Annotated in this window: 63 protein-coding genes, 1 tRNA gene and 1 riboswitch (1 of these 65 cut by a window edge); of the genes, 61 read left to right on the top strand and 3 right to left on the bottom strand. The window is 62.6% G+C overall.

Annotation, left to right across the window (positions count from 1 at the left end; all coding sequences use genetic code 11):
* Nucleotides 1-120: 120 nt before the first annotated feature.
* The 25 genes from spoIIAA to HGI30_RS09920 all read left to right on the top strand — a co-directional run bounded on the left by spoIIAA (nucleotide 121) and on the right by HGI30_RS09920 (nucleotide 23,299).
* Entirely contained in the window at nucleotides 121-474 is a 354-nt protein-coding gene (spoIIAA, locus tag HGI30_RS09800; RefSeq protein WP_168907393.1) for an anti-sigma F factor antagonist, read from the top strand.
* Nucleotides 471-932: an anti-sigma F factor gene (gene spoIIAB / locus HGI30_RS09805; protein ID WP_407945019.1), complete on the top strand. Its 462-nt coding sequence runs from the start codon at nucleotides 471-473 to the stop codon at nucleotides 930-932. Before spoIIAA ends, spoIIAB begins: the two co-directional genes overlap by 4 nt.
* 18 nt (nucleotides 933-950) lie before the next feature.
* The gene (gene sigF, locus HGI30_RS09810; RefSeq protein WP_168907394.1) at nucleotides 951-1,706 is read left to right on the top strand and encodes an RNA polymerase sporulation sigma factor SigF; all 756 of its coding nucleotides are present in this window, start codon (nucleotides 951-953) and stop codon (nucleotides 1,704-1,706) included.
* A 142-nt stretch (nucleotides 1,707-1,848) separates the two neighbouring features.
* Entirely contained in the window at nucleotides 1,849-2,505 is a 657-nt protein-coding gene (locus HGI30_RS09815) for a stage V sporulation protein AA (protein ID WP_168907395.1), read from the top strand.
* On the top strand, nucleotides 2,498-2,926 hold the full coding sequence (locus tag HGI30_RS09820) for a stage V sporulation protein AB (RefSeq protein WP_168907396.1): 429 nt from the start codon (nucleotides 2,498-2,500) through the stop codon (nucleotides 2,924-2,926). The genes HGI30_RS09815 and HGI30_RS09820 overlap by 8 nt, the downstream gene beginning before the upstream one ends.
* 415 nt (nucleotides 2,927-3,341) lie before the next feature.
* Nucleotides 3,342-5,186, top strand: a complete 1,845-nt coding sequence (locus HGI30_RS09825) for a spore germination protein (protein WP_407945036.1) — start codon at nucleotides 3,342-3,344, stop codon at nucleotides 5,184-5,186.
* A gap of 145 nt (nucleotides 5,187-5,331) precedes the next feature.
* Entirely contained in the window at nucleotides 5,332-6,663 is a 1,332-nt protein-coding gene (lysA, locus tag HGI30_RS09830; RefSeq protein ID WP_168907397.1) for a diaminopimelate decarboxylase, read from the top strand.
* Nucleotides 6,664-6,774: 111 nt separating this feature from the next.
* The gene (locus HGI30_RS09835) at nucleotides 6,775-7,206 is read left to right on the top strand and encodes a peptidylprolyl isomerase (RefSeq protein WP_168907398.1); all 432 of its coding nucleotides are present in this window, start codon (nucleotides 6,775-6,777) and stop codon (nucleotides 7,204-7,206) included.
* A gap of 101 nt (nucleotides 7,207-7,307) precedes the next feature.
* A riboswitch (FMN riboswitch) is annotated at nucleotides 7,308-7,518 on the top strand.
* Between the two features lie 261 nt (nucleotides 7,519-7,779).
* Nucleotides 7,780-8,895, top strand: coding sequence for a bifunctional diaminohydroxyphosphoribosylaminopyrimidine deaminase/5-amino-6-(5-phosphoribosylamino)uracil reductase RibD (gene ribD / locus HGI30_RS09840; RefSeq protein WP_235680374.1), 1,116 nt, complete (start codon nucleotides 7,780-7,782; stop codon nucleotides 8,893-8,895).
* Between the two features lies 1 nt (nucleotide 8,896).
* Nucleotides 8,897-9,580 (top strand): riboflavin synthase, encoded by a 684-nt coding sequence (gene ribE, locus HGI30_RS09845; protein WP_168907399.1) that lies wholly within the window; start codon nucleotides 8,897-8,899, stop codon nucleotides 9,578-9,580.
* A gap of 26 nt (nucleotides 9,581-9,606) precedes the next feature.
* Nucleotides 9,607-10,839: a bifunctional 3,4-dihydroxy-2-butanone-4-phosphate synthase/GTP cyclohydrolase II gene (locus tag HGI30_RS09850; RefSeq protein WP_235680375.1), complete on the top strand. Its 1,233-nt coding sequence runs from the start codon at nucleotides 9,607-9,609 to the stop codon at nucleotides 10,837-10,839.
* Between the two features lie 37 nt (nucleotides 10,840-10,876).
* Nucleotides 10,877-11,347 (top strand): 6,7-dimethyl-8-ribityllumazine synthase, encoded by a 471-nt coding sequence (ribH, locus tag HGI30_RS09855; RefSeq protein WP_168907401.1) that lies wholly within the window; start codon nucleotides 10,877-10,879, stop codon nucleotides 11,345-11,347.
* Nucleotides 11,348-11,404: 57 nt separating this feature from the next.
* On the top strand, nucleotides 11,405-12,187 hold the full coding sequence (locus HGI30_RS09860; protein WP_168907402.1) for a segregation and condensation protein A: 783 nt from the start codon (nucleotides 11,405-11,407) through the stop codon (nucleotides 12,185-12,187).
* Nucleotides 12,159-12,755 carry an SMC-Scp complex subunit ScpB gene (gene scpB, locus HGI30_RS09865; protein WP_407945037.1) on the top strand — a complete coding sequence of 199 codons (597 nt, stop codon included), beginning with the start codon at nucleotides 12,159-12,161 and terminating at the stop codon, nucleotides 12,753-12,755. The genes HGI30_RS09860 and scpB overlap by 29 nt, the downstream gene beginning before the upstream one ends.
* A 127-nt stretch (nucleotides 12,756-12,882) precedes the next feature.
* Nucleotides 12,883-13,569 (top strand): DUF2953 domain-containing protein, encoded by a 687-nt coding sequence (locus HGI30_RS09870; protein WP_168907404.1) that lies wholly within the window; start codon nucleotides 12,883-12,885, stop codon nucleotides 13,567-13,569.
* On the top strand, nucleotides 13,542-14,003 hold the full coding sequence (gene ytfJ, locus HGI30_RS09875; protein ID WP_028599815.1) for a GerW family sporulation protein: 462 nt from the start codon (nucleotides 13,542-13,544) through the stop codon (nucleotides 14,001-14,003). The genes HGI30_RS09870 and ytfJ overlap by 28 nt, the downstream gene beginning before the upstream one ends.
* A gap of 168 nt (nucleotides 14,004-14,171) precedes the next feature.
* On the top strand, nucleotides 14,172-15,386 hold the full coding sequence (locus HGI30_RS09880) for a D-alanyl-D-alanine carboxypeptidase family protein (protein WP_407945020.1): 1,215 nt from the start codon (nucleotides 14,172-14,174) through the stop codon (nucleotides 15,384-15,386).
* Nucleotides 15,387-15,390: 4 nt separating this feature from the next.
* On the top strand, nucleotides 15,391-16,074 hold the full coding sequence (locus tag HGI30_RS09885; protein WP_168907406.1) for a nucleoside recognition domain-containing protein: 684 nt from the start codon (nucleotides 15,391-15,393) through the stop codon (nucleotides 16,072-16,074).
* 12 nt (nucleotides 16,075-16,086) lie between these two features.
* Nucleotides 16,087-16,620 (top strand): spore maturation protein, encoded by a 534-nt coding sequence (locus HGI30_RS09890; RefSeq protein WP_168907407.1) that lies wholly within the window; start codon nucleotides 16,087-16,089, stop codon nucleotides 16,618-16,620.
* Nucleotides 16,621-16,795: 175 nt separating this feature from the next.
* Entirely contained in the window at nucleotides 16,796-17,536 is a 741-nt protein-coding gene (locus tag HGI30_RS09895; RefSeq protein WP_168907408.1) for a pseudouridine synthase, read from the top strand.
* A gap of 79 nt (nucleotides 17,537-17,615) precedes the next feature.
* Complete coding sequence (locus tag HGI30_RS09900) at nucleotides 17,616-18,149, top strand: redoxin domain-containing protein (RefSeq protein ID WP_168907409.1); 534 nt, start codon at nucleotides 17,616-17,618, stop codon at nucleotides 18,147-18,149.
* Between the two features lie 50 nt (nucleotides 18,150-18,199).
* On the top strand, nucleotides 18,200-19,858 hold the full coding sequence (gene resB / locus HGI30_RS09905; RefSeq protein WP_168907410.1) for a cytochrome c biogenesis protein ResB: 1,659 nt from the start codon (nucleotides 18,200-18,202) through the stop codon (nucleotides 19,856-19,858).
* A complete protein-coding gene (gene ccsA, locus HGI30_RS09910; protein ID WP_168907411.1) occupies nucleotides 19,855-21,114 on the top strand; it encodes a cytochrome c biogenesis protein CcsA in 1,260 nt (419 codons plus the stop codon). Before resB ends, ccsA begins: the two co-directional genes overlap by 4 nt.
* Nucleotides 21,115-21,139: 25 nt before the next feature.
* Nucleotides 21,140-21,856 carry a response regulator transcription factor gene (locus tag HGI30_RS09915; protein ID WP_168907412.1) on the top strand — a complete coding sequence of 239 codons (717 nt, stop codon included), beginning with the start codon at nucleotides 21,140-21,142 and terminating at the stop codon, nucleotides 21,854-21,856.
* A gap of 3 nt (nucleotides 21,857-21,859) precedes the next feature.
* Nucleotides 21,860-23,299 (top strand): HAMP domain-containing sensor histidine kinase, encoded by a 1,440-nt coding sequence (locus HGI30_RS09920; RefSeq protein WP_168907413.1) that lies wholly within the window; start codon nucleotides 21,860-21,862, stop codon nucleotides 23,297-23,299.
* A 137-nt stretch (nucleotides 23,300-23,436) separates the two neighbouring features.
* Here HGI30_RS09920 and serA read toward each other — a convergent pair whose 3' ends face one another.
* Both serA and HGI30_RS09930 read right to left on the bottom strand, forming a co-directional pair.
* Nucleotides 23,437-25,029, bottom strand: a complete 1,593-nt coding sequence (gene serA, locus HGI30_RS09925; RefSeq protein WP_168907414.1) for a phosphoglycerate dehydrogenase — start codon at nucleotides 25,027-25,029, stop codon at nucleotides 23,437-23,439.
* Nucleotides 25,030-25,448: 419 nt separating this feature from the next.
* Nucleotides 25,449-26,369 carry a hypothetical protein gene (locus tag HGI30_RS09930; RefSeq protein ID WP_168907415.1) on the bottom strand — a complete coding sequence of 307 codons (921 nt, stop codon included), beginning with the start codon at nucleotides 26,367-26,369 and terminating at the stop codon, nucleotides 25,449-25,451.
* Nucleotides 26,370-26,431: 62 nt separating this feature from the next.
* Between HGI30_RS09930 and HGI30_RS09935 the strand changes: the two genes are divergently transcribed.
* Together HGI30_RS09935 and HGI30_RS09940 are read left to right on the top strand one after the other, a co-directional pair.
* The gene (locus HGI30_RS09935) at nucleotides 26,432-27,025 is read left to right on the top strand and encodes a CPBP family intramembrane glutamic endopeptidase (protein WP_168907416.1); all 594 of its coding nucleotides are present in this window, start codon (nucleotides 26,432-26,434) and stop codon (nucleotides 27,023-27,025) included.
* A 274-nt stretch (nucleotides 27,026-27,299) separates the two neighbouring features.
* Nucleotides 27,300-28,217, top strand: a complete 918-nt coding sequence (locus tag HGI30_RS09940; RefSeq protein ID WP_168907417.1) for a metallophosphoesterase — start codon at nucleotides 27,300-27,302, stop codon at nucleotides 28,215-28,217.
* Here HGI30_RS09940 and HGI30_RS09945 read toward each other — a convergent pair.
* Entirely contained in the window at nucleotides 28,214-29,116 is a 903-nt protein-coding gene (locus HGI30_RS09945) for a polysaccharide deacetylase family protein (RefSeq protein ID WP_235680376.1), read from the bottom strand. The two genes, HGI30_RS09940 and HGI30_RS09945, sit on opposite strands and share 4 nt — an antisense overlap.
* Nucleotides 29,117-29,330: 214 nt before the next feature.
* On the opposite strand from HGI30_RS09945, the gene HGI30_RS09950 reads away from it, so the two are divergent.
* From HGI30_RS09950 to HGI30_RS10115, 34 genes are all read left to right on the top strand, one after another.
* Nucleotides 29,331-29,690, top strand: a complete 360-nt coding sequence (locus HGI30_RS09950) for a hypothetical protein (RefSeq protein ID WP_168907418.1) — start codon at nucleotides 29,331-29,333, stop codon at nucleotides 29,688-29,690.
* Nucleotides 29,691-29,854: 164 nt separating this feature from the next.
* Nucleotides 29,855-30,463 (top strand): genetic competence negative regulator, encoded by a 609-nt coding sequence (locus tag HGI30_RS09955; protein WP_168907419.1) that lies wholly within the window; start codon nucleotides 29,855-29,857, stop codon nucleotides 30,461-30,463.
* 104 nt (nucleotides 30,464-30,567) lie between these two features.
* Entirely contained in the window at nucleotides 30,568-31,263 is a 696-nt protein-coding gene (prsW, locus tag HGI30_RS09960; protein ID WP_168907420.1) for a glutamic-type intramembrane protease PrsW, read from the top strand.
* A gap of 57 nt (nucleotides 31,264-31,320) precedes the next feature.
* Nucleotides 31,321-31,479 (top strand): hypothetical protein, encoded by a 159-nt coding sequence (locus HGI30_RS09965; RefSeq protein ID WP_168907421.1) that lies wholly within the window; start codon nucleotides 31,321-31,323, stop codon nucleotides 31,477-31,479.
* A gap of 71 nt (nucleotides 31,480-31,550) precedes the next feature.
* Entirely contained in the window at nucleotides 31,551-32,885 is a 1,335-nt protein-coding gene (gene ypeB, locus HGI30_RS09970) for a germination protein YpeB (RefSeq protein WP_168907422.1), read from the top strand.
* Between the two features lie 118 nt (nucleotides 32,886-33,003).
* A complete protein-coding gene (locus HGI30_RS09975; RefSeq protein WP_168907423.1) occupies nucleotides 33,004-33,654 on the top strand; it encodes a flagellar brake protein in 651 nt (216 codons plus the stop codon).
* A gap of 101 nt (nucleotides 33,655-33,755) precedes the next feature.
* Complete coding sequence (locus HGI30_RS09980; RefSeq protein WP_168907424.1) at nucleotides 33,756-34,010, top strand: hypothetical protein; 255 nt, start codon at nucleotides 33,756-33,758, stop codon at nucleotides 34,008-34,010.
* A 32-nt stretch (nucleotides 34,011-34,042) separates the two neighbouring features.
* A complete protein-coding gene (cmk, locus tag HGI30_RS09985) occupies nucleotides 34,043-34,756 on the top strand; it encodes a (d)CMP kinase (protein WP_407945021.1) in 714 nt (237 codons plus the stop codon).
* Nucleotides 34,746-35,315 (top strand): lysophospholipid acyltransferase family protein, encoded by a 570-nt coding sequence (locus HGI30_RS09990; protein ID WP_168907425.1) that lies wholly within the window; start codon nucleotides 34,746-34,748, stop codon nucleotides 35,313-35,315. Before cmk ends, HGI30_RS09990 begins: the two co-directional genes overlap by 11 nt.
* An 84-nt stretch (nucleotides 35,316-35,399) precedes the next feature.
* Nucleotides 35,400-36,653 carry a 30S ribosomal protein S1 gene (rpsA, locus tag HGI30_RS09995; protein ID WP_168907426.1) on the top strand — a complete coding sequence of 418 codons (1,254 nt, stop codon included), beginning with the start codon at nucleotides 35,400-35,402 and terminating at the stop codon, nucleotides 36,651-36,653.
* Nucleotides 36,654-36,755: 102 nt separating this feature from the next.
* Nucleotides 36,756-37,391: a hypothetical protein gene (locus HGI30_RS10000; protein WP_168907427.1), complete on the top strand. Its 636-nt coding sequence runs from the start codon at nucleotides 36,756-36,758 to the stop codon at nucleotides 37,389-37,391.
* A gap of 40 nt (nucleotides 37,392-37,431) precedes the next feature.
* Nucleotides 37,432-38,319, top strand: a complete 888-nt coding sequence (locus tag HGI30_RS10005; RefSeq protein ID WP_168909819.1) for a YIEGIA family protein — start codon at nucleotides 37,432-37,434, stop codon at nucleotides 38,317-38,319.
* A complete protein-coding gene (locus HGI30_RS10010) occupies nucleotides 38,312-38,497 on the top strand; it encodes a capping complex subunit for YIEGIA (protein ID WP_168907428.1) in 186 nt (61 codons plus the stop codon). The genes HGI30_RS10005 and HGI30_RS10010 overlap by 8 nt, the downstream gene beginning before the upstream one ends.
* Nucleotides 38,498-38,596: 99 nt before the next feature.
* The gene (gene der / locus HGI30_RS10015; protein WP_168907429.1) at nucleotides 38,597-39,919 is read left to right on the top strand and encodes a ribosome biogenesis GTPase Der; all 1,323 of its coding nucleotides are present in this window, start codon (nucleotides 38,597-38,599) and stop codon (nucleotides 39,917-39,919) included.
* Nucleotides 39,920-39,931: 12 nt separating this feature from the next.
* Complete coding sequence (plsY, locus tag HGI30_RS10020) at nucleotides 39,932-40,531, top strand: glycerol-3-phosphate 1-O-acyltransferase PlsY (protein WP_168907430.1); 600 nt, start codon at nucleotides 39,932-39,934, stop codon at nucleotides 40,529-40,531.
* Between the two features lie 10 nt (nucleotides 40,532-40,541).
* Entirely contained in the window at nucleotides 40,542-41,570 is a 1,029-nt protein-coding gene (locus HGI30_RS10025; protein ID WP_168907431.1) for an NAD(P)H-dependent glycerol-3-phosphate dehydrogenase, read from the top strand.
* Between the two features lie 135 nt (nucleotides 41,571-41,705).
* Nucleotides 41,706-41,981: a stage VI sporulation protein F gene (locus HGI30_RS10030; RefSeq protein WP_168907432.1), complete on the top strand. Its 276-nt coding sequence runs from the start codon at nucleotides 41,706-41,708 to the stop codon at nucleotides 41,979-41,981.
* A gap of 134 nt (nucleotides 41,982-42,115) precedes the next feature.
* A complete protein-coding gene (locus HGI30_RS10035; protein WP_168907433.1) occupies nucleotides 42,116-42,298 on the top strand; it encodes a DUF2768 family protein in 183 nt (60 codons plus the stop codon).
* Between the two features lie 18 nt (nucleotides 42,299-42,316).
* Entirely contained in the window at nucleotides 42,317-42,613 is a 297-nt protein-coding gene (locus tag HGI30_RS10040) for a 2Fe-2S iron-sulfur cluster-binding protein (protein WP_168907434.1), read from the top strand.
* A 17-nt stretch (nucleotides 42,614-42,630) separates the two neighbouring features.
* The gene (locus tag HGI30_RS10045) at nucleotides 42,631-43,017 is read left to right on the top strand and encodes a 2Fe-2S iron-sulfur cluster-binding protein (RefSeq protein WP_168907435.1); all 387 of its coding nucleotides are present in this window, start codon (nucleotides 42,631-42,633) and stop codon (nucleotides 43,015-43,017) included.
* Complete coding sequence (locus tag HGI30_RS10050) at nucleotides 43,014-43,781, top strand: YphF family lipoprotein (RefSeq protein ID WP_168907436.1); 768 nt, start codon at nucleotides 43,014-43,016, stop codon at nucleotides 43,779-43,781. The genes HGI30_RS10045 and HGI30_RS10050 overlap by 4 nt, the downstream gene beginning before the upstream one ends.
* Before the next feature lie 266 nt (nucleotides 43,782-44,047).
* Nucleotides 44,048-45,526: a stage IV sporulation protein A gene (gene spoIVA, locus HGI30_RS10055; protein ID WP_168907437.1), complete on the top strand. Its 1,479-nt coding sequence runs from the start codon at nucleotides 44,048-44,050 to the stop codon at nucleotides 45,524-45,526.
* A gap of 327 nt (nucleotides 45,527-45,853) precedes the next feature.
* Nucleotides 45,854-46,966 (top strand): sugar ABC transporter substrate-binding protein, encoded by a 1,113-nt coding sequence (locus HGI30_RS10060; RefSeq protein WP_168907438.1) that lies wholly within the window; start codon nucleotides 45,854-45,856, stop codon nucleotides 46,964-46,966.
* Nucleotides 46,967-47,053: 87 nt separating this feature from the next.
* The gene (locus HGI30_RS10065) at nucleotides 47,054-48,571 is read left to right on the top strand and encodes a sugar ABC transporter ATP-binding protein (protein ID WP_168907439.1); all 1,518 of its coding nucleotides are present in this window, start codon (nucleotides 47,054-47,056) and stop codon (nucleotides 48,569-48,571) included.
* The gene (locus tag HGI30_RS10070; protein ID WP_168907440.1) at nucleotides 48,568-49,560 is read left to right on the top strand and encodes an ABC transporter permease; all 993 of its coding nucleotides are present in this window, start codon (nucleotides 48,568-48,570) and stop codon (nucleotides 49,558-49,560) included. The genes HGI30_RS10065 and HGI30_RS10070 overlap by 4 nt, the downstream gene beginning before the upstream one ends.
* Nucleotides 49,561-49,726: 166 nt before the next feature.
* Entirely contained in the window at nucleotides 49,727-50,002 is a 276-nt protein-coding gene (locus HGI30_RS10075) for an HU family DNA-binding protein (RefSeq protein ID WP_028599779.1), read from the top strand.
* A 671-nt stretch (nucleotides 50,003-50,673) separates the two neighbouring features.
* Nucleotides 50,674-50,928, top strand: coding sequence for a hypothetical protein (locus HGI30_RS10080; RefSeq protein WP_168907441.1), 255 nt, complete (start codon nucleotides 50,674-50,676; stop codon nucleotides 50,926-50,928).
* A 369-nt stretch (nucleotides 50,929-51,297) separates the two neighbouring features.
* A tRNA-Pro gene (locus tag HGI30_RS10085) sits at nucleotides 51,298-51,374 on the top strand.
* Between the two features lie 86 nt (nucleotides 51,375-51,460).
* Nucleotides 51,461-51,682 (top strand): trp RNA-binding attenuation protein MtrB, encoded by a 222-nt coding sequence (gene mtrB, locus HGI30_RS10090; protein ID WP_168907442.1) that lies wholly within the window; start codon nucleotides 51,461-51,463, stop codon nucleotides 51,680-51,682.
* A 192-nt stretch (nucleotides 51,683-51,874) separates the two neighbouring features.
* A complete protein-coding gene (locus HGI30_RS10095) occupies nucleotides 51,875-52,396 on the top strand; it encodes a hypothetical protein (protein WP_168907443.1) in 522 nt (173 codons plus the stop codon).
* A 99-nt stretch (nucleotides 52,397-52,495) separates the two neighbouring features.
* Entirely contained in the window at nucleotides 52,496-53,371 is an 876-nt protein-coding gene (locus HGI30_RS10100) for a heptaprenyl diphosphate synthase component 1 (RefSeq protein ID WP_168907444.1), read from the top strand.
* Nucleotides 53,368-54,087 carry a demethylmenaquinone methyltransferase gene (locus HGI30_RS10105; RefSeq protein WP_168907445.1) on the top strand — a complete coding sequence of 240 codons (720 nt, stop codon included), beginning with the start codon at nucleotides 53,368-53,370 and terminating at the stop codon, nucleotides 54,085-54,087. The genes HGI30_RS10100 and HGI30_RS10105 overlap by 4 nt, the downstream gene beginning before the upstream one ends.
* Nucleotides 54,084-54,962 (top strand): UbiA-like polyprenyltransferase, encoded by an 879-nt coding sequence (locus HGI30_RS10110; protein ID WP_168907446.1) that lies wholly within the window; start codon nucleotides 54,084-54,086, stop codon nucleotides 54,960-54,962. The genes HGI30_RS10105 and HGI30_RS10110 overlap by 4 nt, the downstream gene beginning before the upstream one ends.
* Nucleotides 54,959-55,275: the 5' portion of a UbiX family flavin prenyltransferase gene (locus HGI30_RS10115; RefSeq protein ID WP_407945022.1), read on the top strand. The gene runs 313 nt beyond the window's last position; only the first 317 of its 630 coding nucleotides appear in the window; it begins with the start codon at nucleotides 54,959-54,961; its stop codon lies beyond the right edge, outside the window. The genes HGI30_RS10110 and HGI30_RS10115 overlap by 4 nt, the downstream gene beginning before the upstream one ends.

A 55,275-nucleotide genomic window follows, 5' to 3' on the forward strand; every position in this document is an offset into this window, starting at 1 on the left:
AGCCCGCGGCCCGATTGCTGTCGCGGCCTGACGGCCAGCTTCTAGTTTTGTCGCCAGGCAGGAATGCGGACGCCCGGAAGAGAAATCCTCCTCCATTCAACGGGAGGAGTGAGCCGCGCAATGAGTCTTCATGTGGATCTGGAGCATCAGCGCCATATCTTGATCGTCCGTCTGAAGGGCGAGCTTGACCACCATACAGCCGATTCCGTCCGCATCCGGATGGAGGAGGAGATCCGGAGGGGCGGCAGCACCGACGTCATCCTCAGCCTCAAGGAGCTCGACTTCATGGACAGCTCCGGGCTCGGCGTCATCCTCGGACGCTACAAGCTGCTCAAGAGCCGGGGCGGCAAGATGGTCGTCTGCGACGCGAGTCCGGGCGTCTACCGCCTGTTCGAGCTGTCGGGACTGTTCAAGATCATGCCGATACACGACACCGAGAGCGATGCGCTCTCGAGCCTGGAGGTGGCTTTATGAGCGAGCGTCAGCCGGCAGCGGCCAATACGATGAAGCTGAGCTTCAGCGCGCGTTCGGAGAACGAAGCGTTCGCACGCGTCAGCGTGGCGGCGTTCATCTCCCAGCTGGACCCGACGATGGAAGAGCTGAACGATCTGAAAACGGTCATCTCCGAGGCGGTGACGAACTCGATCATCCACGGCTATGACAGCGACGCGGCCAAGCTCGTCCATATCCAGGCGACGATCAGCGGCGACTCGGTCACGATCGTCATCGCCGACGACGGCGGAGGCATCGAGGATCTGGAGCTCGCCCGTCAGCCTCTCTACACATCCAAGCCGGAGCTGGAGCGCTCGGGCATGGGCTTCACGATCATGGAGAACTTCATGGACAGCTTCGAGGTCACCAGCGAGCCCGGCCGCGGTACCCGCATCGCCATGACCAAGCGCATCGAATCCAAAAAGGCGCTGTACAATTAGGCGCATAGGGGCTGAAACATGGAAGCCGATCTGAAGAAGAACGCGGGTCCGTTCCTGGACGACGCGGAGGTGAAGCGCCTCATCGCGCTGAGCCAATCCGGGGATTCGCTCGCCAGGGACACGCTGGCCCGCTGCAACATCCGCTTGGTATGGTCGGTCGTACAGCGCTTCATGAACCGCGGCTATGAGCCCGAGGATCTGTTCCAGATCGGCTGCATCGGCCTGCTCAAGTCGGTGGACAAGTTCGACCTCAGCTACGAGGTCAAGTTCTCCACTTACGCCGTGCCGATGATTATCGGGGAGATCCAGAGATTCCTGCGGGACGACGGGACGCTCAAGGTGAGCCGCTCGCTCAAGGAGACGGCCAACAAGGTGCGCAAGGCGAAGGACGAGCTGGCCAAGACGCTCGGCCGGCTGCCGACGATCCGCGAGGTGGCGGAGTTCCTCGGCATCACGGCGGAGGACGTCGTCTTCGCGCAGGAGGCGAACAAGCCTCCCGCATCCATCCACGAGACGGTATTCGAGAACGACGGGGACCCGATTACGCTGATGGACCAGATCGAGGGCGAGTCGGGCGAGCGCTGGTTCGACAAGCTCGCTCTGAACGAAGCGATCGGCGGCCTCAGCGAGCGGGAGCGGCTGATCGTGTACCTACGCTACTACCGCGACCAGACCCAGTCCGAGGTGGCGGGACGGCTCGGCATCTCCCAGGTGCAGGTTTCCCGGCTGGAAAAGAAAATCCTCCAATCGATCAAAGAGCAGATCGCCCAATAGAGCATCGCATGCAAGCGCATCAAGCCAGCCGAGAGGCTGGCTTTTTTTGGCTTGCCCGGCCGCTGCCCGCCCGGGAGTAGCCGCGCCTTGGCCGTTCCATACTAACCAAGAGTCGGAAATCGTGGCGGAAGGAGGCGGCGTCATGTCGCGCAAACGAACGAATGCCGGTCCGGTTCCGGTCTACTTGCGGATGAAGAAGCGGATCGCCATCCCGCCGGAAGGGACGGTGAGGCTCGGCTCGGTCGTCCGGCTGCTCGCCGATGAGCCGCTCGCCGGGGAGCTGCGGCGCATTCCGCTCTATACCCACCGGCCCGAGGACGGCAATCGGGTCGTCATCGACGTGCTGCAGATCGTGAAGGCGCTGCGCGAGACGGCCCCCGAGGCGGTCATCGAGACGTACGGCGACCCGCAGGTGCTCATCCTGGTCGAGACTCCGTCCACCCGCTCGCCTCGGCTCGCCGTGCTTGCCGGCGCCTGGCTGCTTCTCTTTTTCGGTGCGGGGCTGGCGATCATGAATTTCCACACGGACGTGAGCATGAAGGAGGTGCATCAGCGGATCGCCTTCCTGCTGACGGGCAAGGAATCGCTGCATCCGCTCTGGTTCCAGATCCCGTACTCGGTCGGCGTGGGGCTTGGCATGGTGCTGTTTTTCAACCATCTGTTCCACAAGAAGCTGAACGAGGAGCCGAATCCGCTGGAGCTGGAGATGTACAACTACCAGGAGAACATCAATGCCTACGTCGTCGCGGACGAAATGGGCAAAAAAGCGGGCCGAGTGGAGGGGCGGGACGATGGCTGACGCGCTGGCGGGGCTGTTCATGGCGCTGCTCGGTCTGGCCGGAGGCATCGCGGTCGGCAGCGGCATGGTCGCGCTGCTGATCGTCTTCGACCTCATCCCGAGGCTGGCGCAGCTCGCTCGGGCGTTCCGCCTGTCGGCGGTGTTCGAATCGGCGGTCGTCGGCGGCTCGCTGTTCTGGACTTGGGCGGACTTCTTCGGCTGGAAGGCGCCGCTGCCCGCAGCGCTGGCGCTGCCCTTGCCGGGACTGCTGTGCGGCGCCTTCATCGGCATGCTGGCCGCCGCTTTGACCGAGGTGATGAACGTGCTCCCGATATTGGCGAAGCGGCTTCGGCTGACCGGCTACCTGGGCGCGCTCGTCATGGCGATGGTGCTCGGCAAGACGGCGGGCTCGCTGTTCGATTGGCTGGTCTATCAATGGTAGGACAGGAGGAGGGAATACGATGACGAAATGGCAGAAGGTGAAGCGGCTGGAGCATCCCGAGCATGGGGAGCGTGCCGGACTTCAGTCGGAGCCGGCCGAGGACGCTGGCCGGGAAAGCGACGGATGGGAAGGGCTGCTGGAGGAGATCGACCGCCTGGAGCAAGCGGAGCGGGGGCATGAGCATGGCCCGGTCCGCAAGGAGGAACGCGCGACCGGCCGCGAGGACTGGATGGAGGCGATGCTGCTGGAAGCCTCGGCGGAGCCGGGCCGGCTGCCCGAGGACGGCTCCCGCCCGGCCGAAGCCGATCTGGCGGAGGCGCTGCTTTCGGACGACGGAGGCGACGAAGCGGAGCCGGAGCATCGCCGCCGGCGGGAGCGCAGCGGCGAGGAAGAGGACGCATGGGAAGCGGCTCTGCTGGACGGACCGGAGGAGGCCGGCCGAGCGGAAGCGACTCGGAGCGGCGGCCGGGAAGAACGGGAGCGGACCGCAGACGCGGAGCAGCGGGGACGGGAGCGAGACGGGAAGGATCGGAAGCGAGAAGGGAAGGATAGGGAACGGGACGGAGGAGCCGAACCTGAGCTCCGAGGCGATGCCGCGGAGCGCGAGAGCGGACGTGGAACGGAGCAGCGTTCCGGGCGCGGCGGCGACGGGCGCGATGGCCGCGCCGCCGGGTACGAGCGTGGGAGCCGACAGGAAGGCCAGCGGGATGGCGGCCGGGGCGCCGAGGAAGGACGCGAGGCCGGAGGGAGCCCGGAGGGCGGGAATTCCGCGCCGGGAACGGACGGGGACGCGCTTGAGCCGATCCCGGAGCGCATCGAGGCGTTCGTCGACCGCCTGAAGGATGAGGTCGGCTACAAGACGAGCTTCGACGTCATCGTCCGCGAGATGACGCTCGGCGGCAAGAAGACGGCCTTTTTCATGCTGAACGGCCTCTCCAGCGGCGTCATCATGACGGAGATCCTGCAGCGGCTGACGTTCCTGCAGACGGACAGCCTGTCGGCCGACGCGCTGCATTCGTTCATGAAGCTGTATGTGCCGGCGGTGCAGGTCGAGCAGGAGGACGACTGGAACATGATGCTTACGGCCGTGCTGAGCGGCTCGACGGGCATGTACATCGACGGCGAGAGCACGATGCTCATCCTCGATGCCAAAAGCTTCCCGATCCGCAATCCGGAGGAGCCGTCGCTCGAGCGGGTCGTGCGCGGCTCGCGCGACGGCTTCGTCGAGACGCTGCTCATGAACGTCTCGCTCGTCCGCAGGCGGCTGCGCGATCCGATGCTGCGCTACGAGATTCTGCGGGTCGGAGAACGGACGCGCAGCGACGTGTGCATCGCCTACATCGACGACATCGTGGACAAGGAGCTGCTCGAGTCGATCCGCGACAAGATTTCCGCCGTGAAGATCGACGGCCTGCCGCTCGCCGACAAGCAGCTGGAGGAAGCGACGGTCAAGCGCGGCTGGAATCCCTATCCGCTCGTACGCTATTCGGAGCGGCCCGATGTCGTCGCCTCGCATCTGCTGGAGGGCAACGTCGCGGTGTTCGTCGACACGTCCCCGAGCGTCATGATCCTGCCGACGTCGTTCTTCGATCTCGTGCAGCACGCCGAGGAGAACCGGCAGACGCCGTTCATCGGCACGTATCTTCGCTGGCTGCGCTTCCTCGGCATCCTCGCGTCGCTGTTCCTCGTGCCGATCTGGCTGCTGTTCGCGCTCAATCCGTCGATGCTGCCCCCGGCGCTGTCGTTCATCGGTCCGGCCAAGCTCAGCAAAATCCCGCTGGCGCTGCAGTTCCTGCTCGCCGAGGCCGGCATCGACCTGATGCGCATGGCCGCGATCCACACGCCGACCCCGCTCGCGCTGGCGATCTCGCTCGTCTCGGCGATTCTCGTCGGGGACATCGCCGTGCAGACCGGCCTGTTCGTCAACGAGGTCATCCTCTACATGGCCGTCGCCGCCGTCGGCATGTTCGCCACGCCGAGCTACGAGCTGAGCCTCGCCAACCGGATCGTGCGGCTGATGCTTATCTGCCTCGTCGCCCTGTTCCACGTGCCGGGGCTCGTCATCGGCTGGACGGCCGTATTCGTCATCCTCGTCATGCAGCGCTCGTTCAACCGACCGTACATGTGGCCGCTCATTCCGTTCGACGCCCGCGGCATGATGAACGTGCTGCTGCGCATGCCGGTGCTGGAGAACCGGAAGCGCCCGAACCTGCTCCGCCCGCAGCAGCGGGACAAGATGCCGGAGCACGGCGGCGGCTGACCCAGGGCGTTCGGCCGATGCAACAAATGCAAATGAAACGACAGAAAATCCATTACTCGTTCTCCCGAGGTTCGTTATACTGAGGTCACATTAGGACAAACGAACCCCGCTTGCCTGAGCCGGGGAGAAAGAGGTATCGACAACCATGCATCTTCACGGAACAGCAAAAATAAATGAGCACGGCCGCCTGGAGATCGGAGGCTGCGATACGAAGGATCTGGCGGAGCAGTTCGGCACGCCGCTGTATGTCGTCGACGAGGCGCTCGTCCGCCAGCGCGCCCGCGAATATGTCGAGGCGTTCCAGGCGTCCGGCTTCCGCTTCCAGGTCGCCTACGCGAGCAAGGCGTTCAGCACGGTCGCGATGTGCGCCATCGCCGAGCAGGAGGGCCTGTCGCTCGACGTGGTCAGCGACGGCGAGCTCTATACGGCGCTGCAGGCCGGCTTCCCGGCGGAGCGCATCCATTTCCACGGCAACAACAAGACGCCGTTCGAGATCGAGATGGCGCTCGACGCCGGCATCGGCTGCTTCGTCGCGGACAACTTCTCGGAGCTGCAGCTGCTGAACGCCATCGCCGCCTCCAAGGGCCGCAAGGCGAACATCCTGCTGCGCATCACGCCGGGCGTCGAGGCGCACACGCATGACTACATCTCGACCGGACAGCAGGATTCCAAGTTCGGCTTCGACCTCGCCGGCGGCGCCGCGTTCGAGGCGGTGCGCCAGGCGCTCGGCCTGGAGCATCTCGTGCTGCTCGGCGTGCACTCGCATATCGGCTCCCAGATTTTCGAGGTCGAAGGCTTCCGCATGGCGGCAGCCAAGGTCGCGGAGTTCGCCGTCGACGTCAAGGCCAAGCTCGGCCAGACGTTCCGCGTCATCAACCTGGGCGGCGGCTTCGGCATCCGCTATACGTCCGAGGACAGCCCGCTTCCGGTGCGCGACTATATCGGCGCGATTACGGACGCGATCCGCACCAACTTCACCGACGCCGGCTATCCGCTTCCGGAGATCTGGGTCGAGCCGGGCCGCAGCATCGTCGGCGACGCCGGCACGACGCTGTACACCGTCGGGACGAGCAAGGACATTCCGGGCGTCCGCAAGTACGTCGCCGTCGACGGCGGCATGACGGACAACCCGCGCCCGGCGCTCTACGAGTCCAAGTACGAGGCCGTGCTGGCCAACCGCGCCGCCGAGCCGGCCGTCGAGACGGTGTCCGTCGCCGGCAAGTGCTGCGAGAGCGGGGACATGCTCATCTGGGACCTGGAGCTGCCCAAGGCCGAGACGGGCGATCTGCTCGCGGTGTTCTGCACCGGCGCGTACAACTACGCGATGGCGTCCAACTACAACCGCATCCGCCGTCCGGCTGTCGTGCTGGTCAAGGACGGTCAGGCCGACGTCGCGGTGAAGCGCGAGTCGCTCGAGGACATCTCGCGCAACGACGTGCTGCCGGAACGTCTGCGCAAGGTCGAAGTCCAGCCGTAAGCCGCTTCAAGCGGGCCTCCCTCGGGAGGCCCGCTTTGCGTTGGCGGCTGGCTCTAGTGTATGATAGATGCGTACATAGCTTTTATTTTGGAAAGGCAGGAGTGATGCGAAGTGGCAAAACAAGCGAAAATCACGCTCGAAAACGGCGGCGAGGTCTTGCTGGACCTGTTCGAGAAGGACGCGCCGAATACGGTGGCGAACTTCGAAAAGCTGGCGAACGAAGGCTTCTATAACGGACTCGCGTTCCACCGCGTCATCCCGGGCTTCGTCGCGCAAGGCGGCTGCCCGAACGGCACCGGCACCGGCGGACCGGGCTACACGATCGACTGCGAGATCAACCCGAACAAGCATGAGCGCGGCTCGCTCGCGATGGCTCATGCCGGACGGAATACCGGCGGCAGCCAGTTCTACATCTGCTACCAGCCGCAGCCGCATCTTGACGGCGGACATACCGTCTTCGGCAAGGTCACCAAAGGCATGGAATACGTCGATGCGTTCAAAGGCCGCGACAAGATGGCCAAAGTCGAAATCGTCGAAGCTTGATCGTGCGGATGAGAAGGCTCTCGCTTGAGAGCCTTCTTGTTCTTTAATTCCGACCTTCCCGCTTGCTTTTTAGGCAACGGGCAAGTAAGATGAGATTCAAAGCGAACCTTCGGGGACGGGTGCAATTCCCGAACCGGCGGTGATCCGTTCCTACGCGTCTTCGGCATGCGCCGCGGCTCGCCGGGATCGGTCAGTCCGTGACCCGCATGCACTCCCGCGCTGCCCTCCATCCGAGGATGCGTGGAGAGCGCATGCGGCTGACCTGGTGCGATTCCGGGACCGACAGTATAGTCTGGATGGGAGAAGGCTCGCTGCAAGACAGGCACGCATAGAGGAAGCTCCTCCGCTCGATGGAGGAGTCTGTTCAAGTCCGCCGCTTTGGCTGCAGGATGGAATTCGGCGCACGTGCGCCGGATCTGCCGTAGGCCCGGGCCGGTCGGTCTGTTCCCGCATTTCCGAGCGGCTTATTTGCCGTCCGGAAGCTCCGGGCTCTTGCAGCTGTCTCGCGGCGACGATCCGATTACCCGTCACCCCCGAAGGGCGCCACAGGCGTCAATCGGGGGTGTTTTTGCATTGAGGGAAACGATCGATGATCGATTTTACATGGAGCTTGCGCTCGGCATGGCGGCCAAGACGGCCGGCCAGACCGGAATCAACCCGGCCGTCGGCTGCGTCGTCGTCAAGGACGGCCGCATCGTCGGCCTCGGCGCCCATCTCAAGCGGGGCGAGGGGCATGCGGAGGTGCATGCGCTGGCCATGGCGGGAGAAGAAGCTCGGGGAGCGACGGCCTACGTCACGCTGGAGCCGTGCAGCCATTACGGCCGCACGCCGCCTTGCAGCGATCGCTTGATCGCCGCCGGCATCGCCCGCGTCGTCGTCGCCGAGCTCGATCCGAATCCGCTCGTCTCGGGCACCGGCATGGCCAAGCTGCAGGCGGCCGGCATCGAGACGGAGGCGGGCGTCATGGAAGCAGAGGCTCGGCGGCGAAGCGAGCCGTTCCGCAAGTTCATCACGACCCGGCTGCCGTACGTCACGCTCAAGACGGCCTCCACGCTGGACGGCCGCATCGCGACCGCGAGCGGCGACAGCCGCTGGGTGACCGGGCCGGAGGCGCGAGCGGCCGTGCATGCGATGCGCCATCGCCATATGGGCATCCTGGTCGGCATCGGCACCGTGCTGGCGGACGATCCGAGCCTGACGACGCGTCTGGACGTGCCGGGCTTGCATCCGGTCCGGATCGTCGCCGATTCGGCCTTGCGGCTGCCGCTGGATTCGAAGCTCGTTCGCGACGGAGCCGCGCCGACGATCGCGCTGGCGTCTGGAGCCGCCGACGAAGGCCGGGCCGAGGCGCTGAGGGCGGCCGGCGTCGAGGTCATCCGCTGCGGCATTGGAGCCTCTGTGGAGCTGCAGGAAGCGATGCGGCTGCTCGGCGAACGCGAGATCGGCTCCATCCTGCTCGAAGGCGGCGGGCGTCTGAACGGCTCGATGCTGGCGGCGGGGCTGGTAGACCGGATCTGCGTGTTCCTGGCGCCCAAGATCATCGGCGGAGAGGATGCCCCCTCGTCGTTCCGCTTCGCCGGCTTCGAGCGGATGGCGGACGCGATCGAGCTGGACGACGTCGAGGTAGAGCGGTACGGACGCGATGTTTGCATCAGCGGCAAGCCTGCCGCCGGGGGAGGGATCGGCTGACATGTTCACGGGGTTGATTGAAGAAATCGGGGAGCTGCGCGGCGTCGCTCGAAAAGGCGAGGCGCTCGTGCTCCGCATCGGAGCCGCCAGCGTGCTGGAGGGCGTCCGGCTGGGCGACAGCATCGCCGTCAACGGCGTCTGCCTGACGGTCACCGGCTGGAGCTCGGACAGCTTTGAGGCCGACGTCATGCCGGAGACGTACCGGCATACGAATCTCGGCGAACTGCCCGCGGGCAGCCCGCTCAACCTGGAGCGGGCGATGCGGGCGGACGGCCGCTTCGGCGGCCACATCGTCCAAGGCCATGTGGACGGCATCGGGCGGATCGCGGAGCGCAGGGCGTACGCCAACGCGGTGCTGTTCACGATCCGGCTGGAGGACGAGGGCTTGCGCCGCTACATCATCCCGCGCGGCTCGATCGCGGTGGACGGCGTCAGCCTGACGGTGACGGAGGCGGGGGAGGGGGTATTTTCCGTGTCGATCATTCCGCATACGCTGGCCGAGACCGTGCTGCAGCGCAAGCACCCGGGCGCGACCGTCAATCTCGAATGCGACGTGCTCGGCAAATATGTCGACCATTTGCTGCGGTTCGGCGGACGGGCGGAAAGCGCCGATTCCGGCAAGCCGGGACGCGCGGCCGGCGGTTCGCTTAGCGCGGCCTTCCTGGCGGAGAACGGATTCGCATGAGACAAGGGAACGAAGGAGGAGACAGCATGGAACGATTCGATCATCAAGACGCCAGCGAGCCGTTCGATACGATCGAAGACGCCGTCCAGGATTTGCTGGCCGGCAAGCCGGTCATCGTCGTCGACGACGAGGATCGCGAGAACGAAGGCGATCTCATCGCGCTCGCCGACACGATTTCGCCGGCCGTCATCAATTTCATGATTACCGAGGCGCGGGGGCTCGTCTGCGTGCCGATCGCGGCGGATCGCGCCCGGGAGCTCGACCTGCCGCCGATGGTCGCCCGCAATACGGATTATCACGGCACGGCGTTCACGGTGTCCGTCGACCATATCCGCACGACGACCGGCATCTCCGCGCATGAGCGCGCCGAGACGGTGCGGGCGCTCGTCGACGGCGCGGCACGGGCCGACGATTTCCGCCGGCCGGGCCATATCTTTCCGCTGATCGCCAAGGACGGCGGCGTGCTGCGGCGAGCCGGCCATACGGAGGCGGCGATCGATCTGGCCAAGCTGTGCGGCGCCAAGCCGGGTGGGGTCATCTGCGAGATCATCCGCGAGGACGGCACGATGGCGCGCCTCCCGGACCTGGTGGATTTCAAGCGCAAGCACGGCCTCAAGCTGATTACGATCCAGTCGCTGATCGAGCATCGCAATCGCCGCGAGCAGCTGGTGGAGCGGGTCGTCGAAGTGAACATGCCGACCGATTTCGGCGTCTTCCGCGCGGTCGCCTATACGAACGAGGTCGACGGCAAGGAGCATGTCGCTTTTGTCAAAGGAGAGATCGACCCGGAGCAGCCGACGCTCGTGCGGGTGCACTCGGAATGCCTGACCGGAGATGTGTTCCACTCCCGGCGCTGCGACTGCGGCCCGCAGCTGGCGGCGGCGCTGCGGCAGATCGAGGAGGCGGGCAGCGGGGTGCTGCTCTACATGCGGCAGGAGGGGCGCGGCATAGGCCTCATCAACAAGCTCAAGGCGTATCAGCTCCAAGAGCAGGGACTCGATACGGTAGAAGCCAACCTGAAGCTCGGGTTCGGTCCCGATCTGCGGGAATACGGCATCGGAGCGCAGATTCTGCGCGATCTCGGCGTGCGCCGGATGCGGCTCATGACCAACAATCCGCGCAAGATCCGCGGCCTCGAGGGCTACGGGCTGAGCGTGGCCGAACGGGTTCCGATCCAGATGGAGCGCAACGAGAGCAACACGAATTACTTGAATACGAAAAAAACGAAGCTCGGCCATCTGTTGGAGTTTGAAATTTAAGCCGAATAAATTAAAATAGAAGGATGGGTTCAAAAACATGACGAAATATTACGAAGGACATCTGGTATCGCAAGGGCTGAAATACGGCGTCGTCGTCGGCCGCTTCAATGAGTTCATCACCGGCAAGCTGCTGAGCGGCGCCCTGGACGCATTCAAGCGCCACGGCGCAAGCGAGGACGAGGTGGAGGTCGCCTGGGTGCCGGGCGCGTTCGAGATTCCGCTGATCGCCCAGAAGATGGCGGAGAGCGGCAAGTATGACGCCGTCATCACCCTCGGAGCCGTCATCCGGGGCTCTACGCCGCATTTCGACTACGTCTGCAGCGAGGTCGCCAAAGGCGTCGCCGCGATCAATCTCAAGACCGGCGTGCCGACGATCTTCGGCGTGCTGACGACGGACTCGATCGAGCAGGCGGTGGAGCGCGCAGGGACCAAGGCCGGCAACAAGGGCTGGGAAGCCGCCGCCGCCGCGATCGAGATGGCGAATCTGACGCGGGCGATCCAAGGCTGAGGAGCGCGCGAGGCGAACGACTCCGCGATACCGGCCATCAGGAAGAGGTGAAGCGGCATGAGCCTATTGTACAAACTGGAAGCATTCGAAGGGCCGCTGGATTTGCTGCTTCACTTGCTGGATCGGGAAGAGATCGATATCTACGACATCCCGATCAGCCGGATCACGGATCAGTACATGGACTACCTGCACGCGATGCAGGAGTTCGAGCTGGACGTGACGAGCGAGTTTCTCGTCATGGCCGCCACGCTGCTCGCGATCAAGAGCGGGCAGCTGTTGCCCCGCCCTCCCGTCATGGACGAGTACGAGGACGCCTGGGACGAGGAGGACATGCTCGATCCGCGCGACGAGCTCGTGCAGAAGCTGGTGGAGTACCGCCGCTACAAGCAGATCGCCGAGCATCTGCGCGACCGCGAGATGGCGCGCAGCCTCGTCTACAGCAAGGAGCCCGAGGATCTGACGACGTTCATGAAGGAGGACGATGCCCATCCGCTGGAGGGACTCGACCTCGGCGACATCATGGCGGCGTTCCGCCGGGCGCTGCGCAAGGCGGCGAGGCGGACGCACGTCGCCCGCATCCATCGGGACGAGATATCCGTCAAGGATCGCATCCGCGACATCTCCGAGCTGCTGCGGACGCATGAGACCGCGCTGTTCTCGCGGCTCGTCGGCGAGGCGGTGGAGCGGCACGAGATCGTCGTGACGTTCCTGGCGATCCTCGAGCTGATGAAGATGAAGCAGGTCCGCGTCTTCCAGAACAGTCTGTTCGATGATATCGTCATCCATTGGAGAGGGGAAGCGTCGGATCGTGATGGTGCAGCAGCTGAAATCAATTATTGAAGGACTTTTGTTCATGGCAGGCGACGAGGGACTGACGGTCCGGCAGATCGCCGAGATCGTCGAGATCGACCAGCGCCTGTCGGAGGATCTCGTGCGCGAGCTCAAGAGCGACCTGGAGCAGGCCGGGCGCGGCATCCGCATCGCGGAGGTGGCCGGGGCGTTCCGCTTCACGACGCATCCGGACCATGCGCCTTATTTCGAACGGATGGCCTACTCTCCGTCCCGCTCGACGCTGTCGCAGGCGGCGCTGGAGACGCTGGCGATCATCGCGTACCGGCAGCCGATCACGCGCGTGGAGATCGAGGAGATTCGCAGCGTCAAGAGCGAAAAGGCGATCCAGACGCTCGTCGCGAAGGATCTGATCGAGGAAAAAGGACGCGCCGAGCAGATCGGCCGGCCGATTCTGTACGGCACGACGCGCTCCTTTCTCGACCACTTCGAGCTCGGCTCGCTCGAGGCGCTGCCGGAGCCGGCGGCGATCACGCCCGAGGCGGAGCTTGAGGAGCAGACCCAGCTTCTGTTCGGCCGCCTGGACAGCCGCCGGGCTTCGCTCGACGAGGAATTTTAGCTTCTTCCCAAAAGATCGGCCAAAGCGCCGGTCTTTTTTGTCATTTCTGGGCATGCTAACCGAGAAAGGCGGCGTGACGGATCACGGTCGGTTCAAGCTGCCGAATGACGGAAAGGGGGCGGAGGGGATGGGGGCATGGTTCGGCTGGCTGGGGATCATTCTCGTGCCGCTGCTGCTGCTCGCCGCGATCGCGGCCGTTCCGGTGCGCGCCCGCGCCCAGCTGTCGCGGCATGAGGGCGACGACAATCTTTCCCTTCAGGTGAAGACGCTTTTCGGGCTGCTCAAGTTCAACTGGGAGATTCCGATGATGAAGCTCGGAGGCAAGGGGCTGCAGGTGGAAGAGCTCGCGCGGGCAGACAGTCCGTCGCTGCTGCATACCGAATCGGACGTGAAAAAGGATATCGGTCCCTCCCGCATCGCCGAGCTGCTGCAGGACGCCTGGAAGCTGCTGCGCCGGACGGAGAACCTGACCGGCTTGGTGCGGCGCCTGCTGAACAAGGTGGAGATCAGCCGCTGGACGTGGCGGACGACGATCGGCGCCGGAGATGCGGTATGGACGGCGATGGCGACCGGCGCGGCCTGGTCGCTGCAAACGACGGCGCTCGGCCTGCTCTCGCAGCTGTGCCGGCTGAACGCGCAGCCCCAAATGGAGGTGCGGCCCGACTACCGGGCGGCGCGGCTGGAGACGAGCTTCGACTGCATAGCGGAAATCCGCTTGGGCAATGCTATCCTTGCCGGACTGCAGCTGCTGGTCCGGATGATGAGAACGGAAGGAGGCGTCAGACTGTGGCAGAACATCCTATTCAAGGCCTGATGCAGACCGCCATGGAAAATATCAAGGAAATGGTGGACGTCAATACGATCGTCGGCGATCCCGTGCAGACGCCGGACGGCAGCGTCATCATGCCGATCAGCAAGGTCGGCTTCGGCTTCGTGGCCGGCGGCAGCGACATCCGCATGGACGGCGGCGCGCGCAGCAGCTCGACCCATGCCGACGGGCACAACGCGCAGGTCGCTCTGCCGTTCGGCGGCGGAAGCGGCGGCGGCGTATCGATCACGCCGATCGCGTTCCTCGTCGTCGGCACGCAGGGCGTGCGCGTCGTTCCGCTCGACAACCAGACGCATCTGGTCGAGCGCGTCATCGACGCGGTGCCGGGAGCTTTCGAGAAGATCCAAGGCATGTTCCGCCATCACGACGGAGTCGAGCGCGTCGAGAGCACTCTTATCACGAGCGATCCGATCCTTTAGCCGCGACGACCAGATGTGTCGCCGGCTGCAAGCGGCTGTCCTCCCGGGAGGACAGCTTTTTTGCCGTTCCGGCGGGCTTGTTCATATCGGACGGACAAGATACATACAATGGCAGCAGGAGACGGGAGCCGCGAGCGGCTTTCGCATGCCGGGAGGAGGAACGATACCGTGGCAATTGCAGGTGCGTGGAAACGAACGGCCGCCGCCGCCGCAGGTCTTGCGCTGCTCGGCGCGAGCCTGCTTTCGGCGCCGGCGGCGAAGGCGGCGGACGCGGCGGACGCCCCCCGTCCGCCGGCTACGAGCGCAAAGGCAGCCGCGCTGATCGACGTCGAGTCGGGCCGGCTGCTCTACAGCAGCGAGTCGGCCGACGAGCCGATGCGGATCGCCAGCCTGACCAAGATCATGACGGCGATCACGGCGATCGAGGAAGGCGACCTGGAGAGCATGGTCACGGTCGGGCAGCGCGCGGTCGGCAAGGAAGGCTCGTCGATTTATTTGAAGCTGGGCGAGAAGATGAAGCTGAAGGACATGCTGTACGGCCTCATGCTGCGCTCCGGCAACGACGCCGCTACGGCCATCGCGGAGCATGTCGGCGGCTCGGAGGAAGGCTTCGTCAAGATGATGAACGACAAGGCCGCTTGGATCGGGCTGGAGCGCTCGACCTTCATGAATCCGCACGGGCTCGATCAGGAAGGCCATCTGTCGACGGCGAACGATCTGGCGAAGCTGACCGCTTATGCGCTCAAGAATCCAGTGTTCGCGGACATCGTCGGCACGAAGGTGCACAAGGCGCCGAACCCGTTCGACAGCTGGGACTACAGCTGGGCGAACAAGAACAAGATGCTCGCCCTGTACGAGGGCGCCGACGGCGTCAAGACCGGCTATACGAAGACGGCGCTGCGCTGCCTCGTCAGCTCGGCGACGAGAGACGGCCAGCAGCTGGCCGTCGTCACGCTCAATGACCGGGATGACTGGCGTGACCATGCGTCGATGCTGGACTGGGGCTTCGAGCATTACCGGCTCAAGACGCTCGCCGCGAAAGGAGAGCGGCTGAAAGGCTATCCGCTGGCGTCGGGCCGGCAGCTGCGGTATCCGCTGGCGGAAGGGGAGGATGCGGGCCTGTCCAACCGCCTCGTGCTGCTCAGCCCGGAAAAGGACGCGCTCGCCTACTCGCTCGGCGAGCGGGGACGGCTCGAGTGGACGCTGGACGGACGTCCGATCGGCGCCGTCCCGATCTACGAAGCGGGCAGTTCGCGGATCGGCCAGCCGGATCGCGCGACGGCATCGTTCCGGCCAGGCGGGATGTTCCCCAGCCGGCCGGCAAGCCTCGGCGCGGCGCTGTCGCGAAGCCTGAAGGCGCTGTTCGCGGCGGGAGGGGAGTGAGCCGATGGTCAACTGGATCTGGCTCGGCTTCATCGTCATTAGCGTCGTCGTGGCCGCCGCGACCGGACGCATGGATGCGGTCACGCAGGCGGCATTCGACGGGGCGAAGAACGGGGTGACGATCTGCTTCGGCCTCGTCAGCATCCTCGTCTTCTGGATGGGGCTGATGCGCATCGCCGAGGACGCCGGCCTGCTCGCCCGGCTCGCCCGGCTGCTCAGCCCGTTCGTCCGGCTGCTGTTTCCCGACGTGCCCAAGGGCCATCCCGCGATGGGCTACATCATGAGCAACATGAGCGCCAACATCCTCGGGCTCGGCAACGCCGCCACGCCGATGGGCATCAAGGCGATGCAGGAGCTGCAGAAGCTGAATCCCGATCCGGGGACGGCGACGCCGGCGATGTGCACGCTGCTGGCGCTGAACACGTCCAGCATTACGCTCGTGCCGACGACGCTGATCGCGATCCGCATGAATTACGGCTCGGCCAATCCGGCGGAGATCGTCGGCACGACGCTGGCGGCGACGGCGGTCGCGACGGCAGCGGCGATCCTGCTCGACCGCTGGTACCGGAGCCGGAGCAAGCAGCCGCCGCTGGCGCCGCCGGCAGGAGGAGCGGGGAGCCTCCCGCGCCGTGCCGCGCGTTCGGCGGGCCGGCTCCTCGGACGGCGCGAGCTGCCTCCGGAAGCGTAAAGGGGGAGGAGCATGTATTCGATCATCAACCTGCTGTCGATCTGGATGATCCCCGCCATCATCGCCTTCATTCCTTTATATGGCGCGTTCCGCAAGGTTCCGGTGTACGAGACGTTTACCGAGGGCGCCAAGGAGGGCTTCGGCACCGCCATCGGCATCATCCCGCATCTGGTCGGCATGATGGTCGCGATCAGCATGTTCCGCGCCTCCGGCGCGCTGGACTACGTGACCGGAGCGATGGAGCCGCTGCTGCGGCATCTCGGCATCCCCGGCGAGGTGCTGCCGCTATCGCTGTTGCGGCCGCTGACCGGAGCGGGCTCGCTCGCCTTCACCTCCGATCTGATCGCGACGCACGGACCGGACAGCATGATCGGGCGGATCGCCTCGACGATCCAGGGCAGCACGGATACGACGCTGTACGTGCTCACGGTCTACTTCGGAGCCGTCGGCATCCGGCGCACGCGCTACGCGCTCAAGGTCGGCCTGATGTCCGACCTGGTCGGCTTCCTTGCCGCCGTGTTCATCTGCCTGTACGTGTTCGGCTGACCTGATGAAACGGCTCTTTTCCGCCGTGTTCATCTGCCTGTACGTATTCGGCTGCCTCCATCGCCGGCCTCCTCTTCCTCCGGAAGAGCGGGGCCGGCTGCTGCCGGTTCCGGAGGTCGCGGCTCCTTGTGCTTTTTCGGGACAATCGGTATGATGGTGGGTGAGGTGAACTTAATTGGAACGATTACAAAAAATCCTCGCCGCCGCCGGAGTCGCCTCCCGCCGCAAGTGCGAGGAGCTGATCGCCAGCGGAGCGGTCGAGGTGAACGGAAAAGTGGTCCGCGAGCTCGGAACGAAAGCGGATCCCGCAACGGATGAGATCACGGTCAAGGGCAAGCGGATCGCCTCCGAGAAAAAAATCTATCTCATGATGAACAAGCCGAAAGGCGTCATCACGAGCGCGTCCGATCCGAAAGGGCGCAAGATCGTCAGCGACTTCCTGCCCGGCATCAAGGAACGGGTCTATCCGGTCGGAAGGCTGGACTACGATACGGAAGGGCTGTTGCTGCTGACGAACGACGGCGAATTCGCCAACCTGCTGACGCATCCGAGCCATCACGTCCCTAAGACGTATCTCGCGACCGTCAAGGGCGTGCCTCACGGCAGCGCGCTGGAAAGGCTGCAAAAGGGCATCAAGCTCGAGGACGGCATGACCGCTCCGGCTGAAGCGGACTATCACGACGTCGACGTGGATGCCGGAGTCGCGACGATCTCGATCACCATCTATGAAGGCCGCAACCGCCAGGTTCGCCGCATGTTCGATGCGATCGGACACCCGGTCGCCCGGCTCAAGCGGATCAAGTTCGGCCATCTCGGTCTCGAGAACATGCAGCGCGGCAAGTTCCGCCATCTGACGCTGTCCGAGATCAAGGAGCTGCGCGACGCGGCGCTTTCACATAATAGTCACAAAAAGTAACGGGGCCGCAAGCTGCTCCGTCTCTTCTTGACGTTATAATGAAGAGGAAGAACGCTTACATAAGGTGGTGGCACGAAAGATGAAGGGCGCTGCCCGCAAGCCGGTGCAAATCCTCATTTTCCTCGGCGTCTTGCTGCTGGGCGGTTATGCCATCGGCAAGACGCTGTTTGCGTCGAAGGAAGGCCTTCCGATGCCGGGCGACAAGCCCCCGGCCTTCACGCTTTCGACGCTGGACGGCCGGACGGTGTCGCTGTCGGATTACGAGGGCAAGCCCGTCGTCCTCAACTTCTGGGGCAGCTTTTGCCCGCCATGCGTCAAGGAGATGCCGGAGTTCCAGCGTCAATACGACAAATGGAAGAGCGAAGGGCTGGAGGTGCTCGCGATCAATCTCAGCGAGGACAACCTGACCGTCCGCAACTTCGTCGCGGGCAAGAACCTCACCTATCCGATCCTGCGCGATGTCGACAAGGAAACCGAGCGCAGGTATCGACTCCGCTCCTATCCGACGACCTTTTTCATTCGCCCGGACGGCATTCTGGAGGAAGTGTACCAGGGGGGCATGACGGAGCAGGACATCGAGGAGCGCGTGCTCAAGTTGATCGAGCAGAGCTGACGCCTGCCCTGCTCCAAGGCATACTAGCATCACGATAGGAGGCTACACCGGTGTTCCAAAACACCAAATGCGAATGCGGCCATCAGAACCCGACCGGAACCGTGCTCTGCGAGTCGTGCGGCCGCTCGCTCGATGAGGGAGGCTCGGCCGAGGAGCTGCTCGAGATGCGCTACGACGGCGCGGCTCGCCGCTCCCAGAAAAGCCGGCCCTCCGTGTTGGACCGGGTCTGGAATTTCTTCTCCTCGGTCAAGATCGCCGTCTACATGATCGTCATCACGCTGGTCGGGGCTTCGCTCGGCACGATCTACCCGCAGGAGAGCACGTTCCTCACGACGCAGGATCTCGGCGACTATTACCGCGACACTTACGGCACGTCGGGCGAAATTTATTACGCGCTCGGCTTGTCCCATACGTTCGAGTCGTGGTGGTTCATCACGCTGCTGGTGCTGATCGGCACCTCGCTCGTCATCTGCAGCCTCGACCGCGTGCTGCCGCTGTACCGCGCGCTGAACAAGCAGCAGATCCGCAAGCATGAGTCGTTCCTGCTGCGTCAGCGAGCGGCTTACCGCGGGGACATCGAGGGCGACCCCGATGCCTGGGTCGACCGCTTCGAGCAGGCCGCCCGCAAGCGGCGCTACAAGGTCATCCGCAAGGACGGCGCGGTGCTCGCCGAGAAGCACCGGTTCAGCCGCTGGGGGCCGTACATCAACCACATCGGACTGATCGTCTTCCTGCTAGCCGTCCTGGCGCGAGCGGTTCCGGCCTGGCAGATGGACCAGTACGTCACGATTCCCGAGGGCGATACGGTCCGCATCGAAGATACGAACTACTACGTCAAAAACGAGAAATTCACCGTAGAGTTTTACGACGACGAGGAGCTTCCGCAAGAGCTCAAGGGAACGCTGCGGGCGAAGCTGTACCGGACGGACGCCGTTCTGTACGAATGCACCGCCGGCTGCACGGCGGCCGCCGGCAAGCCCGAGCTCAAGGAAGTCGCCCGCCACCCGATCGAAGTCAACAGCCCGCTGGAATACGACGGGCTCAAGCTGTACCAGTTCGACTTCGACAATACGGCCATCTTGCGGGAGGTCAAGCCGGTCGTCATCAACAAGCAGACGGGGGAAGCCTACGGGCCGTTCACGCTCGCGATGCGCGATCCCGAGACGTCGTTCGAGGTCGGACCGTACCGGCTGGAGCTGAAGCAGAACTTCATGGAGTTCGCCATCGGCGAGGACGGCAATCCGATCACCAAGTCGCGGGACCCCAAAGCTCCGGCGTTCATCTTCCTCGTCCACGGCCCCGGGCTGGACGAGCAGGGAGAGCCGTACATCTACTTCCCGATGCAGAAGGACAAAGCCGCCTTCAGCCAGGACAAGCTGAACGCGGCGATCGCGGATCGGCTGGAAATCAAGGTGAACGGCATGGAGAACGTGCATTTCGTGGAATACACGACGTTCCTCAACGTCCGCAAAGACCTGGCGATGCCGTACATCTGGGTCGGTCTCGGCATCTCGATGCTCGGCCTCGTCATGGGAGCCTACTGGCATCATCGCCGCATCTGGCTGCGCATCGACGGCAGCACCGCGACGATCGGCGCGCACACGAACAAAAACTGGTACGGCATGAGGGCGGATCTCGCAGCGGCGCTCAAGGCGGCTGGCAACGAGACCGATCCAAAGAGCTTGGATAACGGAGGGAATCGGACGTGAATTGGCTTGATTTCAGCAGCTCCGCTTTCATAGCGGCATTTTTCCTGTATTGCTTCGGCTTCCTTTTCTACGTGATGGCGATCGCCGGACGCAAATGGAGCCACGGCGATCCGGCCGGACATGAACGCAAATGGGGACGCATCGCATTCATCGTCTCGGCGCTCGGCCTGGCAGCGCACCTGGCGTTCTTCTTCACCCGCTGGATCGGGCAGGGCCATATCCCGGTCAGCAACATGTACGAGTTCATGACGTTCCTCGGCATGGCGGTCATGCTCGCCTTCGTCATCATCTTCCTGATCTACCGCAAGCCGATTCTCGGCATGTTCGCCTTGCCGCTCGTCATCATCATCATCGCCTACGCCTCCGTGTTCCCTCAGGAATCGCAGCCGCTCATTCCCGCGCTCAATTCCTACTGGCTGAAGATCCACGTGACGACGGCCGCGCTCGGCGAAGCGTTCCTGGCCGTCGGCTTCGCGGCCGGCCTGCTGCATCTGCTGCGGACCATCGATTACGCCAGCGACGCGAAGAACGCGCGGCGCGAGCGGTTCTGGATCGAAGTGACGATGTTCATGCTGATCGTCGCTGTCGGCTTCATCATCAGCGTGTTCAGCTTCCGCATGGCCGGCTACGAGGCCGAATTCCGGCAGGAGACGGCGGACGTGACCCAGGCGGGAGAAGCCGTCTCCAATGTCGAGACCGTCCGCTATACGATGCCGCCGATCGTCCAGCCGTTCAACAGCGAGCTGCTGCACGCGGATGCTTTCCTCGGCGTGGACAAGCCGCTGCTTGAGGCGCCGTCCTGGATGAACGGCATCAATGCCGGACGCAAGCTCAACACGGTCATCTGGTCGCTGCTGACCGGCGCGATCCTGTACGGCCTGCTGCGCCTCGCCTTCCGCAAGCAGCTCGGAGCCGTCATCCATCCGATGACGACCGACATCGATCCCGACGACTTGGACGAAATCAGCTACCGGGCGATCGCGATCGGCTTCCCGATCTTCACGCTCGGCGCGCTCATCTTCGCCATGATCTGGGCGCAGATCGCCTGGTCCCGCTTCTGGGGCTGGGATCCGAAGGAAGTATGGGCGCTCATCACCTGGCTGTTCTACAGCGCCTATCTCCATCTGCGGCTGTCGCGCGGCTGGCACGGCAAGCGCTCGTCCTGGCTTACGGTCATCGGATTCGTTATTATTATGTTTACGCTGATAGGCGTCAATCTGGTCATCGCCGGCCTGCACTCGTACGCCGGAGTATAAAGGACTACCAAAGGAGCCGTGCCGCATGAGTGAATACGTGCACCGCATCCTCGTCGTCGACGACGAGGAGCGGATCCGTCGCTTGCTGAAAATGTACCTGGAAAAGGAAGGCTACCAGATCGAGGAAGCCGATGACGGCGAGCAGGCGCTGAGGCTCGCTTCCGGCCAGGACTTCGATCTGATCCTGCTTGACGTCATGCTTCCGGGCATGGACGGCATCGAGGTGTGCAGCCGGCTCAGGCAGATCAAGGCCACTCCGGTCATCATGCTCACCGCCAAGGGAGAGGAGATGAACCGCGTGCAAGGCTTCGAGGTCGGCGCGGACGACTACGTCGTCAAGCCGTTCAGCCCGCGCGAGATCATCTACCGGGTCAAGGCGATCCTGCGCCGCTCTTCCGCTACCGCGTTCCTGACGCGAGAGAGCGCGGCGAGCAGCAATATCGTCTTTCCTCATCTGGTCATCGAGCATGATGCCCATCGCGTCACCGCCGGCGGGCAGGAAGTCAGCCTGACGCCCAAGGAGTACGAGCTGCTCCATTATTTGGCCGTCAGTCCGGACAAGGTGTTCTCGCGCGAGGAGCTGCTCAAGGACGTCTGGAACTACGAGTTCTTCGGCGATCTGCGCACGGTCGACACCCATGTGAAGCGGCTGCGGGAAAAGCTCAACAAAGTCTCGTCGGAAGCGGCTGCCATGATTACGACCGTCTGGGGAGTCGGCTACAAGCTCGAGGTTCCGAAGTAACCGATGCGCTGGCTGTGGAGAAGCGTCGTCGGCAAGCTGTGGATTACGATCATGCTGCTCGTGGCGGTCGTGCTGATTATACTCGGCATGTTCCTATTGCAGTATATCGATATCGCTTTTGACGAGCCGTTCCGGGTCAAGCTGCTGTTCGTCTACATCGGAATCATCGGGTTCCTGCTGTCCACGTTCTTCGCCTTTTTCCTCTCCAGCAAGATCACCCAGCCGCTGCTTCAGCTCAAGGACGCGGCCAACCTGATCTCGGAGGGGGACTACCGCACGCGCGTGCCGATCCGGTCCTCGGACGAAATCGGCGAGCTGGCGGGGGCGTTCAACCGGATGGGAGCGGACCTGCAGGAGTTCTTCACCGATCTGAGCCACGAGAAGGAGCATCTGTCGAGTGTGCTCCGCAGCATGGCCGACGCGGTGCTCACGATGGATGCTTCCGGTCGGATCGTCCTGACCAATCCTCCCGGCGAGCGCCTGCTGGAGCGGCTTCGCATGGCAGACTGGGACGAAGAAGAGGATCGGGCGGCCGCGCCCGATGCCGCGCCAGGGCCGCTGAGGGAGCTGTTCCGCACCGTCATCGCGGAGGGCAGCGACCTGAGCGAAAAGCTGCAGGTGCAAGGAGGAGTCTGGTCGGTCGTCATGGCGCCGCTCAAGTCTGACGATACGGTGCGCGGGGTCGTCGCGGTGCTCCGCGACGTGACGGAGGAGCATCGGCTGGAGAAGCTGCGGCGGGATTTCGTGGCCAACGTATCCCATGAAATACGGACGCCGCTATCCATGCTGCAAGGCTACAGCGAGGCGCTGCTGGACGACATCGCGGCATCGCCGGAGGAGCGACGCGAGCTCGTGCAGGTCATCCACGACGAGTCGCTGCGCATGGGCCGCCTCGTCAAGGATCTCCTCGATCTGGCCCGCATGGAGGCCGGTCACGTGGAGCTCAGCCTGGCCCGTGTCGACCTCGACCCGCTGCTGCGGCGGGTCGCGCGCAAATTCAGCGTGTACACGGGAGACAGGGGCATCCTCCTGGAGGTGGAAGCCCCGGACGAGCCGGTCGTGCTCATGCAGGCGGACGAGGACCGGCTGGAGCAAGTGCTGACCAATCTGCTCGATAATGCCGTGCGCCACAGTCCCGACGGCTCGCGCATCCGCCTCGCTCTCGGGATGAGCGGAGCGCAGGGAGGCCGGCAAGCGAAGCTGGAGGTCGAGGACGAAGGCCAGGGCATTCCGGAGGAGGACGTGCCGTTCATCTTCGAGCGGTTCTACAAGGCGGACAAGGCTCGCAAGCGCGGCTCCTCCGGAGGAACCGGGCTCGGCCTGGCGATCGTCCGCAACATCGTCGAAGCCCACCACGGAAGCATCCAGGTCCAGTCCAAAATCGGACGAGGCACGACATTCACGCTGCTGCTGCCTGTCGAACCGAATCCGATCTTGTCTTGACACCCTTTTCGAAGGGTGTTTTTTTGTTGAAGCAAAGGGGCAAATCTTGTTGCATGTGGAACAAACGCGCGAACGCTCCCGGAAAAAACGAAAAAGGCCGTCCTGGCATGGACGGCCTTGCGCTTGGTCGGGTTGAATCAGTACAGCGTGACTTCCTTGGCGGATTTGAGCTCGTCGAGCTGGATCATCTCCGCCAGCACCGGCTTCGGCACGCCCTTGTCGACGGTCAGCACCATGATGGCGGCGCCTCCCTCGACTTGACGTCCGACCTGCATCGTGGCGATGTTGACATCGTTGGAGCCGAGCAGCGTGCCGATGCGCCCGATGATGCCTGGACGGTCATGATGCGAGATGAAGACGAGATGGCCGGATGGAGCGACGTCGACCGTGTAGCCGTTGACTTGGACGATGCGCGGGCCGTAGCCCGTCAGCAGCGTGCCGGCGACATGCGTCGTCTCGCCGCGGCTGCTGAGCGTGACGCTGACGAGGTTGGTGAAGTCCTTGGCGGCATGAGACTTGTTCACCACGACGTTCACTCCGCGCTCCTTGGCCAGATGCAGCGAGTTGATGATGTTGACCTGATCGCTGCCCAGATGATGGGCGAGGATGCCCTTGACGATGTAGCGGGTGAGCGGCTGCGTGTCGAGCTCGGCCAGATCGCCGGAGAAGCCCACCGTAATTTCTCCGACCGGTCCGTCCGCGATCTGAGCGGCGAGGGAGCCGAGCTTTTCCCCAAGCTCGAAATAAGGCTGGAGCTGGGTCATGACGGCCGCCGCGACAGGCGGCATGTTGACGGCGTTCAGGAACGGCTCGTCGCGCAGGATGTGCAGCACCTGCTCGGAGACGTCGATGGCGACGTTCTCCTGAGCTTCGATCGTCGAAGCGCCAAGATGCGGCGTGACGATGATTTTGGGATGGGTCAGGAACGGATGGTCCGCCGCTGGAGGCTCCACCTCGAATACATCGAAAGCCGCGCCGGCGACGATGCCTTCGTTGACCGCGTCGACAAGCGCGTACTCGTCCACGATGCCGCCGCGCGCGCAGTTGACGATGCGCATGCCGCGCTTCATCACCTTGAACTGCTCCGCGCCGATCATGTGGCGCGTCTCCGGCGTCAGCGGCGTGTGCACCGTCATGAAGTCGGCGCCGCGCACGATGTCATCCACGCTGGCGAGCTTGACGCCGAGCTTCTCGGCTTTTTCTTCCGTCAGGAACGGATCGTAGCCCAGAATGTCCATGCCGAACGCCTTGGCGCGGCGAGCGACCTCGCTGCCGATCCGTCCCATGCCCACGACGCCGAGCGTCTTGCCGCGCAGCTCGACTCCGACGAACGACTTGCGGTCCCATTCGCCGCCGACCGTCTTGGCGTACGCTTGCGGGATATGCCGAGCGACCGCCATCATCATGGCGAAGGTATGCTCGCATGTCGTGATGGTGTTGCCGTCCGGTGCGTTGATGACGATGACGCCCTTGCTCGTCGCGGCCGGCAGGTCGATGTTGTCGACGCCGACGCCCGCGCGTCCGACGACCTTGAGGGAGGAGCCGGCTTCGAGCACTCTCGCGGTGACGCGGGTCTGGCTGCGGACGAGCAGCGCGTCGTACTGGCCGATGATGGCGACGAGCTCGTCCTCGCTCAGTCCGGGCTTCTTGTCGATCGTCACGTCTTCGGCGTCCATGAGCTGCTGGATGCCGAGATCGCTGATCGGATCGGATACTAACACTTTGAACATGGGGAATGCCTCCTAGCGAATGGTGGTTGCATACAGCAGGCGGGACGTCCTGGCAGGGCCGTCCGGGCCGGGTCATGCTATGGAAAGTGTATGCTGGCGTGCCAAGAAGAAAAAAACCGCCCGGACGTCAGCGTGTCCAGCCGGGACGGGCTTCTCTTCCGCGAAGGCGAGGCGGCAAGCCTCCTTCGCTTCCATCGCATACGGGAGCCGCCCGTTCGTGCGGCTTCTGTATGGCTTCAATGCTTGTCCGTGCTAGAGCGCCTCATGCTGCAAACGCAGAATGCAGCGGGATCTGTCGAGAAACCGCGCATTCTGCAACCGAAGGCTGACCTTTACTATTCTAAAGCGGTGTTGTCTCAAATGCAACGAGAAAACTTGCTGGCCCTATAAATTTTAGCTATCATTCTGGAAGACCCGAATCAGCTTTCTGGCGGAAGGAAAAACGGCAGCTGCGGCAGCATTTCGGAACTGTACAGGCGGGATTTGATCTGCCAGAAGTCGCCGCTGCGCACCGCCCCGGTGCCGCTCAGCAGCTCGACCGCGTCCTGGAAGCTTGTCAGGCCGAGCTTGGCCGCTTCGCCCGATTCGATCAGCTGGTCCACCGCCCCGGCCAGGTCCTGCGGGAAGTAATCCCTCATCTGGCCCCGCTTGCTGAGCAGGTCGGCGACAAGCTTGTTCTTGACCGCGAGCGGGCTCGAGCTCCACTTGGCGAGGCTGACGGTTCCGGTCAGTTCGGCCTGCTTGGGAATGGCGGGACGGGCGGAGGACGCCCATGCGAGCATCGCGGAATAATACCGGTTCTGTCCGGAGAGCGACTCCGCGGCTGCTTGCTTGTAATCCTTGTCCGCGCGCAGGGCGGACAGGAAGCGGTCCGGACTGCTGCCGACTGCGGCGGACTTCTGGCGCGCGGCCGCTTCGGCGAAGCGGTCGAGGCTGTGCAGGTAGTCGGCGCGGGCTTCGGTCAGCAGGCTGCCTCTCGCCTCCAGCGAGACCGCTTCGATTTCCTTGCGCTTTTTTGAAGCGAGCTCGCCGAGCTGCTCGAGCTGTCCGACGGAAGGGGTGCTGGAGCGGGCTTCGAGACGGCTTTCCATCTTGAGCCATTCGCTCTGAAATTCACGATAAGGCGAAAATACGGTATGATAAAAGGATACCAGATCCTGCTGCGTATAGGCGGCAGCCGTCTTTGCCGCGGCGGCACGAAGGGATTTGGCCTCGTAGCGGGACTCCGTACGGGAAGAGCCGACTTCGACACCGGCGAAGAACGCGCCTACCGCCAAGGCGAGCATGAAGATGAAGCCGAGCGTGAAAAGCATTTGATAGCGGTTCAGATGTTTGTCCATACGATTTCTCCTTGCGATCGGTTGATTGTCGGCCGTGATTACTTCAAGACAGGCGGGACTTCATGAAAAAATTCGATATTCGCAACATCCGTGTCCGCAGCGTCTCGGTCGACGAGCTGTCGGACCGCATGCTGCTGCTCAACCTGTATGTCACACAAGCGGTTACCCTAGTTATCGGCTTGGCCTGGTGTTTTTTTCAGGGCCGCAATCCGTTTGCGCTGCTCGGGCTTCCTTCCGGCGCCAGCTTCCTTTATTGGGGCTTCGGATTCGCTCTCGCCGTGCTCGCGGTCGACCTGATCCTGTCCCGCTGGGTGCCGGAGGAGGCGGCGGATGACGGCGGCGTCAACGAGCGCATTTTCCGCAGCCGGCCGGTCTGGCATATCGCGCTGCTGTCGCTTGTCGTCGCCGTGTGCGAGGAGATGCTGTTCCGCGGCGCGATCCAGCACAGCTTAGGCCCGTACTGGACCAGCATCCTGTTCGCGGCGATCCATGTCCGCTACCTCAAGCACTGGATCCCGACCGGACTCGTCTTCGGCATCAGCTACGGGCTTGGATGGATCTACATGCAGACCGACACGCTTTGGGCTCCGATCGCCGCCCATTTCGCGATCGATTTCATCATGGGACTCATCATCCGATTCAGGAGGGAAGCATGAGCCGGGTGGAAAAATTCGGGCGCAGGAGACCGCATAAAGAGGCTCCCCCTGCATCGGCGGAGCGGCTCGCGGAAAACGAGGCCCAAGACGGAGGAATGCCGCCTCGCCGCGGCAGGCATCCCTCGCTTCGGCCGAAGCGGTACCGGATGCTTCTGCGCGCCTTGCTGTTCTTGTTCATCGTCCTCTCCGGCTGCCTGTTTTTCTGGGGGAGGAGCCTGTTCGATCCGTCAGCGCCGGAAGGGGCCGCGATCGGGAAAGGAATCGGTGCCTTGCCATGAATGCAACCGTCTGGACCGTCCTTGCGGCCGCGCTGGCGATCGCGGCGGCGCTGGGGCTGCGTGCTGTCGTCCGGCTCATGCTCGAAGAGGCGAGAGGGTCGGACATCGTCCGGGAAGAAGTGCCGCTGGAGCGGCTCCCCTCCGCTCTGGACGGGCTGCGGGTGCTGTTCATCAGCGACATCCACCGGCGCCGGCTCGACTCGGACCTGCCTGCCCGGGTCGAAGCGCTCGGAGGAGCCGAGCTCGTGCTCATCGGCGGCGATGTCCGGGAGAAGGGCGTCAGTCTGGAGCAGGTGAGGTCGAACATGGCGCTGCTGCGAAGCATCGCTCCGGCCTATGCCGTATACGGCAACCACGATTACGACGGAGAGATCGAGGAGCTGCGGTCCGTGCTCGAGGCGGCAGGCGTCCTCGTTCTGCGCAATCGGCACGAGTACGTCCGGCTGGTCGGCAGGGAAGCCTTCCGGCTGGCGGGCACGGACGATCCGCGGACGAAGCGCGACCGTCTCGGCGAGGCGCTGTCGCTGCCCGCTTGCGACAGGGCGAAGGCCAACGCCCCGCTGCCGGAGCCGGACGGAACGATGCCGTTCACCGTCCTGCTCGCGCATGATCCGATCCTCGCGCACCGCAGCCGGCATGAAGGGGTGGAAGCGGACCTCATGCTGTCCGGCCACACGCACGGGGGCCAGATTCTCCTGCCGCTGCTCGGTCCGGCGATGCGGAGCTCCAGCGTGCGCAAATTCCGGGCCGGGTGGTTCGATCTGCCAGGGCCGGCCGCCGCGCCAAAAGCCGGACCCCGAAAGGTCCGGCTGCTCGTAAGCTCGGGCTACGGCACCTCCAAGGCGCCGATTCGGCTGAACTGTCCGCCGGAAATCCATCTGCTTCGGCTCACCCGCTCCGATTCGGACCGTTAGCGGCCTGCGGCGCCGTCCGGCAGCTCGATCGTCGAAGGATCGATGAAGCCGTACCCTTTTTCCTCCAGCTTGGTCAGCAGGGAATCCAGGCCGTCGGCCGTCCATTGAAGCTCATGCATGAGGATGTTGGCGCCGGGATGCAGCTGGGACAGCACCTGCTCGATGACGAGCTGGGGATCCTTCTTCGTCGCCTTCAAGTCCCAATCAAGAGATCCGTTGGACCAGGTCATGTAGAGCATGCCTTCTTCCTTGGCGACCTGCTTGCCGACGTCGCCGCCGGCTCCATGCGGCGGGCGGAAGAACTCCGGGCGTTCTCCGATCGTCTTCTCCACGATATCCTGCACGTCGCCGAGCTGCTTCTGCACCTCGGCCTTGCTTTTTTTGCTGAGCGCGATGTGGTCCCACGAATGGTTCCCGACGGTCTGACCGCGGTCTTGAATCAGCTTCAGCAGCTCGGGACTCTCCTCGACGCGGTAGCCGTTGACGAAAAAGATCGCCTTGGCGCCATGCTTGTCCAGCGTGTCGAGCATCTGGGTCAGCATCGCCTCTTCCTTGGGGCCGTCGTCGAAGGTCAGGAGCACGGCTTTGGCCGCAGCGGAACCGATCGGCTCGAAGCGGTAGGACTTGTCGCTCATCCGGTATAGCGTCTCGGCAGTCTCCGGCGAAACGGGCGGCTCCGCGGACGGGGCAGGCGATGCGCTCGGCGCGAGCGACGGGGCGGGCGACGACGTAGGCGCCGCCTCGGAAGCGGCAGGGACGGCGGCAGAAGATGCTGGAGACGGGACGGAGGTGGCCGAGGGGGCCCCGTTTCCTCCGGCGCAGCCGGCAAGCAGCGACATGGCTGCCGCGGCGCATGCGGCAAAGCGCAGCGAAGCCGCATAGCGGCGATGGTTGGTCAAGACGATTTCCCTCCAGATGCCTCAGTATAGGGCGGCGGGCCGGCCGGATCGGCGGCGCGCCAAGATGCTCATTCTACCATAATAAACAGCGCGCCGCCGCATGAATCCCTGACCTGGACGACGAGGCATGAAGCGGCTGCGGCAAGGGCATGCTACCGGCATCAAGTCGAAGCGAAAGGCGCCCCCTGGCGTCTGAGCGAAGGAGGAATTGCCCATGAGGCTGGGAACGTTCATTGCTGGTGGAATCGCCGGTGCCGCTGCAACGCTTTACGTAGCTCGCAAGCGGCCCGGATTGGCGTCGGCGGCCGGCGTCGTAGCCGGTCAGCTGTGGTCGGGCGTCGTCAGGAAGTCGATGGCGGGAGCGCTGCGCGGCGGCAAGGGCGTCGTTGCAGCGTCAGCCCGCAGCGCCAGCCCGAAGCCGGCTGCGGCCGTTCGCCGGGAGGAGGACGCTCCGCATGCCGGCGACGCGCAGGCTTGGGCCCAGATCGCGGCGCTTGTAAGCAGCGATCCTGCGGTCAAGAAGGAGACCGACAAGCTGCTCGCCGAAGCGGGCGCCGTCCTGCCTCCGCATTGAACCGAGCGGCAGCCGCTCCGCCATTGGCGGGGCGGCTGTTTTTTTGCCGTGCGGATGCATTCCTCGGCGGGAAATGGTAATATAGTCATATGGCACGTATGCCGCACCTTATGGCTTGTGCATCATACGCTGTTATATCCGATGCTGCAGAGGAGGATCCTGTCATGAAGATCGAACGGCTGGGGCAAGACAAAATTCGTATTTTTCTGACGTTCGACGACCTGCTGGAGCGCGGGATCCAGAAGGACGACATGTGGCGCGAGATACCGAAAGTGCACGAGCTGTTCAGCGAAATGATGGACCAGGCCTATTCGGAACTCGGCTTCGACGCCAACGGACCGCTGGCGGTAGAGGTGATCGCCATGCCCGCTCAAGGCATGGTCGTCATCGTGACCCGCGGCAAGGTCAATGTCAGCAGCAACGGCCGCATGGACGAAGACGAAGCGGACGAAGAGATGTACGAAATGGAAGTGACGCTGGAATCCAGCGACACGATCATGTACTCGTTCCGCGATTTCGAGGACGTCATCTCTGCCGCCAAGCAGCTGAAGGCTTCCGGACTGACCGAGGAAGGGAAGCTGTATTCCTACCACGGACGCTGGATTATCGCCTTCGATACGGCTTCGACGGATGCCGGCGTGCAGAACGCGATGATCGCCGTGCTGGCTGAATACGGCGATGCGACCTCCGTCACGTCCGCCGTGCTCGACGAATACGGCAAGGTCATCATGCCTGCCGATGCGGTACGCGAGCTTTGCCTTCATTTTTCTTAACCATCCCAGCGACAATGAGCATTCGCGTTCGCCGGCCTGCCGGAGCGAGTGCTCCTTTTTTGTGCTGATCCTATAGCGATGTCCCAAAGGAGGCGTGACGACGCTTGCTGCTGTTCTCCATCCTGACTGCCGCGATCGCGCCGGGAGTCGCGCTGCTGACCTATCTCTATCTCAAAGACCGCTACGACAGCGAGCCGATCCACCTCGTGCTCAAGCTGTTCTTGACGGGCATGCTCATCGTCGTGCCCATCATGGTGATCCAGAGAGGCATCGAGCTCTTTCTCGGCAGCCATCCGCTGTTGTTTTCCTTCGGCCTCTCCGGCGGGGTGGAGGAAGTCGTAAAGTGGTTCGTCCTCTACCATATCATCTACAACCATACGGAATTCGACGAGCCGTACGACGGCATCGTCTACGCGGCCAGCATCTCGCTCGGCTTCGCGACGATCGAAAACATCCTCTACGCCGTCTACTTCCCTTCCACCTTCACGACGCTCATGCTGCGCGCGCTGCTGCCCGTGTCCGGCCATGCGCTGTTCGGCATCATGATGGGCTATTACTTCGGCAAGGCCAAATTCGCGCCTCGCCGCAGCGCGCGCCGCTTGCTGGCCGTCTCGCTGTTGCTGCCTGTCGGCCTGCACGGCCTCTACGACTGGATCATCACCTCGGAGATCAGCGAGATCGCATGGGGCATCGTTCCGTTCATGGCTTTCCTCTGGATCTGGGGACTCGTCAAAATCGGCCGGGCCAACGCGCGTTCTCCGTTCCGCATCGTGGGACGGGAAGAAGGGGTTAAGCTCTGACGAATCGGTCCATACTGCGGAGTAGAGCGGCCGATCGCGTACGAGAGGAGGTCCGTCATGGAGGAGGCGAGAGTCAAGGTGAGCATCCGCTGCCGCATCTGCGGCGAGAAGTTCGTCCTGCGAGGCAGAAGGGACGGAGTAAGGGTGGATACCGGCTTCAAGCAATGCCTTTGCAACAACACCGACGATTTCGAAATCGAAGAAATGCCCCTATGATCGGTGCATAAAGCTCCTTTCCTCTACCCAAACTAACCCCAGGTTTGGCAGAAGAAAGGAGCTTGTGCTTTATGTACCAACGACTCAGCAGCGTGCTCTTTCCCATCATGACGCTCCTGCTCATCGGCGCGGCTTACTGGGGGTACCAGGAGCATCAGGAAAAGAATTCCATCCTCATCAAGGCCGAGAACCAATACCAGAAAGCGTTCCATGAACTGAGCTACCACATGGACCGGCTTCAACACCAGCTCGGCACGACGCTGGCCGTCAACGCCGGCTCGCAGAACTTCCAGCGCAAGAGCCTCGTGAACGTGTGGCGGCTGACGAGCCAGGCTCAGAGCGAGATCAATCAGCTTCCGGTCCGGATGATGCCTTTCCAGAAAACCGGCGACTTCTTGTCCCATATCTCCAACTTCGCCTACAAGGCGTCGATGCGCGATCTGACCAAGCAGCCGCTGTCGGACGGCGAGATGAAGACGATGCAAACGCTGTTTGACAAGTCGTCCGAGATCAACCGCGACCTCGAGCAGGTGCAGAGCAAGGTGCTGCAGGACAAGCTCCGCTGGATGGATGTCGAGACAGCCCTGGCGGCCGACCGGGAGCAGTCCGGCAACGCGATCGTCGAAGGCTTCAAGACCGTCGACTCGAAGGTCGGCCAGTACGACTCGATCGACTGGGGTCCTACGGTGTCCAGCTTGTACGAGAAGCGGACGGTCAGCATGCTGTCCGGCAAGCCGGTGACGGCCGCAGACGTGAAGCGCAAAGCGGCCGCGTTCCTCGGCCTCGGCTCGGACGCGCCGATCAAGGTGACGGAGAACGGCAAGGGCACCCCTTACGCTTCCTACTCCGCGGTCGTAGAAAAAGGTAGTGGCAAGGACATCGCGATGGACTTCACCTACCGCGGCGGCGACCTGCTTTGGTTCGTCAAGCCGCGCGACATCGCCGACAAAAAGCTGCAGCTGGCCGAGGCCAGGAGCAGCGCGGCTGAATTCCTCGACAAGCACGGATACAAGCAGATGGAACCGGTCACTTACGACGAGTTCGGCAACGAGGGCGTATTCACCTATGTCGCCAAGCAGGATGGCGTGCTCCTGTATCCGGACAAGATCACCGTCAAGGTCGCTCTCGACAACGGGGAGATCGTCGGCCTGCAGGCAGGCGACTATGTCTACGCCCACAAGAAGCGCGACCTGGCGAAGCCGGCTCTGGCCGAGAGCGAGGCCCGCAAGGGCCTGACGCAAGCGATGGGCGGCAAAGCCGGCCGCCTCGCGCTCATCAAGAACGAGGACAACGAAGAAGTGCTTTGCTACGAATACAAGGGCAAAAGCAATGGATTCGCCTATCGGGTCTACATGAATGCCGAAACAGGCGCCGAGGAAGCAGTTGAAGAAATTCCGGAAGCCTGACCGCATCCAGGCTCCGTCGAAGCCGCGGGCGAGTTGCTCCTGACGCGGCGATCCATTCCATCTGGCTCCCTTTCATCCGACATGCTATAATCATGGCATTAGGGGAGGGGGGCCTTTTTTGCTGCCTAAAATCAACGATTTCCTGTTCATTCAGGTCGCTTCCTCCGACGAAGAGGAAGCCCAGTCCGTCTTCAAGTCCAGGGTGGCGGACGAGGACGCGGATTCCTTGTACATGGAGATTCCAATCCACGAGCCGAGCGGCAAGCTCCGCAAGCTTTACCTCGGAGACGAGCTGTCGATCTACATCATCAGCCCGGACGGAGTCAAGCACTACTTCAATTCCTACGTGACCGGCTATCGGGACGACGTCCTGCGGCTCATCCGCATCCGCAAGGCAGAAGAAAGCAGCATGACCCGCATTCAGCGGCGAAGCTTCCTGCGCGTCCCGGCCGAGCTGGAGCTGGCGGTGAGCGTGCGGGGGCAGCATCGGTTCATCGGCATCACCGACGACGTCGGCGGCGGGGGAATCTCGTTCCATTGCGAAGCCAGCCGCCTGCTCGAGAACGGCATGGAGCTCGAATGCTGGCTGCTCGTTCCGTTCAAGAACGGCGTGGTCGAGCACGCCTTCTTCAAGAGCGAGATCATTCGAGTCAAGGTGCTGGAGAACGGGCGCAAGCAGGCGATGGTCAAGTTCACGACGATCTCGGAGCCGGACCGCCAGAAGATCATCCGCTGCTGCTTCGAACGGCAGCTGGAGCTCCGCAAGTAGGAAGGCCAGCTTGCATGACCGCCATCGCATAGTTTCCCGTTTCCAGCACATGCTAACTGCGGCAGCCCGGCTCGCGGCGGGACGGCGAAAGGAGAACGGAAATGAAGCGGCTAGATGCGCCGACCGCTTGGCTGGCGTCAGCGGCCGCCGTGCTGCTGGCGGCGGCGATTGCAGCTCAGGCTGGACTGCATGCGTTAAGCGGAATTCCTGGCTTTGCCGTCTGGAGAGCGGACGAGGGCGAGCGGCTAGGCGCCGGGATTTGCGATAGGCCGCTAACCGTTTTGCATCCATCCGTTGACTGTGATATAATCGGTGGGCAGGCAAAGCCTGCTTTTTTACTGATTTTGGATGACTAACGTACCTTAGATGCTGCTTGGAGGAACCGATCTTGACTATCCATCACGACGGGATGGACGAACGCATCAACATTGCGATCGACGGACCCGCCGGTGCCGGCAAGAGCACCGTCGCACGGAGCGTTGCCGAGGCACTAGGCTATATTTATATCGACACGGGGGCCATGTATCGTGCCGTAACCTGGAGCGCCAGGGAAGCCGGGCTGGATATCGAGAACGACGAAGCGGTAGCCGCGCATGCCCGCAAGCTCGACATCCGGCTCGCCCCAGGGCCCGAGGGACAGATCGTCCTGCTCGGCGGCGAGGATGTCACGGATCGCATCCGCTCCCGAGATGTCAATCTTCACGTCTCCCGAGTGGCCGCGATCGACGGCGTGCGCGTCCGGCTCGTCGAGATGCAGAGGGGGCTTGCCGCCGCCAAGGGCGTCGTCATGGACGGACGCGACATCGGCTCCCATGTGCTGCCGGACGCCGAGCTCAAGGTATACTTGACCGCGAGCGTGCAGGAGCGCGCGCGCCGTCGCCACCGCGAAGCCGGGGATTCGCTCGGCATTACGCTGGAGGTGATGGAGCGGGAGATCGAGGAGCGGGACCGCAAGGACATGGGACGGGCCGTATCCCCGCTCATCCAGGCCGATGACGCCGTGCTGCTGGACAGCACGGGCATCCCGGCAGACGAGGTCGTCTCGCGAATTCGGGAGATGGCCCTTGAGAAACTGGCGGAGGCGAAGCAGGATGCTCTATGAATTTTGCCGCGGCGTGCTGAGAGGCGCCTATACCGTCCTGTTCCGGCTGAAGGCCGAGGGGCTGCAGCACGTTCCCGCCGAAGGTCCTGTCATCCTGTGCTCCAACCACATCAGCAACTTCGATCCGCCGACGGTCGGCATCAAGCTGGACCGAAAGGTGCATTACATGGCCAAGGCGGAATTGTTCGAGGTTCCCGTGCTGGGCAAGCTGATCGAGGGACTCGGAGCTTTTCCGGTGAAGCGCGGCGGCGTGAGCAAGGAGTCGATCCGCACGGCCATCGCTCTGCTCAAGGCAGGCGGCGTGATGGGGATCTTCCCGGAGGGCACCCGCAACAGCGGCGGCGACGCAGCCAAAAAAGGCGCCGCCATGATCGCGATGCGAAGCGGAGCGACCGTCATTCCGGTGGCGATCGTCGGCTCCTATCGATTGTTCGGCAAGACCCGCGTCATCTATGGGCCTCCGGTGGATTTGTCCGAATTCATCCATTCTTCTTCCGGAGACACGCTGGAGCAGGTCACGGCCAAGATCATGAGAGACATCGCCAAGCTTCGCGACTGAACATGTTTTAATCCCTTATTCCTGATTCAACAGTGCAATTTGGGTTTAAATAAAGTTGGGGTATGAACTGAGGAGGTAATTTCGATGTCAGAAGAAACAAAAATCCAGGACTCTGTCCAAGAATCTCAGCAAGGTCTCAGCCAAGATGAGCTGGAGAACATCGTCACCCTGAAAAAGGGCGACATCGTAACCGGCACCATCGTGAAAGTCGAAGACAACCAGGCAACGGTAAGCCTCGGTTATAAATATGACGGTATCATTCCGTTGCGCGAGCTGAGCTCCGTTCAGCTGGACAGCGCGAACGACGTCGTCAAGCTCGGCGATGAGCTGACCTTGAAAGTCATCACGATCGATGACGAGAAGGAAAAGCTGCTGCTTTCCAAAAAAGCCGTGGACGCAGAAAAATCCTGGGACTCCCTGCAAGCTCAATTCGAAGCCGGCGAGGTTCTCGAAGTGACGGTTGCAGACGTAGTCAAAGGCGGTCTTGTCGTTGATGTCGGCGTACGCGGATTCATCCCGGCGTCGATGGTCGAGCGTCATTTCGTCGAAGACTTCAAAGACTACAAAGGTCGTACCCTGAAAGTCAAGATCAAAGAGATCGACCGCGAGAACAACAAGATCATCCTTTCCGCCAAAGAAGTCCTGGAAGCGGAATTCGAGCAAAACAAGCAAAAAGTCATGGAAAACCTCCAAGTGGGCCAAGAGCTCGAAGGTACGGTTCAGCGTCTGACTCCGTTCGGCGCATTCGTCGATATCGGCGGCGTAGACGGCCTGGTGCACGTATCCGAGATGTCCTGGCAGCATGTGGCTCATCCGAAGGACGTCGTATCGGAAGGCCAATCCGTCCGCGTGAAGGTACTCAAGCTGGATCCTTCCGTAGGCAAGATCAGCCTGAGCATCAAAGCGGCGCAGCCAGGTCCTTGGGAATCCGTGAACGGCCAGTTCAAGACGGGCGACATCGTAACGGGTACCGTTCGCCGCCTCGTGAACTTCGGCGCGTTCGTTGAGATCGCTCCAGGCGTGGAAGGCCTCGTGCACGTTTCCCAAATCGCTCACCGCCACGTGGCGACGCCTCAAGAGGTACTCAAGGAAGGCCAAGAAGTCAAGGCGAAAATCCTCGACTTCAACCCATCCGAGAAGCGCGTCAGCCTGAGCATCAAGGAAACGGAAGAAGCTCCGGAGCAAGCTCCTCGCTCCGAGCGTCCTGCCCGCGAGCGTTCCGATCGCGGCGGCTTCAAAGAGAAGATCGACAACCCGAACGTTTCCCTGAGCAACCAAAGCATGAGCTTCAACCTTGGCGAGCGCTTCGGCGACAAGCTGAGCAAATTCAAAAACTAAGCCTTTTTCTAAAGCCCTGTTCCGTCTTCTGGCGGAACAGGGCTTTTTTGGCTGATAATCCCCCTCTGCCGGGCGCATAATAACCGGGTGGAGGTGATAGCCATGACGGCCATCAGCGATGGATTCGCGGCGGCGCAGCTCTCGATCATCGGGCTTATCTTGCTGGCGAGCGGATGGAACAAGGAAGTTGCCGATGGACTGAAGGCGAGGCACGGTGCAGCCGCGCTGGCGATGCTGGTCACGCTCGCTTTTTTATGGGTACCGCTTGGAGGCAGGATGATCGGAAATGGAGCTGCGCTCGCGCTCGTTGCGTTCGCTGCTTGGACGCTGCTGCGGGCCATCTCCGCATCCGATCGGCTTTACCTGCTCGGCTGCGCGTTTTTGCTCGGCTTCTTGCTCATCTGGCTCGACAGCCTGTTCCTTGCCTCGCCTCAGCTCGTTTTGGTGCGAAGCGGCTGGGATTCGGCTTGGATCGGCGGCATGCTCGCCGCCGTGCTGTCGCTTCGGGCGCGGTATCAGCTCGTCATCCTCGCCGGCGCGGCGATACTCGTATCGCTTTATCCGCTGCTCGACGCAAGCGGGCCGGGACCGATCGTCGTCGGGGACGCGGCCTGGTGGGATCGTCTGGCGCTGTCGGCTGCCGCCTGCCGGGTCTCCACGCTGACGATCGGAGCGCTCGCCCGCCCGCTTGCCCGCTTGCTCGCGGCTCGAGACCGACAACCCGAAGGAGAGATGTAAGGTGCTTCGACAGATCCAGCAGTACTTCGAGGCGAATCAGATGGTCGCCTCCGTGCTGATCGGCATCGGGTTCGGCGTCATCGCCCGCCTGTTGCTGCTCCGCTCCGATTACCGCCAGTACCCGACGTTTCCGCATGGACAGATCATCCATCTTTCGCTCGGGTTCATCGCCTCCGCGCTCGGAGCGGTCGCGGTCCCGGCGCTGTACCAGAAGAACCTGACGGCGCTGACGTTCCTTACCGTAGCGGCGCAGCAATTCCGGGACGTCCGCAACATGGAGCGGGAGACGCTCTCCAAGATGGACTCGATGGAGCTCGTATCGCGAGGCACGTCCTACATCGAAGGCATCGCCATGGTGTTCGAGGGCAGGAACTATCTCGTCATCCTCGCCGCGATGGCGGCGAGCCTATGCGCGGTCGCGCTCAACGTCTGGGCCGGCCTGCTCGGAGGCGTGCTGGCGCTGGCCGCGGTCTGGAAGCTGCGATCCGGAAAGTCGCTGTCCCATATTGCGGATGTGCAGGCCGGCCGCGTGCGCGTGGACGGCCCCGATCTGTACGTGGACGACATCTACATCATGAACGTCGGCCTGGAGAGCGACCAGCAGATCATCCGCGAGCGCGGACTCGGCCTGGTGCTTGCCCCTCGCAACGCCAACGGACGGGTGACGCTGTCCAACCTGGGCCAACGACAGGCGATTCTGTACGACCTGTCCACGATTCTCGGCGTGCATCGCGATACCGGCGAGCCTGCGCTGCTGCCGATGGCCAAGCTCGACATGGACTCCGGCAGGCTCGGCGTGTTCATCCTGCCGCATGAAAAGGATGAATCGAAGGCGCTTGAAATCGCGAGTCGGGTCCCGCTGCTGGAGACGGCGGTGCGTATGCCTTCCAAGGCGGGCGTCAATCAGGAGGCGAAGGACAATGGCTAGAATCGTCGCGGTCGTCGGAACGAAAGCAGGCGCGGTGCTTGGAGGCGGCGCCCCCGTATTCATTGAAACCGAGCCTGCAAAAGCGGAGCAGACGGCGTTTCTGCTGGAAAAGATTCTGGATGCGAACGCCCATGATCTCAAGAACGGAAGCTTCATTCTTGTGGACCATAAAGGCTGATTTTCCGTTCGTCTGGCGGCGCAGAGCCTGAAAAGTTAGCCAACTCAGCTGTTTTTTGCTATGATGGAAGGCGTGAGAATTTTTGAGAGGGTGTATGTTATGGCAAGACCCGTTATAGCCATCGTGGGCAGGCCGAATGTGGGAAAATCCACGATCTTCAACCGGGTCATAGGCGACCGTCTGGCGATCGTGGAGGACAAGCCGGGCGTCACGCGTGACCGGATCTATGGAACCGGTGAATGGAATGGAAAATCCTTTAGCATTGTCGATACGGGCGGAATTGAATTGGACGGCGAGGACGAGATCATGAAGTCCGTCCGCATGCAGGCGGAGCTCGCCGTAGAGGAAGCGGACGTCATCATCTTCATGGTCGACGCCAAGACCGGACTGACGCTGGCCGACGAGGAAGTGGCCCAGATGCTGTTCCGCTCGCGCAAGCCTGTCGTCGTCGCGGTCAACAAGGTCGACAATCAAGGCCGCATGGAAGATATTTATGAATTTTTCGGACTCGGCTTCGGCAGTCCGATCGCGATCTCCGGCTCGCATGGCACCGGCATCGGGGATCTGCTCGACGAAGCGGTATCCAAGCTGCCGGAGCTCGAAGAAGACGGGTATGACGAGGACATCATCAAGGTCGCCCTCATCGGACGGCCGAATGTAGGCAAGTCTTCTCTCGTCAACGCGCTGCTCGGAGAGGAACGCGTCATTGTAAGCGATGTCGCGGGCACGACCCGCGACGCGATCGACACCCCGTTCGAAAAGGACGGTCAGCGCTACGTGCTCATCGACACCGCCGGCATGCGCAAGCGGGGCAAAGTGTACGAATCGACCGAGAAATACAGCGTCATGCGGTCGCTGAAGGCGATCGAGCGGGCAGATGTCGTGCTCATTCTGATCAATGCCGAGGAAGGCATCATCGAGCAGGACAAGCATATCGCGGGCTACGCCCACGAAGCCGGCAAGGCTTCCGTATTCGTCGTGAACAAATGGGACGCGGTGGAGAAGGACGACAAGACGATGCAGCTGTTTTCCCAGAGCATCCGAGACCATTTCCTGTTCATGACGTATGCGCCGATCGTATTCCTGTCCGCTCTGACCAAGTCGCGGCTGCACAAGCTGCTCCCGGTCATCAACCACGTCTCGGAGCAGCATGCGCTGCGCATCCAGACGCATCTGCTCAACGACGTCATCTCCGATGCCGTGGCGATCAATCCGCCGCCGACGGACAAGGGGCGGCGCCTGCGGATCAATTACGTGACCCAGGTCGCGGTACGTCCGCCGACGATCGTCATCTTCGTCAACGCGCCGGAGATCATGCACTTCTCCTACGAGCGCTATCTGGAGAACAAGATCCGCGCCGCGTTCAATTTCGAGGGCACGCCGGTCCGATTGTTCACCCGCCGGAAGTCGGATGAGGATTAGGGGAGAAGAGCCTTGCTGACAACCATCCTTGCGATCGCAGCCAGCTATGCGCTCGGCTCCGTCTCGTTCAGCATCCTGATCGCCCGCTATTTCAAGGGCATCGACATTCGCCATCACGGCAGCGGCAACGCCGGGGCGACCAATACGCTGCGCGTGCTCGGCAAAGGCCCGGGCATCGCGGTGTTCGTCCTCGACATTCTCAAGGGCGTCGCAGCCGTCTGGATCGGACGCTTGGCCGCTCCGGACGTCGACTGGCTTCCCGCCGTCTGCGCGCTTGCCGTCATCGCCGGCCATAATTGGCCGATCTTTTTCCGCTTCAAGGGAGGCAAGGGCATCGCGACGATGATCGGAGCGATGGCATCGCTTGCCTTCCTTCCGTCGCTGTACGCCGGCATCATCGCGATCGCGCTCGTCGCCATCACGCGCTACGTCTCGCTGGGCTCGCTTATATTCGCCCTGCTTACGCCATTATCCATCTATCTTCTGATCGGGATCGGTCCGATCTTCTGGACTGCGGCCGTGCTGTGCGTCTTCGCTTTCGTTCGGCATCGGAGCAATCTGGTCAAGCTGTTCAAGGGAACGGAAAACAAGCTTGGCTCAAAAAAGCCATGAGGGGGCCGCTATGAGACAAACGGACGGCTCGCCCCGCGAGCTCAAGAAAGCGGCCGTGCTCGTCGCCGGCAGCTGGGGCACGGCCTTGGCCGCCGTCCTGGCGGCGAACGGCCATCAAGTCGTCATGTGGACCCGAAATGCCGCTCAAGCTGCGGAGATCCGGGATCTGCACGTCAACTCGAAATACTTGCCTGGAGCGGCCCTTCCGGAAAATCTGACGGCTACGACCGACATGGCGGAAGCGCTTCTAGGCGCCCGGCTGGTGCTGTTCGCCGCTCCGAGCTCGGCGATGCGCCAGGTCGCGGCGGCGGCGGCTTCCCTGCTCGAGCCGGATGCGATCATCGTCCATGCGGCCAAAGGCTTCGAGATCGACTCGCTCGACCGCATGTCGCATGTGCTGGCGGAGGAGCTGGGACGGCCGCTGGAGACGATCGTCGTACTGTCGGGACCAAGCCATGCGGAGGAAGTCGTGAAGCAGCTGCCGACGACCGTCGTCGTCGCCTCGGAAGCGGAAGGCTATGCCGAGCAGGCGCAGGATGCGTTCATCAATTCCTGCTTCCGCGTCTATACGAACCGGGACGTCATCGGCGTCGAGGTTGCCGGCGCGATCAAGAACATCATCGCGCTCGGAGCGGGACTGTCCGACGGCCTCGGATTCGGAGACAACGCCAAGGCCGCCTTGCTGACGCGCGGCTTGGCCGAGATCGGCCGGCTCGGCCAGGCGATGGGCGCGAGCATGATGACGTTCGCCGGGCTCGCCGGCGTCGGCGATCTCGTGGCGACCTGCACCAGTCCGCATAGCCGCAACTGGCGCGCCGGCTCGCTGCTCGCAAGCGGGCTGTCGCTGGACGAGGTGCTGGAGAAGGTCGGCATGGTCGTCGAAGGCGTGCGCACGACGAGATCGGCCAAGTCCCTTGCCGCCCGATACGGCGTCGAGATGCCGATCACCGATCAGCTATACGAGGTGCTGTTCCAAGGCAAGGCGCCGCGCGAAGCCGTAGAAAGCCTGATGCTCCGCGACCGCACGGGCGAGCTGTAGACCGGGGGCGTTCGTCCTTCCCGGCAGCTCGCCCGCACCTCTGGTCGCCTGCGCTCATAGAATGATGGCAGAGCGGTTATGCCGCCGGAACCACCCGGCGTCTATAGCCCCATCATTCCTGGGGAGGGCGACACGATGGGCAAGAACTCGCCGAAGGACATCCTGAGCGCGGTCAACAAGAAGACGGGCAAGAACATTACCGAAAACCAGGTCAAGAAGCTTGCCAGCGGCGTCACGCCGGACACGATGCAGAGCGAGGAAGAGCTCCGCAAGCTGGTGAAGCAGGTCGCCAGCATGGCCAAAGTTCCGGTGTCCGAGCAGACGATGAACGAGATCGTCAAGGCGGTCAAGAGCAGCGGCATGAACATGGGGAACCTGGAGACGCTGATGAAGATGATGATCAAAAAATAAGGATATCCGTACGGAGAGGATAGGGGCCGGTACTGCCGCGGCCGCGGCGCTGCCGGCCTTTCGCGCGATCCGCGCCGGACAGGCCCGAAGGGGGCCGCCGCACTCCGACGGAATGGGAATGGGAGTGTCGGAAGATGGATCCGATGACAGTCATGTGGATCTCTCTGATCGGAATCGGGATGATGGTCATTTCGGCTCTGATGATTACGTTCGCTCGCGCGAAGACGCGGGGCATTCTGCGGGGAGCGCTGTCGCTGATCGCGTTCGTGCTGCTCGTCGTCGGCTTTTTGCTGGGCGTATTTTCCATCATTGCGTAGAGGGGGAGGAGATGCAACGTGATTAAGCTGCAAGGGCGCAGCCGGCTGACGGAGACGCCGGCGGTCAAGGGAGCGACGCTGCTCGAACTGGCCCTCCAAGCGAAAGCGGAATGGGGCTCTTCTTGCCGCAGAGGCACCTGCGCGCGCTGCCGCTGTCTGATCGGGAGCGGCATGGATCAGCTGGAGCCGGTCACCGACGCCGAATGGGACAGGCTCGAGCCGGAAGAGCTTGAGCAGGGCTACCGTCTCTCCTGCCAGGCGGTCGTCCGCTCTGACGACGCTGACATCGACGTGCGTCACAAGCCTTATTTCTAAAAGGAGAGTCGGGAAGCGTGGTCGAAGTCACGTTTTGGCCGGAAGGCAAGTCGGTGCGCGTCCGTCCCGGCACGACGCTGCTGGACGCGGCGCGGCTCGCGGGACGGCCGCTCACGGTCCGCTGCGGCGGCAAGGCCGCTTGCCTCATGTGCAAGATCGGCGTTCATCCCGAGCATGGCGAGGCAGGTCTTTCCCGGCCGACGCCGCAGGAGCGCCGCAAGCTGGGCGAGGGCGGCGGCTCAAGGCTCGGCTGCCAATGCCGCGCGCTCGGCGACTGCCAAGTCGTGCTGCCGGAAAATCCGCTCAAAGCAGCGGTGCGTCGCCAGCTTGAGCGTCAAGCCGAAGAAGACGACGACAGCTGGCTGCGCTCGTTTCGCAGGAAGGATCAGGAGGGAATGGAATGAACCGAACGACAACGACCAGCGCCGCGCGGATCGGCGCGCTCGGCAGGCGGCTGCTTGCGGCGGCAACCATCGCCGCGGCGGCCACGCTGCTTTCGGGCTGCCTTTATCCGCGGGAGCAGCTTGCCCAAAACCAGCTGCCGGCCAAGGACGCCGTCGCCAGCGTCCAGGCGGTCGTGGACCTGTACCAGCAGGAAACCGGCCTTCTGCCGCTCAAAAACGCTTCGGTTGAAACGCCGGCATACGAGAAATTCGTGGTCGACTTCGCCAAGCTGCAGCGCAGCCGCTACTTGTCGGAGCTGCCTGCCGCCACGTTTGAAAAAGGCGGAAGCTATTACTTCCTGATTCAAAACGAGGAAACGGACCCTACCGTCAAGCTGATGCCGCTGCCCGTCTTTCAGGCGGTGAATGACGCGCAGGCGGAAATCGACCGCCTCGTTCGCGGAGGCGGCGCCGTGCCGCGCGGCGAATCCGTCTCCCCCGGCTTTTACCGGATCGACTACGCCAAGCTTGGCGTCAAGGAGCCGAAGCTGCGCAGCGTCTATTCCGGCGGGGCGCTCGCCCTCATGCTGGACGAGCGGGGCAAGGTGTATGCCGATTACGGCAGCGACCTGATGCGTGCGGCCCAAAAAAAAGGCCTGGACGAGATTGGCCCCGAAGTCGACCTGCGCTCGCTGCTGGCCGAGGAGACCGACTTCGTGCCGGTCAAGTCGCCGGTCTATCGTCTGATCGACCAGGAGCCGGTTCCGCAGCCGGACGAGTCCTGACCGCCTTGAACCTCCTTCTCGCGAGATGCCCGCGCATCCCGCTGGAAGGAGGTTCTTTTCGTTGTCGCGAGGGCATATCATACATTCTTGAAAGGGCGGGTCGGTCCGGACCGGGATGCAAGATTGTGAGGCGCAACCGTCATAAACCGGATGGATGGACAATAAGCTATTACTAGTCCACAGCATGTACGAGTTGCGTCGCTTGCCTGCCCTCTTGATCGGTGGAAGGCGACGAACCGGATAATCGATTGGGAGGGGATCTGAAAGTGGAAAAAGTGGATATTTTCAAGGATATCGCCGAACGGACCGGCGGAGACATCTACCTCGGCGTCGTCGGCGCGGTCCGGACCGGCAAATCGACCTTCATCAAGCGATTCATGGAAACGACCGTGCTCCCGAACATCACGAGCGAGGTCGATCGCGTGCGGGCCGTGGATGAGCTTCCCCAAAGCGCGGCCGGCAAGACGATCATGACGACGGAGCCGAAATTCGTGCCGAATCAGGCCGTCCGCATCCATGTGGCCGAAGGGCTCGAGGTGAACGTGCGGCTCGTCGACTGCGTCGGCTATGCGGTGGACGGCGCCAAAGGCTACGAGGACGAGAACGGCCCGCGCATGATTACGACGCCGTGGTTCGAGGAGCCGATTCCGTTCCAGGAGGCGGCGGAGATCGGGACGCGCAAGGTCATCCAGGAGCATTCCACGCTCGGAGTCGTCGTGACGACGGACGGCACGATCGCCGAGATCCCCCGCAGCTCGTACGTCGAGTCGGAAGAGCGCGTCATCGCGGAGCTCAAAGAGGTCGGCAAGCCGTTCGTGCTGATCATCAATTCGACGCGGCCGAAAAGCGAGGAAGCGCTCCAGCTGCGCGGGGAGCTGCAGGCGAAATACGATATCCCGGTCATGACGCTGAGCGCGGCCAGCATGGGCGAGGAGGAAGTCATCTCCGTGCTGCGCGAGGTGCTCTACGAGTTCCCGGTGCACGAGGTCAACGTCAACCTCCCGAGCTGGGTCATGGTTCTGAGCGAGAACCATTGGCTCCGCAGCAACTACGAGAACTCGGTGCGCGATACGGTCCAGGACATCCGACGGCTGCGCGACGTGGACCGCGTAGTCGCCCAGTTCATGGAATACGACTTCATCACGCGCGCCGGTCTGAGCGATATGAACATGGGCCAAGGCGTGGCGGAGATCGACCTGTACGCGCCTGACGAGCTGTACGACCAGATCCTGATGGAGGTCGTCGGCGTCGAGATCCGCGGGAAGGATCACCTGCTCCAGCTCATGCAGGACTTCACGCATGCCAAGCGCGAATACGACCGGTTCGCCGAAGCGCTGGAGATGGTCAAGACGACCGGCTACGGCATCGCCGCCCCGACGCTGGCCGAGATGCAGCTCGACGAGCCGGAGCTTATCCGTCAAGGCTCGCGATTCGGCGTCAGGCTGAAAGCGACTGCGCCGTCGATCCACATGATCCGCGTCGACGTGGAATCGGAGTTCGCTCCGATCATCGGGACGGAAAAGCAAAGCGAGGAGCTCGTGCGCTACCTGATGCAGGACTTCGAGAACGATCCGATCAAGGTCTGGGACTCCGACATGTTCGGCCGCTCGCTGCACTCGATCGTGCGCGAAGGCATCCAAGGCAAGATCGCCATGATGCCGGACAACGCCCGCTACAAGCTGCAGGAGACGCTCGGCCGCATCATCAACGAAGGTTCGGGCGGCTTGATCGCCATCATTCTTTGATCTGTATAAAGATGCAATGAGCTTGAAGCCGAATGTCATCCGACATTCGGCTTTCTTGTTGAAGAGAGAGGGGAAAAACGCGACGAGTCCTATAAAATTATAGATAAAACCTATAAATAAAGGGGGAAGAACCGAAAACGCTTTATAAAAAAAGGCTTGCATCTAGGTCAATGGGTTCTATAATTATTCATAGTCCGATGATTCGATTTTTTTCGACATGAAAGTTGTAAATTCCGATTGACTTGCTTGGTAAACATGCTATGATGAGGTCAATTACCAGACTTGCCGCAATTCGCGGCGCGGTCATGCAGGAGGAGAAGAAGAGAGATGAAGTGGGGCAGAAAATCAATGTTGGTCGCAGCCGCAGCGGCGATGCTGGCAACGGCGGCTTGCGGAAGCAAGGCAGGCGACAGCGGCGCGCCGGCGAACGAAGCCGGAGGCGCTGCGAAGCCGGGCAATGCGATCCTCGCTACGCTCGGCGAGGGCAATGACAATCTTCAGGGCAAGAAGATCGCGCTCATCATGCAGTTCAACGAAGGCGCGTTCTCCGCTCAGTATGTCGCAGGCGTCAAGGAGCAGGTCGAAAGCCTCGGCGGCACGCTGCAGGTGCAGGCTGCCGGCAACAACCTGGCCGACATGGCTTCCAAGCTCGATGCGGCGGTCAATGGCGGCTTCGACGGCATCCTGACCGACCACGGCACGGCCGAGGCGCTGGAGGCCGGCGTCAAGAAGGCGGTCGACAAGGGCATTCCGGTCGTGGCGTTCGACGCCAACCTGAACGTTCCGGGCGTCACGGTGCTGCAGCAGAGCGACGAGGAGATGTCCAAGCAGCTGCTGGAGAAAATGAAAGAGGATATCGGCGGCAAAGGCAATATCGTCAAGGTATGGGTCGCCGGCTTCGCTCCGATGGAGCGCCGCCAGATTTCCTACAAGGCGTTCATGGACGCGAACCCGGACATCAAGGAGATCGCGCATTTCGGCACGGCGGACAAGCCGGCCCTCGACACGCAAAATCAGATGGAAGCGATTTTGAAGCAGTATCCGAACGAGGGAGACATCTCCGCGGTCTGGGCATCGTGGGACGAGTTCGCCAAAGGAGCGACGCGCGCCATCCAGCAAGCCGGACGCAACGAGATCAAGGTGTACGGCATCGACATGAGCGACGAGGACCTGCAGCTGATCCAGGACGAGAACTCCCCGTGGGTCGCCTCGATCGCGGTCGATCCGAAGGATATCGGACGCGTGCAGACCCGCTACCTGTACCAAAAGCTCCATGGCGATCAGACGGACGAAAAAGTCGTCCTGGAGGCCGTCATGGTGACGCGAGACGCGCTGCCGAAAGACAAGAAGATCAATACGACCGAGCTCGGCGAGTACATCGAGGGCTGGGGCAAGAGCGAGCAGGGCATCGCCGACTGGATGGGCCGCTCGGACAAGTAAACGTTCGTTCGCAGGCAATAGGGAAAGGCGGCCGCCGGCCGCCTTTCCCTGATTTTTCGCTTGCGGCAGGAAAGGGAGGGTACAGCCATGGACAGGAAGACTTCCCGGCTGAAGCTGGCCGGCATCGCCAAGTCGTTCTCCGGCGTGCCGGCGCTGCACGGCGTCGACCTCGAGCTGGCCGGCGGAGAAATCCACGCGCTGCTCGGGGCGAACGGCGCGGGCAAGAGCACGCTCATCAAGATTCTATCCGGCGCCTACGCTGCGGATCAGGGCGTAATCGAGCTGGATGGCGCCGCGGTGCGCATCGACAGTCCGAAAGCGGCCAAGGAGCTCGGCATCCACTGCGTCTATCAGGAGGTCGATACCGCGCTTGTGCCGGGACTGAGCGTCGCGGAGAACATCCTGCTCGACCGGCATTCGGCTGCGGGCGCCGGCATCTGGGTCGACTGGAAGGCGCTTCATCGCGAGGCCGGCGAGACGCTCCGCAGGCTAGGCGCCGACATTCCGCTGCACAAGCGGGCTGGCGATCTGACGCTGGCGGAGAAGCAGCTCGTGCTGATCGCTCGGCTGCTGACGGAGCAGGCTCGCTTCGTCGTGCTCGACGAGCCGACGGCGCCGCTCAGCCTGGAGGAGGCCGAGCGCCTGTTCCGCGTCATGGAGGCTTTGCGCGCCGATGGCATCGGCATCGTGTTCATCACGCATCGCTTGCCGGAGGTATTCCGCCTGTGCGGCCGCGTGACGGTCATGCGCGACGGACGGCGCGTCTGGACCAAGCCCGCCTCCGAGACCGATGCGGACGACGTCGCGCTCGCCATGCTCGGACGCCGCTTCGAGGATGAATACCCGAAGCTGGAGGCCGATATCGGAACCGTGCTTCTGGAGGTGGACGGCTTGCGCAGCGGCAGCCGCGTCAAAGGCGTCGATCTGAGCGTGCGCAGCGGCGAAATCACGGCGGTCGTCGGCCTTGTCGGAGCCGGGAAGACCGAGCTGTCGCGGGCGATCTTCGGTGCGGATGCCCAAAGCGGCGGCCAGGTGCGCGTCGCGGGCAAGCCGATCCGCACGAGGCAGCCGGCCGACGCGGTGCGCGGCGGCATCGCGCTCGTGCCGGAGGAACGGCGGCGCCAGGGCATCGTGGCAAGCGACACCGTGCTGCGCAACCTGACGCTGCCGACGCTCGGCAAGCTGCTGCGCGGCGGATTGCTCTCCCGGCGGCGGGAAGAGCAGAGCGCGGACAGCCTGATCGCCCGGCTCGGCATCAAGACGTCCGGGTACAGCCAAGCCGTCTCTACGCTGAGCGGCGGCAACCAACAGAAGGTCAGCATCGGCAAATGGATTCCGACCGATGCTTCCGTTTACTTGTTCGATGAACCGACCAAAGGCGTCGACATCGGCGCGAAGAGGGATATTTTCCAGGTGATTGGGTCGCTCGCCCAGCAAGGCAAGGCGGTGCTGTACCTGACCTGCGAGTTCCAGGAAGCGATCGGCATCGCCGACCGCATCCTGGTCCTGTACGACGGCGCCATCGTGCGCGAGTTCGGGCGCGGAGAGGCCACTCAAGAGGAGCTTCTGATCCACGCCAGCGGAGGAAGGGGAGGGGCTGCATGAGCGCCAATGCCAGGCTGACGGATTTCATTTTCAAATACGGCTCGCTGATCGTCATCGGGCTGGTCGTTCTTTTCTTCTCGCTTTGGGACGAGCATTTCTTTACCTATGACAATCTGGCCTCGATTCTGAGGTCCATCTCGATTACGGCGTTCGTCGCCATCGGCGTCACCTTCTCGCTGTCGGTCGACGGCTTCGATCTGTCGGTCGGCTCGACCGTCTCGATGGTCATCGCGTTCTCGACGGCGCTCATGGTCTGGTACGAGATGCCGCTCGCGGTCGTCATCATCGGCTCGCTGGCGATCGGAGCGGCCGTCGGACTCATCAATTCGCTGCTCATCGTGCGCATCCGCATTCCCGATCTGCTGGCGACGCTGGCGATCATGTACGTCGTCTCCGGCCTGCAGCAGATTCTCACCAAAGGCAATTCGATCTACAGCAACATGGTCATGCCGGACGGCACGTCCGCTCCCGGCACGATCTCGCCGTCATTCCTCTGGCTCGGTCAAGGCGAGCTTCTGGGCGTGCCGGTGCCGGTCGTGCTCATGATCGTCGCGTTTGTCCTCGTCTTCGTCTTTTTCACCTACACCCGCATGGGGCGCCAGATGGAGATGACCGGCGGCAACGAGGAGGCGGCGCGGCTTTCCGGCGTGCGCGTCCGGCGCATCCGCACGATGGCGTACGTGCTGTCCGGCTTGTTCGCGGCGGTCGGGGGCCTGCTTTTCGCCGCCCGCACGGGCAGCGGCCAGTCGGGCGCAGGCGCGCCTATTCTGATGGAGGCGGTCGCGGCCGTATTCGTCGGCTATTCGGTGCTGGGCGCAGGCCGTCCCAACATTGTCGGCACCTTTTTCGGCGCGGTGCTGATCGGCGTGCTGCTGAACGGGCTGACGATGATGAACGTGCCGTATTATTCCAACGACTTCATCAAAGGCGGCGTGCTCGTTCTCGCGCTTGCCATCACGTTCATCCATTTGAACCGGCGCAAGGCGTGAATGCCGCGCCGCAGAAGGGCGGAGCGGGCTTTTGGCCCGCCCAAAAATACCCTTGTATTCCGCTTGCGGCTGTATTAGTATAAGTTTGTTCCGCCTGAACAGGTATATTTTTGCAGGAAAAGGCAAAACCATGTGATAAGGTGAGAAACTACAGGAGGTGAGATCATTGAACAAGACCGATCTGATCAACAAGGTATCCGAGGTCGCGGAGCTGTCCAAGAAGGATGCGACGAAAGCGGTCGACGCCGTGTTCGAAGCCATCTCCGACGCCCTTCAATCGGGCGACAAGGTGCAGCTCGTCGGCTTCGGCAACTTCGAGGTGCGCGAGCGCCAAGCCCGCAAGGGACGCAATCCGCAGACGGGCGAGGAGATCGACATTCCCGCCAGCAAGACGCCTGCCTTCAAGCCAGGCAAGTCGCTCAAGGACCTGGTTTCCAACTGATCTGCTCCGCCGTCCGAATGACCGCATTCGGACGTTTTTTGTTATGGACAATCAGTATAGTTCTTCAATGTCACGACTTGTGACTCAGGTGCGGGATCTGACGTCGACATACGCACAATCGCCCGTTTGTGTGCGTGCCTTTCCGCATTGCGGATGCTCGGCAGGATACGCGTGAGTTCGACCTTCCATTCAGTTATTGCGATAACTGGACGGGAGGTTTTTATTTTGGCGGATAAGCGGTTGAGCGAGCGCTAAAACAACAGGAAGATGTAGATGTTGTTGTTCCGAATGTTTACAATGCGAAGGTGCCGAGGCAATACTGCTGAAACGGTCGAGAGGATGTCTGGGGCAAAACCTATGAAGGTGGAAGCTGGGCGGGCTTGTTCGCGCTTATGGCGGAGGGGAAGTGCAAGATTGCGGAAAGAGGCGGAAATGACGCGAAGATGCGAGCGCGGTTATCGCATTTTTAAAAAGCTTTATGCTGCGGATAAAAGGCGGATGAACGCTAGGAAATTGGCAGGCTCTTGGTCAACCCTTAGAACAGATAACAATCCTCGCGCGCTCTCCTTACGAACTAAGCGTAGAAACGTTGAAATACGAAGGGGTGTTCTATTTTAGTTTCCGACCAAAACTGGTAATATTACGGTAATGAATTCGAGGAGTGTGCATAGATGAATGTAGTTGAAACGAAGCAAGGGAGCCGGCAAAATAAAGACATCGTCATATATGGGTGGGCAGCGATCATCGGCGTGTTTTTACTTCCACTAATTATATCCCCAGTTCTAGCTGTCGCTGCGGTCGTCTGCGGTTACGCAGCTAAGAAGCGGGGCCGTGACTTAATGGGAGTCGCAATAATGGCTTCTGCTCCCGCCGCTATCCTTATCGCTTACTTGATCTCTTTGTTTATTACAATTAACCCTGCGTAAGATGCACATCATGCCTGGCATCGGTTTAAACATTGGGTAAAGGCTTGGAGCGACTCAGTTTAACGTCCTCCTAATAGCTCCTTTTCGTCGTTTTTGGCAGTTGCCTTGAACAAAACGATTGAGACGCGAAAGGTTGGCGTTCCGTTAAAGCAATTTGGGCGGACAATAGCGGTAAACGCCTTAACGCCTTAATCTAGTAGGAAGCTTGTAAATCGTCTGCGCGAGTGCGCTGAGCAATGTTGCGAAGGTGCGCTCCTCGGTGCTATAATCGGAAGCGTGCCGAATGGAAAACGCCGCAATTATTCGTCTATTTATGCCGAAACGGGCGTACGACAAGCGTTTTACCGACGTGAGGCCGCGAGTTAACGGCGGGGTATGGCGCAGCCTGGTAGCGCGCACCCTTGGGGTGGGTGAGGTCGCAGGTTCAAATCCTGTTACTCCGACCATACATAACGAGCAGCTGCTTTCCTGACGCCGATCGGGAGAGCAGTTTTTTCTAGAGGGCAATTGCCTGCAGAAAGGAGCATGCATCATGGATCAGCCGCACGGAGAATACATCGTCATCAAAGCGAAGGATCAGGGCGTGCAGGTCATCGGACTGACTCGAGGCACGGATACGCGCTTCCATCATACGGAGAAGCTCGACAAGGGCGAGGTGCTGCTGGCGCAGTTCACCGACCATACCTCCGCCATCAAGATCCGGGGACGGGCGACAATCATGACCCGTTACGGCACGGTGGACTCGGGAGATTGAGCTGCAGGCGTGAAGCCTGTCAGCAAGCTGCAGGCGTGAAGCCTGTCAGCAAGCCGCAGGCGTGAAGCCTGCTTTTTCTTTTGTCCGCTCCCGCGATCGATCATGAAACGGCAGCCCGGCCCGTATACTGGCTAGTAGAGAATCGGACAGCCTTCCGCAGAGGCAAGCTGTCCGGCGGGAGGGGGCGCGGCCATGAGAGCAGGGGGATGGATGCGGATGGCGGCGGCCGCAGCCGCGGCGGGAGGGGCGATGCTGCTGCTGGCGCTGCTGCCGATCGTCCCCGGAGGCGCACGGGACCTGGATCGACCGGCGTTCCGGACCGAGCTGCCTGCGGCGCTCGGCCTATCCAATCTGATCGACAGCCTGCAGGCGCTCGGTCTGGGGCCCCGGCTGGAGCGAGTGGAATGGAACGGAAGCGTCCTTAGGGTCGACCTGCGGGCGCGGGAGGGCAGTTTCGGCGACACTCTATGGCGCGACGACTTGCGTGGGCTGGCCGAGCTGTGCTTCGTCCGCAGCTCCAACGTGACGAGGCTGCTGGCGCGGCTGCAGTCGGAAGAGGGAAGCCTTGCCGCCGCGGCCGACATGCGGCGCACCGATGGATGGATCGGCCCGAGCGAGCTGGCTGATTGGAGCGGAATCACGCTGCGGAACGACCGGCTTTGGCAGTCTCGTCTGAGGCTCGTTTATTTCAAAAGCGACCGCCCCGCTCGCTGAGCGGAGGCGGCCGTTTGTACGGCCGCCTGTCATTTGTGGTATACTAATTTAGATTATGGAACGGCCCAAGTTTCGCCGTCAGGTTCGGAGGCTTCCCTCATGACAGATTATCGAATACCCGTTTTAGCCGGCAAGTACACGAAGCATGACATGATCGAGCGCTTCGCCGATCTGCCTCCGTTTCCCGATGCGCGAGCCCGGCTGCTCAGCTGTTTCCTGAGGCATGGAGCGGACGGAGAGCCCCATGAGCTGCATGCGCTCGCTTCTTCGCTCGTGCAGCTCGGGCTCGACACCCACGACCGGGTCGATACGGAGTCCGAAGAGCGCGGCATGCGCCAGATGCGCCAGAGGCAGCTGCGCGTCCTGGCCGGAGATTATTTCAGCAGCCGATTCTATCAGCTGCTCGCCGGCTCGGGACGGATCGATACGATCCGCAGGCAGAGCGAGGCGATCTGCGAGGCCAACCGCCTCAAGACCGAGCTTTATTTGCTGATGAAGCGGGGAAGGCTCGGGGCGGAGGAATATCTGGATCGCCAATCGCGGATTCGCGGCGTCCTGCTGCACGGGTATGCGGCCTTGCTGGACGAGCGTCTGCGCCCGGCATGGACGAGGATCGTGGATGCGCTGGCGCGCCTGGAGACGCTGCTGGCGGAGAGGGCTGCGCTAGCGGACTCGTCCGCATTCGCATGGAGCTGGGGCTACTGGCACGTGATGGAGCACGGCGAAGAGCGGGACCGCAGGCTACTGGAGCGCGCCGAAGCGGGCGACCAGAGGATGTTAACTGAAAAATACGGCCTGACCGCTCTATGGGCGGACAAGCTCGGCGAGAGAGCGTCCCGGTTCGGGCAGCTCGCGTCCGACATCGTTCCGGCGACGCTAGCCGAGGAGGCGGCAGCCATCGGCCAGATGCTGTTGGCCCCGGTGGAGGCGGCCGCGGCCGGGACGGCAGGCGAGTCGAGGAGACAACGCAGATGAACTCAAGCTCCAAGGAATCCCATGTCCACTCGGTATTCCAAAAGATAGCGCCGAAATACGACATGATGAACGATCTGCTCAGCTTCCGCCAGCACAAGGCATGGCGGAAGTTCACGATGCGCAAGATGGCGGTTCGCCCCGGAGATACGGCGATCGACCTCTGCTGCGGCACTTGCGATTGGACGCTGGCCATCGCCAAGGCAAGCGGCACCGGGCGGATCGTCGGGCTCGACTTCAGTCCGGCCATGCTGGAGGTCGGCCAGACCAAGGTCGATCGGGAGCGCCTCGGCGGCCAGATCGAGCTCGTGCAGGGCAACGCGATGTCCCTGCCTTATCCGGACGACAGCTTCGACTTCGCTACGATCGGCTTCGGCCTGCGCAACGTGCCGGATCTGGAGCAGGTGCTGCGCGAGATGAAGCGAGTCGTCAAGCCAGGCGGCAAAGTCGTCTGCCTCGAGCTGTCCAAGCCGACGTGGCAGCCGTTCAAAAGCCTTTATTACGTGTACTTCGAGCATCTTCTGCCTCGTCTCGGCAAGCTGGTGGCCAAGTCGTACGACCAGTACAAGTGGCTTCCGGAATCGCTGAAGTCGTTCCCGGGACGCCGGGAGCTTGCGGACATCTTCCGCAAGACCGGCTTGGAGTCCGTCAGCGCGGATCCGCTTACGGGCGGCATCGCGGCGCTTCATATCGGGACGAAGGGGACGGACGCAAGATGATTCGCAAAGTACGCATTTTTCTCGAAATGATCAAGTTCGAGCATACGATTTTCGCCTTGCCGTTCGCCTATATCGGCATGCTGCTCGGCGCCGTCACGATGGAAGGCCGCTTGCCGGGCTGGGCCGAGGCAGGCTGGATCACGCTGGCGATGTTCGGCGCGCGCAGCGCGGCCATGGGGCTCAACCGCCTGATTGACCAGGCGATCGATCTCAAAAATCCGCGGACGGAAAAGAGGGCACTGCCAGCCGGGCTGCTGAAGACCGGCGAGGTCGTGCTTTTCGTCGTGATTTCATTCCTGCTCTTTTTCTGGGCGGCGTCCCGGCTCGATCCCATCTGCGTGAAGCTGATGCCGATCGCCGTATTCTTCCTCGTCATCTATTCCTATGCCAAGCGCTTCACCTGGCTATGCCACATCATCCTCGGCCTGACGATCGGCCTCGCGCCGCTCGGCGGCTGGGTCGCCGTCACGGGCTCGTTCGAGCCGGCGGCCTGGGTGTTCTACATCGGCATCGTCTTCTGGCTCGCGGGCTTCGATACGATCTACGCGCTTCAGGACATCGACTTCGACCGCACGGAAAAGGTCTATTCCATCCCGGCGCGCTTCGGCGTCGTCCGCTCACTGCATCTGGCCAAGGCGTTCCATCTCGTCACGGCCGCTTGCTTCGTCGCGTTGTTTTTCATGACGGACCTAAGCTGGATCTACCTGGCCGGAGTCGCGCTTTCGATCGGCATCCTGTTTTACGAACATCTCATTCTCGGACCGAACGACATGAGCCGTCTGCAGACCGCCTTCTTCACGATGAACGGATGGCTCAGCATCACGATGCTCGTCTTCACGCTGCTTGACCTGACCGTGCTGAGGGCATGGACATGAGCGGCAAGGGAGAGGCGCGCGCGACGCGCTGGGCGGTCGGCATTACGGGAGCGAGCGGAGCGATCTATGGCGTGCGCCTGATCGAGGAGCTGCTCAAGGCCGGCTGCGAGGTCGGCCTCGTCATCAGCGACGCCGGCTGGCGGGTGCTGAAGGAGGAGCTCGGCTGGGACGCTGCGAGGCGCCAGGACTCGATCCGCCGCGCATTCGGCGAAGCGGCCGACGACGGGCGGCTGCGGCTGTATCCGAGCGGCGATATCGGAGCGAACATCGCCAGCGGTTCCTACCGCATGCAAGGCATGGTCATCGTCCCGTG

Origin of the sequence: Paenibacillus albicereus (assembly GCF_012676905.1) — a bacterium.
GTDB lineage: Bacteria > Bacillota > Bacilli > Paenibacillales > Paenibacillaceae > Paenibacillus_O > Paenibacillus_O albicereus.

Excerpts from the sequence above, each read along its gene's own strand:
- spoIIAA (WP_168907393.1), top strand. The coding sequence starts at position 121 with ATGAGTCTTCATGTGGATCTGGAGCATCAGCGCCATATCTTGATCGTC.
- spoIIAB (WP_407945019.1), top strand. The coding sequence starts at position 471 with ATGAGCGAGCGTCAGCCGGCAGCGGCCAATACGATGAAGCTGAGCTTC.
- sigF (WP_168907394.1), top strand. The coding sequence starts at position 951 with ATGGAAGCCGATCTGAAGAAGAACGCGGGTCCGTTCCTGGACGACGCG.
- HGI30_RS09815 (WP_168907395.1), top strand. The coding sequence starts at position 1,849 with ATGTCGCGCAAACGAACGAATGCCGGTCCGGTTCCGGTCTACTTGCGG.
- HGI30_RS09820 (WP_168907396.1), top strand. The coding sequence starts at position 2,498 with ATGGCTGACGCGCTGGCGGGGCTGTTCATGGCGCTGCTCGGTCTGGCC.
- lysA (WP_168907397.1), top strand. The coding sequence starts at position 5,332 with ATGCATCTTCACGGAACAGCAAAAATAAATGAGCACGGCCGCCTGGAG.
- ribE (WP_168907399.1), top strand. The coding sequence starts at position 8,897 with ATGTTCACGGGGTTGATTGAAGAAATCGGGGAGCTGCGCGGCGTCGCT.
- HGI30_RS09850 (WP_235680375.1), top strand. The coding sequence starts at position 9,607 with ATGGAACGATTCGATCATCAAGACGCCAGCGAGCCGTTCGATACGATC.
- ribH (WP_168907401.1), top strand. The coding sequence starts at position 10,877 with ATGACGAAATATTACGAAGGACATCTGGTATCGCAAGGGCTGAAATAC.
- HGI30_RS09860 (WP_168907402.1), top strand. The coding sequence starts at position 11,405 with ATGAGCCTATTGTACAAACTGGAAGCATTCGAAGGGCCGCTGGATTTG.
- scpB (WP_407945037.1), top strand. The coding sequence starts at position 12,159 with ATGGTGCAGCAGCTGAAATCAATTATTGAAGGACTTTTGTTCATGGCA.
- HGI30_RS09870 (WP_168907404.1), top strand. The coding sequence starts at position 12,883 with ATGGGGGCATGGTTCGGCTGGCTGGGGATCATTCTCGTGCCGCTGCTG.
- HGI30_RS09885 (WP_168907406.1), top strand. The coding sequence starts at position 15,391 with ATGGTCAACTGGATCTGGCTCGGCTTCATCGTCATTAGCGTCGTCGTG.
- HGI30_RS09890 (WP_168907407.1), top strand. The coding sequence starts at position 16,087 with ATGTATTCGATCATCAACCTGCTGTCGATCTGGATGATCCCCGCCATC.
- HGI30_RS09900 (WP_168907409.1), top strand. The coding sequence starts at position 17,616 with ATGAAGGGCGCTGCCCGCAAGCCGGTGCAAATCCTCATTTTCCTCGGC.
- HGI30_RS09915 (WP_168907412.1), top strand. The coding sequence starts at position 21,140 with ATGAGTGAATACGTGCACCGCATCCTCGTCGTCGACGACGAGGAGCGG.
- HGI30_RS09920 (WP_168907413.1), top strand. The coding sequence starts at position 21,860 with ATGCGCTGGCTGTGGAGAAGCGTCGTCGGCAAGCTGTGGATTACGATC.
- serA (WP_168907414.1), bottom strand. The coding sequence starts at position 25,029 with ATGTTCAAAGTGTTAGTATCCGATCCGATCAGCGATCTCGGCATCCAG.
- HGI30_RS09930 (WP_168907415.1), bottom strand. The coding sequence starts at position 26,369 with ATGGACAAACATCTGAACCGCTATCAAATGCTTTTCACGCTCGGCTTC.
- HGI30_RS09935 (WP_168907416.1), top strand. The coding sequence starts at position 26,432 with ATGAAAAAATTCGATATTCGCAACATCCGTGTCCGCAGCGTCTCGGTC.
- HGI30_RS09940 (WP_168907417.1), top strand. The coding sequence starts at position 27,300 with ATGAATGCAACCGTCTGGACCGTCCTTGCGGCCGCGCTGGCGATCGCG.
- HGI30_RS09950 (WP_168907418.1), top strand. The coding sequence starts at position 29,331 with ATGAGGCTGGGAACGTTCATTGCTGGTGGAATCGCCGGTGCCGCTGCA.
- HGI30_RS09955 (WP_168907419.1), top strand. The coding sequence starts at position 29,855 with ATGAAGATCGAACGGCTGGGGCAAGACAAAATTCGTATTTTTCTGACG.
- HGI30_RS09965 (WP_168907421.1), top strand. The coding sequence starts at position 31,321 with ATGGAGGAGGCGAGAGTCAAGGTGAGCATCCGCTGCCGCATCTGCGGC.
- ypeB (WP_168907422.1), top strand. The coding sequence starts at position 31,551 with ATGTACCAACGACTCAGCAGCGTGCTCTTTCCCATCATGACGCTCCTG.
- HGI30_RS09980 (WP_168907424.1), top strand. The coding sequence starts at position 33,756 with ATGAAGCGGCTAGATGCGCCGACCGCTTGGCTGGCGTCAGCGGCCGCC.
- HGI30_RS09990 (WP_168907425.1), top strand. The coding sequence starts at position 34,746 with ATGCTCTATGAATTTTGCCGCGGCGTGCTGAGAGGCGCCTATACCGTC.
- rpsA (WP_168907426.1), top strand. The coding sequence starts at position 35,400 with ATGTCAGAAGAAACAAAAATCCAGGACTCTGTCCAAGAATCTCAGCAA.
- HGI30_RS10000 (WP_168907427.1), top strand. The coding sequence starts at position 36,756 with ATGACGGCCATCAGCGATGGATTCGCGGCGGCGCAGCTCTCGATCATC.
- HGI30_RS10005 (WP_168909819.1), top strand. The coding sequence starts at position 37,432 with ATGGTCGCCTCCGTGCTGATCGGCATCGGGTTCGGCGTCATCGCCCGC.
- HGI30_RS10010 (WP_168907428.1), top strand. The coding sequence starts at position 38,312 with ATGGCTAGAATCGTCGCGGTCGTCGGAACGAAAGCAGGCGCGGTGCTT.
- der (WP_168907429.1), top strand. The coding sequence starts at position 38,597 with ATGGCAAGACCCGTTATAGCCATCGTGGGCAGGCCGAATGTGGGAAAA.
- HGI30_RS10025 (WP_168907431.1), top strand. The coding sequence starts at position 40,542 with ATGAGACAAACGGACGGCTCGCCCCGCGAGCTCAAGAAAGCGGCCGTG.
- HGI30_RS10030 (WP_168907432.1), top strand. The coding sequence starts at position 41,706 with ATGGGCAAGAACTCGCCGAAGGACATCCTGAGCGCGGTCAACAAGAAG.
- HGI30_RS10035 (WP_168907433.1), top strand. The coding sequence starts at position 42,116 with ATGGATCCGATGACAGTCATGTGGATCTCTCTGATCGGAATCGGGATG.
- HGI30_RS10050 (WP_168907436.1), top strand. The coding sequence starts at position 43,014 with ATGAACCGAACGACAACGACCAGCGCCGCGCGGATCGGCGCGCTCGGC.
- HGI30_RS10060 (WP_168907438.1), top strand. The coding sequence starts at position 45,854 with ATGAAGTGGGGCAGAAAATCAATGTTGGTCGCAGCCGCAGCGGCGATG.
- HGI30_RS10065 (WP_168907439.1), top strand. The coding sequence starts at position 47,054 with ATGGACAGGAAGACTTCCCGGCTGAAGCTGGCCGGCATCGCCAAGTCG.
- HGI30_RS10070 (WP_168907440.1), top strand. The coding sequence starts at position 48,568 with ATGAGCGCCAATGCCAGGCTGACGGATTTCATTTTCAAATACGGCTCG.
- HGI30_RS10080 (WP_168907441.1), top strand. The coding sequence starts at position 50,674 with ATGAATGTAGTTGAAACGAAGCAAGGGAGCCGGCAAAATAAAGACATC.
- mtrB (WP_168907442.1), top strand. The coding sequence starts at position 51,461 with ATGGATCAGCCGCACGGAGAATACATCGTCATCAAAGCGAAGGATCAG.
- HGI30_RS10095 (WP_168907443.1), top strand. The coding sequence starts at position 51,875 with ATGAGAGCAGGGGGATGGATGCGGATGGCGGCGGCCGCAGCCGCGGCG.
- HGI30_RS10100 (WP_168907444.1), top strand. The coding sequence starts at position 52,496 with ATGACAGATTATCGAATACCCGTTTTAGCCGGCAAGTACACGAAGCAT.
- HGI30_RS10105 (WP_168907445.1), top strand. The coding sequence starts at position 53,368 with ATGAACTCAAGCTCCAAGGAATCCCATGTCCACTCGGTATTCCAAAAG.
- HGI30_RS10110 (WP_168907446.1), top strand. The coding sequence starts at position 54,084 with ATGATTCGCAAAGTACGCATTTTTCTCGAAATGATCAAGTTCGAGCAT.